The sequence below is a fragment of the Leptolyngbya sp. AN02str genome, assembly GCF_050565595.1.
Classification (GTDB): domain Bacteria; phylum Cyanobacteriota; class Cyanobacteriia; order Elainellales; family Elainellaceae; genus Kaiparowitsia.
Genome location: NZ_JBNXVR010000040.1, coordinates 1 through 57671 on the forward strand (window position 1 = coordinate 1; position 57671 = coordinate 57671).

The following is a 57671-nucleotide window of genomic DNA, read 5'->3' on the forward strand; positions in this document are numbered from 1 at the left end:
ATCAATAACACCCGCAATCAGTCCCAAGTGGTCCAAGTTCTCGATCTGCAAGGGGGCGATCCTAACTCGTCTCCCTCAGCTTATCCCCACTCCCTTTAATTCCCAGAGCAACCTGCGGAATGTCGGTCACAGGCGAGCAGCAATGGTGAGATAGCGGCGGGTAGTGAAATCGTTCAAGTGGTGAAATCGTTCAGGCTAGAACAAACGATTGAATGACTTGAAGTGCCTCTTTTAATTGAAGGTGCAATTCGGCCAATCCAGCAATGTTACTGCTGTGTAGACGGTCATCTAGTTCTGTAGCGATCGCCATCATGGCTTGGGCACCAACATTTGCACTAGCGCCCTTGACTTGATGGATCAACCGTTTTGCAGCAGCGACATCAGCCGTGGCGATCGCGCACTCCAAATGAGCAATTAACTGGGCAGCATCCGCCACAAATAGTTGCAGCAGCTCTTGTTCAAAATCTTTGCACCCATCCGCCAAAAGCTTTAGATGCTGCCAGTCCAAAGCTAAATGAGCCGTCGAGTCAGCCGAGTAGGGAGCGGGCGAACCCAAGTTACGTTGCTGAACTGTTTTGATAGGTTGTCGGCCAATCATCGCGCTCTCTATTCCTAGCACCGTGAATTCTGGGATCGAAATAAAACAAACCTGAGAAGAGCTATCTCCAACCCGTCAGCAACGCTTGCTGCAGATTTTAAGATTTGGCTGGTCAGACGCAACCCATCTTCTTGGAATTTGTTGCTTCTGGGTGTTGGATTCAGAGTTCCCAAGTCTTGAAACAAATCATCAAATTTAAATAATCTTTATGAAAAGTTTAAAGAGCTCTTCACACTGCACAAGCACCCTCAGTCATGCCGATGGCCAGCCTTCAACAAACCGCATTGAAAGGTTAAGCTGATTTACAGTGAACCAAAAGCACCGCGTATGACAGACCAGCAGGCAACCACTCAGTCTTGCGGCATTGTTTTGGTGACAGCCCCCAATCAAGAGGTGGCCCAGGCGATCGCCCAAACCTTAGTCGAGAAAAAACTTGCCGCTTGTGTGAGCATCACCCCGATTCAGTCCATCTATGTCTGGGAGGGATCAGTCCACAACGACGTCGAGTGGCAGCTTGTCATCAAAACCAACCTCGACGATTTTGCCGATCTTGAAGCCCAAATTCGGCGTGTTCATCCTTACCAAGTTCCAGAAATCGTTGCCATTCCTTTTGTCCAAGGCTCCTCGCCATATTTACAGTGGATTCAGGACAACACACGCCCCAAACACAACGCAGACTCCTGATCCCGTCGGAGATGGTTGATTTTGGGTCAGCCCTGAAACACGGATTGGCTGCAAGGAACTTGAATGCGAAACGTCGTTCCTTGGCCAAATTCTGAATGGCACGACAAAACACCACCGTGACGTTCTGTGACAATTTGATAGCTAATCGATAGTCCCAAACCAGTACCTTTACCAATGGGTTTGGTGGTAAAGAAGGGATCGAAGAGTCGTTGCTGTTGTGCCTTGGGAATACCGAAGCCATTGTCGGAAATTTCGATCAAAACCTGATTTGACCCTTGAAGCTGCGTGCGAATCTTAATGTATGGCTTCAAGTTTGGCTGAGCCACGGTCGCATCTTCCAACGCATCGATCGCATTGGTGAGAATGTTCATAAACACTTGGTTGAGCTGCCCAGCATAGCTTTCAATCAGCGGAAGTGTTCCATATTCTTTCAGCACAGCAATGTCGGGGCGATCGCTCTTGGCCTTGAGCCGATGTTGCAAAATCATGAGCGTACTGTCAATTCCTTCGTGTAAATCGACAGCTTTCATTTCTGCTTCATCCATGCGGGAAAAAACACGCAAAGAAGCCACAATTTTTTGAATTCGCTCTGCTCCAACCCGCATGGATTGAAGTAATTTTGGAAAATCCTGAATCAAAAACTGGGTATCGATTTCATCAATCTCGGCCTGCACACCATCGGGCAAGTTCAAATAGTTTCTTTGATAAATTTGAATCAACTTGAGGAGGTTTTGTGTGTAGTCATGAGCATGAGAAAGGTTGCCATAAATAAAGTTCACTGGATTGTTAATTTCATGGGCAACTCCTGCCACTAATTGACCCAGGCTCGACATTTTTTCATTTTGCACAAGGTGCATTTGAGCTTGCTGTAGCGTATGCAGCGCCTGAGTTAATTCGATCGTCCGTTCGGCGACTCTTCTTTCTAGCTCGTCGTTCAGCGCTTGTAGTTGTTCTTTGGTTTGTTTACAGGTGGTAATGTCATTGCGAATGGCGACATATTGATACGGCTTTCCGGTAGAGGTAAGGAATGGAACAATCGTTGTATCAACCCAATAGTAAGACCCATCTTTCGCCCGATTCTTTACTTCGCCTCGCCAAACATGACCCAGCGCAATGGTTTTCCACATTGTTTGAAAAAATTCTGGAGGGTGATAACCGGAGTTAATAATGCGGTGAGATTGTCCTAACAGTTCTGCACGGGAATATTTGGAAATTTCACAAAATCGATCATTTACGTAGGTGATGCGCCCCTTACTGTCTGTAATAGCCACGATCGATGATTGATCTAGCGCAAATTTTACGTCTGCTAAATCTTTGAGCGATCGCTTTAGCGAGTTATCAGTATGTTGCAGTTTTTTAACTTGTTTGCGTAAAGCAAGAACTTCGTGGCGTAAGAAATCGCAGCTTTCAGCAGGTGGGAATACGCGGCTAGACATGGATTGAAGCCAAACCTTTTCCGTTGGATTGTTTTAATATTCCCCTGGGCGATCGCCCCAATTCAGCCTGTTATGTTTAGAGATAGATGTACATAGTTATACACAAAACCTGTTGCATCCAAATTCAAGGTTTGTCATTAAAAATCTTTCAGTGGAGAGCCAATTAGTCAATTGAACTTAGGACTCTTCTTTACACAAAGAATTTTGGTGATGTTCTAGACGTGTGGTGATTGGTTGTGGAAGGGGTGCGATGCACCCCTTCCACAACCAATCACCACACATTTGAAACACGACCAGAATTTTGAATTCAAATTTTCATTTGCTAATGCGTTTATGGCAAGTCAATGAGTCATTGGCTGATTGCGTGATCGTCACCAATCCGGATCTAGCAATAGAATAAAAATCCATCATCACAAAGTCGTCAGGCAGTCGTCAGGCAGCAGATTTTTCTCTCAAAAAGACTGAATGTGGCCAAGGGGACAATCGCATATCCAGCGAGTACCGCGATCGCCAAGTTGTAAAGATATGTTTTTTGAGGAGAGCCATTACTCCCAAAAGAGGCGCGTACAAAGCAGCCACAAAGCGATAGCCGCCACACAAAGCATGAAAAATAGCGCCCAGAGGACGCTAGAAGGAGGTTTGACGATTCGTGTCGTTCGTCGTTTGTCTCTTAAGCACTACATCGGAACCCAACCAGATTCCAGAAATTTGAAAACGAATTAACAAAAACCAAATCCAGGTGTGTAGATTTGTCGGCTTGCAACAACCCAACGGCTTGAACTGCGGGCCTTTCAGATTCAGACCTAGACAAGCGTGGAGCCTAGCGTTTCATCGCCCGCTCAATCTCACGTTTCGCTTGTTTGCGCTTCAGGTCTTCGCGCTTGTCGTGCAGCTTTTTGCCTCGAGCAAGCGCCAGCGAAACCTTGACGTGTCCCCGCTTCATGTAAAGCTTGAGAGGAACGAGAGTCAGGCCCTTTTGCTCAATTTTGCCAATGAGCTTGCGAATTTCCTCTTTGTGCAACAAGAGCCGCCGAGTACGGCGCGGATCGTGGTTAAAAATTTGGCTAGCCGTATCGTGTGGCGATACATGCACATTTAGCAGCCACGCCTCTTCGTTGCGAATGAGGCCATAGCCATCTTGTAAATTAACCTTTCCCTGCCGAATGGATTTGACCTCGGTGCCGCGTAGCTCAATTCCGGCCTCAAAGGTTTCCAAAATTTCGTACAGGAACCGTGCCTGCCGATTGTCGGCAATAATTTTAATGCCTTCGCCACTATCTGCCATAGGGTTTCCTCTGCGATCGCCCTCCACAATTTCTCAAATTTGTCATGAGTCGCACCTCATCTTGAATCTATAGCCTACGCCAAAAGAGCAGCGATCGCTTGGAGCAATCTTGAGTCAGCCCTTCACGTCGTGATCATAGATGTGGTGGCCATTCCAATCGGGGCTAGCCCTATTCCACAACGACTCGCCACTCGTGCAGCTCGTAGCTAACGCAGCCATTTTGAATGAGCGGATCTTGCTTCACAATTAGCTGCGCTTCTTCAAGAGATTCTGCGTGAAACATCATCATGCCGCCGCCACGCTCTGCCCAGTACCCCGTTTTGGCTTGATGGCCTTTGGCTTGCAGCTCCCGTACAAAGGCCAAATGGGCAGGCACAAATTGATCAAATGTTGGTTTATCCACCAAGCCCTTTTCTATTTTGACGAACCAAGGCATATCTCAACAATGTAAAAGCAATTTAGAATCTAGCGGGCTCTAGCAAGCGATGTAGTACTGCTGGGCCTTGCTTAGCCAATTGTGACGTGTGAAACGAGCTGATGCCTACTCCTCCTGCCAAAACGCCACGATTCTTCATTGCACTGCTGCCTCCCAAACCCATTTGGGACTATGCAGAAGCCGTAATTTGCGAGTTAGGCGATCGCTACAATACGCGTACGGCAAAAGCTCCACCCCACGTTACGCTGCAACCTCCGTTTTTGTGGGCTATGGAACGGGTTGCGCCACTGGAGGCGGCGATCGCTCAGGTTGCCCAGGAGTACGCAGCTGTTCCGGTTTTGCTACGAGGCTTTGGCGCTTTTGCTCCCCGAGTACTTTACCTCAATGTGCTGAAAACGCCCGAATTATTAACGTTGCAGGGGGATCTGATGCTTCACCTGCAACGCACCTTAGGCATTGTCGATCCCACGACGCAGCGACGCCCCTTTGCCCCACACATGACCGTTGCCTCCCGCAATATGTCTTCCGCGATTTTTCGGCAAGCTTGGGCCGATCTACAAACTCGCGACGTGGCATTTGACTTTGTGAGCGATCGCCTGACCCTGCTGGTGCACCATGGCCATCGCTGGGAGATCTATGCCCACTATCCGTTGCGATCGCCCATCGCCCCTTCCTGACTCGGCCACAGGCACCGCCGCTCTAGATGTGAGCATGGAATAGAGCTGAGTTCGGCACTCGGCAGACAAGAAACCACGAAGGGAAAGGCCATTCAGAATTTTTGAGTTTTTTGTCGAAAGTGTTGACACTTTTGAGTTAAAACGGTAACAATAGATACAAAAACGAGCAATCGTTTTCGTTCATCCCCCAAAGCTCAACTGCGCAGACCAGAACTATTCAGGTAGCCGCTGTTGACAAAGTGGGACGGAAGTAGGGAAAACTCCCGAAGGAACGCGCCTCAAAACTCGACACATTAGACAAAAGAGGCGGAACCATGAACTTAAACTATCGCGGTGTCACTTACAATTACACCTCTCCCACCGTGGGCGTGCAAAATAGCCATCCCACAACCACCAATCTCAAATATCGCGGCAACATGTATGCAACCAATGTAGACGTTGCACCCGAGGCCGTCGAAGTTGCTCCTGTGGCCGTTGTTGCAGCCTCTGATCCAGTGGTGCTAACCACCAGTGACCGCGCTCGTGCGCTGATGATGAATCACCATCGCCAAGTCAAGCGTCGTCAACAGGTCATGCTAACTCGTCTGGCCACTAGCGTTGGCCTAGATGGCAGCAAGAGCGCCCAGTATTGGAACCATGTGCAGGGCAAGGTTCATCCTGGTTTTTGGAACACCTACGATCGCAGCCACGCCTCGATCAGCTAGGTAACCTGCTAGGTCATCTAAAGTTTGGGGGCAATCCTTCATCCGGTTGCCCCCTTAGGCTAAACCCATGGGTGTGAATCTGCGGGGTTATGGCCCCCCAGCAATTTAGATTGGGGAAGTGAAAGACAAGTAGTTAGCTGGTTGATGGCACTCCTGTTCAGGAGTGCCATTTTTATGCACTTCCTGCTGTTGAAATAACGTCAATTCAGGATAAACCCAATCATCCTTTGCATGCCCAACGCGACCGCAGAAAGGGTCGTTTTCTGGGGGGTACGCGCTGGATGCCCCTCAAAAACGACCTCGCCTGAAACTGATGTTGGCATACGGTGTCTGCGTATTCCCTGAGCAGAACACGAACTCTGTACAGAATCCTCACCGCTTTGTAGGAGTTGTCGTAGGCTTGACCCACAATGACCCATTCAACGGCAGAACTCTGCGGAACTCTGCGGAAATATCGGACTGGCCTATCCACTCAAGTTGCGGGTTTATGCCCTATCTGCTTCGGGTTGCCGATCTAAACGGGCAGCCCGAGTGGGAACACAGCGGTAATGCTGATATCGATAACCGCTCACCTGATCTGGCGCGATCGCCGTATCGGGTTCACAACCTATCGCCTCCAGCTCAACGTTGGCTTTGAAGTTCACTAGCCACAGATCAAGTGATGCGGATGTAGCCTCACCCACCGCCTGAATTGTACTCACTAAGGTTGCGCCAGCAACGCACTCATTGGTACAGGGCATTTGCGCTTGACGAGCCAACAAAAACTGGGGCGACTCGTCACCCCGTTGCCAAAATTCATAGGCCAGCCCCATCATTTCTCCAGTTTGAACGAGGGTTTGCTGCGTGGTGGCAATTAACGGCACCGATTCTGAATTTTGTTGAACGATCGGCACGAGAATATCGGGTCGATAGTATTTGCGATAGCCCAAATTGTTGATCACAGTGATGCCGCTGAGCACCCCAACCACCAGTACCAGCACCACGACTTGGCGATCGCTTAACCATCTGGTCAGACGCCGCCGCTGCCACAGCATCGCCAAACTTGCCCCAATCACAAGCATCACAACCGGGAAGTAAAGGAAATGGTACCGAGCCCCACGGGTTAAGTCGGCTCCAAACCCATAGGTCACAGCAAACATGATGGCGATCGCTCCAAGCGCAGTACCCACCAAACTCTGGGCTACCCCTTGTTGAGGCGAGGGAGCCAACCATTGCCGCAGCCCTTGCCATAACCGTGGCCACGTCAGCACGGCAATGCCAATCATGACAGCACCCGCAATGATGATGATGGGCAACTGCTCGGCTTCGACAGGCAGCAACATTTGCATGGTTATCCACGCGGCCAGTGCCTGAAAGATCGGGCTGACAATGGCTCGAAGAGTCCACCCATCGTCATTTTGAATCCATTGGGTTAACTGATTACTGTGAATGCTGCGTAGGAGCGGTAGCCATACCAATCCTCCAACCAAGCTACCCAGCGCTACCCCGTACATCCTCAGCCAGTGCAGCTTGAGCAAATGTCGCCAACTCTGTCGGGCATCTTGCCAAAGAAACCAAATTAGGGATAGACCGATCGCCCCCAAAGTGAGGGTAAAAAAGTAGTGAGTTGCAACGCCCAATGCATTAATGACAATCCACAGCAGCATGAGCCAGTAGGGCATGGGCAGCTGGTTCTGGAGCGATCGCATTGCCGCCACCAAGCACGCCACCGATGCCATCACCCACAACATGGCCAACGCATAGTGACGAGCTTCTTGGGTTAAAAACACCGCATAGGGCGATACAGCCAGCATGGCTGCGCTGAAATGAGCAATGGGCAAGGAGCGAAATCCCAACCAACCCATGCCAAACATGGCCGGAATGGCCGCCGTTCCCAACAGAGCTGGCAGCGATCGCGCCACCCCAATCGAAGCCATAACGCGATCGCCCTGCCATAAATCCATCCACCATCCAGCCAACACAAAGTACAGCGGCGGATGGGTGCTCTCAGTCAACAAATAATCCAATACTTGGTGGGCGCGCACCGACGGAGCCAGCGTATCCATTTGCACAGGGGCTAGCAGCTCCGACAGGGCGATCGGCTGGTCGAGCGGCACCTCAGTAAAACTATGGCCCAAGCTAAAGACTAAAGTCGCAAACTCGTCAATCCACGGGGGTTTTGCGGCCAAGTTTGTAAACCGCAGCACCGCTCCAATCGCAATCCACAACAGCAGTAGTCCAATCGTTGTCCAAGGGGGTACCCAGCGTTGTTTCACTACATTTCCAAATACACAAATCTTCAGCAAACAGGACTGATGTTCTCCTTTCGCATTCTCACCGAGAATGGCCCCCATGGGAGCATCAAGGTTGAGCAGCCACAGACCCATCATGCAAAGCATCAGAAGGCAACTGAAACCTTCTTGGATTGACTCACTGCACCATTTTGCACAGATCTTGGTGCGTCAACGTTTCAGGAGTCATGCCACAACTAGCTACGCTACCGGCCCAGGCCTAGCGTTTGCGCCCCAAACTTTGGACAGTCAATTTGAGGGGTTTTGCTGGAGATTACTTTATCGCGTGTGGATTTATTGCGCCAGAGTATTGGAATTGCAAGATGACACGAGCGTGGCAGATTCCAAACCCGTGATTTGCACACTGGCAAGTAGCGTTGTCCAGCGATCGCGCACGATAGGGTTTTGGGGCTGTTGGCAAAGCTGCTGAGCAACCTGATCTAGCGCATCTTGCCAAATGCCAAACTCTTGATAAACCGAGAATTTCATCTCTGGAGTGGAGGTGCTTAGCTGCTGCTCAAGCTCGGCACTTGACTCTATTCGCCGTAGCCAGCCTTCAACAAAGATATCGCCCGAGCGATCCACCTCATTACAGATGAGCGAGAGATACCAATGATAGTCTTCGTTGGCGATCAACCGCGAGACCTTGGCACTGCCTTGGTCAACGGTGGGAATGGGAATACTCACCACACCGCCCTGGTCTGGGACGGGCACCACCGTTTGATAGACAGGCTCATCGTTTTGGTCAAAGACCGCCAGTTCGATGCCAGCGGCTGCAACCCGAGGCACATACCAATAGAGCGTCGGCTCAAGGCTCACCGTCACGCCAAAGTTGGTTTCGGGCACAAGCGCAATTAACGGCAGCGATGACAGATCTTCTGATCGGACTGCACAGTCACCACGGGTGCCGCCGCCTTCGCGCCGCCCCGGCAAACCCCGATCGGGGGGAATGTATTGCGCATGAGCGACTGGCTGCCATGCATCGCCCAGGATGCTAGCCAGGGAAACCATCGTCAGGAATGCGATCTGCCAAAAGCGGAAACAACGCATGCGAAATCTCGTAAATACAGCAAGGTGAACTGGCAGATGATCCAAAGCACCATGGCTAAGTGCTATGGCTAAATGCTGCGATCGCCCTCTTGTCTATTTTTACGATTATTTTGCCCAGCCGCAGGAATCATTGCACAAAGTCAACCTACCCAGAGACACGTTTCTCAACCGAAAAGCTTTAGGACTTACGCAAGCCCACTAAATCTGTGGTGTTGGTGTTGTGGTAGGGTGCGAAGCACCCTACCCACAACACCAATGCGTAAGTCCAGAGCTTGTCTCAGGGGCACAACTTGGCACCACGTTGGGAAAAATGGTTCGCTCTAGCAAAACCGCTCACTCAGGCATCCCCACTTCTACTTGGCTGGGTTTTGCCGACGTGACGGAATCTCCAACGATATCGTCAGTAATGCTCTCCAAGCCAACTGAGTTCAGCAAATTTCGCCATGCCACCGCAACAGCACCAGAATTGGACATGTTTGAGAGATTGGCCACTTGGCTGGCGGCATCATACCAAATTCCTGCTTCGGCATAGATTTCAGGAAGGTCTTGGGGTGAGGCTTGCTCAATGGCCGTGGCGATCGCTTCGGTTGGCTCAATGCGCTGAATCCAGCTATCCACAACCAGGGCTCCCGACAAATCATCTTCATCGCACATGAGCGTGAAATACCAGCGATAATCTTTGCCCGCTTCCAGCGCTGGTAAGTTGGCATTGGTTGGCAAATCAATGCGAACCAATCCAGAAATGTTGCTGGTGCGATAGGTGAGTTTGTAGAGCTCATTGTCCTCTTCATCGGTCAGCAAAAACTCGGCGGCTACGGCCCCTTCTGCAAAGAAAGCGGGAATGTACACCAAAAAGCTGGGATATTCCTGCAGCGTGTAGCCGAAGTTCTGTTCGGGAACGATCGCCGTCAGTTTTTGCTGGCTAGCCTGGACGGAGGCGCTGCTCCAACAGCCACGAGTGCCACCGCCCTCGCGCCGACCAGGCAGACCTCGATCGGGTGGAATGTAGGTTTGAGCGAGGGCTCCTAAAGGAACCGTATTGGCCACGACGGCTGAGGCGATCGCCATCAACAAGCTGGCCCACTGAACTCTGGCACGCTGAGGCGAACGACGGCAGAACGTAGACAAAAAGTGACGCTGAGTCTTCATGCTGGAGATCACCTGAATCGGATAGAGGAGAGGAGATAAACGCTGGCTGAATTGGACGTTGTCGGGTTGAAAAATGCCGAAGTTGGACAGGGACGTATGGCTCCCGCCACCCTAAACAGACCACCCAACAACGCTGGGTATAGACGATTCATCTAGATATAGATTCATTCCCCAGCGAAAGGTTTCCGTGATGTGGCTCCGGTTTCCAGGCTAGCCTGTACATGGCCCTGCACAGCGCTCCTGCAACAAAAGCTCATGCAGCGCGATCGCCCAGTTGTAGGTTCTCAACAGGTCACCGTGGAGCGTTAAGAAGCACCAAGGGCCAGATCGAGCCGCTGCTGCGAGGCAGCTAGCGCCGCTTCTGGGCTGGACTTACCCAACAGCACCGCTTCGATCGCCCGACCCAAGTTATCAGAAATGCGATTGTATCCGGGAAAAATGGGACGCGATCGCCCGTATTGTGCCTGGTCTAGAAACACATCGACCGCTGGCTGCTGGTCGGCAAAGGCTCGATATATTTCATCTTGGCGCGATCGCAAATTCACGGGTAGATAGCCCGTACCAATCGCCCACTCCGTTTGAAACCCCTCACTCAGCACATATTCAGCAAAGACAAGCGCAGCCTGCTCCCGCTGAGGGGTAGATTTGAACACAAACAGGTTTTCGCCACCAACCACCGTAGCCTGCTGCATTCCGGCGGGAATGGGCATCACGCCAAAGTCCACTTGGGTTCCGGCCAACTGGCCCAGCGTCCACGGCCCCGTTAGCTGCATCGCCACACGCCCAGCTAAGAACCCATCCAGCTCGTAGCCACGCTCAGGCTGCGACAGCACCACCGACCCATCTGCAATCATGTTTCGCCACAGGTGCAAGGCTGCGATCGCCCCCTGGTTGGCAATCTGAACTTGGGGAGCCGCGTCGGTCTCGTCACCGGGCTGCACCAGTTCCCCGCCACCACTCCACATAAACGGCAGCCAGGTAAACACCGTCCATTCTCCTTTGCCCAGGGGCAACAGCATTCCATGTTGATTCTTGGCGGGGATAGTCAGCGCCTTGGCAACTTGGCGCAATTCATCCCAAGTTTGGGGAGCCTGGGAAATGCCCGCTGCCTCAAAGAGACTGGGTCGATAGAAAATCCCAACATTATTCGTGCCGAAGGGAATCGACCAGGTTTTGCCCTCCCACTGCATCGATTCCAACAGGGCTGGATCGAGTTCCTCCTTGATCGGACTAGCATTGAGCCAATCATCTAACGGTCGCAGTGCTTCTAGCTCTACCAGTTGCCCGGTAATCATGGGTGCATACCACAGCATATCGGGTGCGGAGTTGCCCACGATCGCCGACAAAATCTTGGGCATTTGCTGATCCGACTGGCCCACATACAGCGACTCCACCTGAATGTGGGGATGGGTTTCGTTAAACCGATCAACTAGCGTTTGCAGTACATCTCGGTTAGGAGGAGGGTTGACGCCTTGCCACAGCGTGAGGTGGGTGACACTGCGATCGCCCGAATTGCTCACCCCACAGCCCGTTAGCACAACCAGGCACATCGCCAACACCACGAGGCACCATCGTTTCACCATGCACATCATGCGGTTTCCCTAACTTTCTACCGAACTTTGGATCCTGAAACAGTATTGTTGACCTACCAATTTTAAAGATGCGATCGCCAGGTCGATCAAGGACATGAAGTTTCTTGATAGCCTAGAGATGTTAACCATTATTTACACAGTGGATTCATTGTGAATTTAAACTCACTAAGCTTTTTCAAAAGCTTGCGAACAAACAGTCGGGGAGCCAATCGACAGTTTGCCGTAATTGGGTTGGGAAGATTTGGGCGAGCCGTTTGTAAAACGCTGCATCAGTCTGGCTACGAGGTCCTAGGAGTTGACTCCGACGAAAAACTCGTGACCCAAATCCTTCAAGACGAATTTGTTTCTCACGCCTTGGAACTGGACTCAACAGAACCCGTAGCGCTGCGAGAAGCGGGAATTTTCGAATTTGACACCGTGATTGTTGGCATTGGCAATTACATTCAAGAAAGCATCATCACCACACTCAACCTCAAAGAGGGTGGTGTCCATCATGTGGTTGCCAAGGCCTCGTCCGAAATTCATGGCAAGCTGCTGAAGCGGGTTGGTGCCGACCATGTTGTGTTTCCTGAGCACGAAATGGGCTGCGAACTGGCGCGATCGCTGACTCGACCTGGAATTTTGGAACGGTTTGACCTTGACCCCGACCACAGTATGGTAGAAGTCGTGGTGCCCAAAGAATTTGATGGGCGCACAATTTTGGATTTGGAGCTGCGATCGCGCTATGGGCTGACGGTGCTGGCCGTCTGTCAGGATGGCAGATTTGAAGTGAATCCCAGTCCTGCCACCCGCCTGCACAAGGATTCGGTCATGGTAGTCGTGGGCGAAAACAAGGGGATTAACCTATTGCCCGTCTAGGGATCTGTCAAGCCTGTTGTCGATTGAGCATCTCCTACTCACCTTCATGCTTGTCTTTTCGGGATTGAGGTGTGCTTCACATCCAATTCGGACGGACAACAAGCGTTGGTGGGCTGAAACGGGGCATCAATTTTCTGCCCGTTTAAGTTCTGCAACAATGCACCATCCTCAGGTCGAGTACGACAACAGATGGGTCAATAAGGCGGCGGTTTGGGTAGGGTTTAGATTTGGGTAGGGTTTTAGGTTTGGGTAACAGATATGCGTGTTGTTGGTCTCATGAGCGGCACCTCGGTTGATGGCATTGATGCCGCCCTGGTGGACATTACAGGTGATGCAGCGAAACCCACAGTTACTTTGGTGCAAGGAGCCACCTATCCATACCCGGCCGAGCTACGATCGCGCATTTTGGCGGTCTGTAGCGGAGCTGCTTTGTCGATGGCTGAGTTGGCCGAGCTAGATGATGCGATCGCCCACCAATTTGCCCAAACCGCCATGCAGATTCAACAGGGGGAACCCTCTGCCGAGCTGATTGGTTCCCATGGGCAAACGGTATTTCACCGACCGCGCGATCGCCGAGCAGGCGCTTGTCCCCTAGCCTATAGCCTGCAACTTGGCCGGGGTGCGTTGATTGCCCACCTCACCCACATCCACACCGTCAGCAACTTTCGCACTGGAGATATTGCCGTTGGGGGAGAGGGTGCCCCCCTGGTTCCCTATGTGGATGCCCGTTTGCTGACAGATGAGACGCGCGATCGCGCCGTGCAAAATTTGGGCGGCATTGGCAACGTCACCTTTTTGCCAGCCGCCTGCCACACGCACGATACCATCTTGGGCTGGGATACGGGGCCAGGGAATGTGCTGTTGGATTTAGCAGCCCATTCCCTATCGAAAGGGGATCTCAGCTACGATGCCGATGGTGCCTGGGCCAGCCAGGGCAAGATCTGCGTCCCATTGGTGCAGCAGTGGCTTCAGCATCCTTACTTTGGACAATCCCCCCCCAAAAGTACCGGACGAGAACTGTTTGGTTCGGCTTTTCTCCAGCAATGTTTGGCCGATGCCAACCCGCATCACCTGAGCGCTGCCGACATTTTGGCCACCCTAACAGAACTCACCGCAGCCGCGATCGCCCACAGCTACCGCACCTTTTTGCCCCGAATGCCCGATGAGGTATTGCTATGCGGGGGTGGCTGTCGAAATTCCTATCTGAAAGCGCGTATCCAGGCTAATCTTGAAGCTATCCCCATCATCACGACCGATGATGTGGGCCTCAGCAGCGACTTCAAAGAAGCGATCGCCTTTGCGCTGTTAGCCTTTTGGCGGCTAGGTGGGCATCCAACCAACATGCCCAACATTACCGGAGCCGTACAGAATGTCATGCTGGGAGATCTCTATCCGGCAGTATCCTGAAAGTAGTCGCAAATACGATGCAAAATGCACGCTCTCACCCACAAGAGCGCGCCAAGAATCACCCAACAAAATGACCCAAAAATAGGCGATGAGTAAGGTGGAAATGGGGTTGTGTCTCACACGTTTTTAATGGAAGCAGGCCGATGGACGCTACAAGGAAACTGGCTTGAGCGAGACACGTTGCCCATAGCGGTAAAGGGAAAAATCTTGATTGCCTGGAGTCGTGATAACTGGTTCACGATGGTGACAAAATTGATATTTCCCGGTAGCGATCGCGAAGAAATTTCGCTGCAATATCGAGGGCGGCTCAATTCGGGCGATCGCCAATATACCTTTGTGTTACAACACAGCTTGCTCGGTCGCGTTGAGGGCGAGGGGTGGATCGCCCCCGACTCTGTTGTGCAGCGATACTGGGCACTGGGCGATCGCCAACGCCGCACTGGCTTTGAAACCATGCACCAGCTTGCCGACAGCAAATATTGCATGACCAGCAGCATCCTCTCAGGTCATCAAATTAACAGCATGATGGAGGCGATCGTCATGCGCCAAGCCGATTAACCAACTCCGCTCAAGGCTTTCATATACTGATCCAAAGCATTGGCATCAAGCATCCTGGGGCTCTTGCACCAAGTTCACCTCATTAGAGTAGAGCGACATTAACTGATATGACAGGGAATGATTCCACAATTCCACAAAATCTCGTAAGGCAAAGGGCAACGGCTTTTCAGGATTCGTAATTTTGGCATCATCCATATCATAAAAATGCAGCCGCTCCAATATTTCAGGCTTATTCGGTTCAGATAAATTGGCGCGGTAAATTCCCTTTTCATCAATATCCGAAAAACAATACACCTGAAAATAGTTATTGCTAGATACATCGCGATACTGCACCAATGCATAGATATCCACTGGATTGGTCGGCAGCATAAGGGCAATATCTAGCCGCTTTTGGGGAGAAAGCAACGCGTGATGGGCACTACTGCGAACACCAAAATAGCCGACCTTATCAGCCTGTAGGGGATACTTACGAAACCGAGGCTGCACAAAGGTTCTCAAGAATGTAGGAATATCAATAGTTTCTTCGGTGTACGCTCCAATCATATTGACATGCAAATCATAGGTTGGAACGGAGCCAATATTATAGATTTCGAGCTTGCTCCCCTGTCCAGAAATGGACTGCATATCGCAATATAAATGAGGCTGTGAAGCAGCTCGCAATTGACGTTCAATTAGATTTCGATACAGGCTATTTTCTTGTCGGATTTCTTTCAAAATCCGATACGAAAACCACGCATAAAAGCTAGTAATTGCTAACAGAATTAAGCCGCCAATGACAATAAAAGTTTCCATTTAAGCTGCAGAAGTAGATGATCTGAATGACCGCGTTGACGGACTAATTGTGTACCCAACGCGAACTTGATGACCGAGAGATTTGAATGTCTCTGAATCTATCATGCTTGCTGAGTTCGACATGGTGCACTTGTGCTAGCCCCTCTTCGTTAGACAATCCACCATCAATTGGTTGCTTCCCACTGGCACTCACTATAGACTTGGGGAAATTTTGGATCATATATCGTGTATGACGACTTCTTCTGAGCCTAACTTTCTTTCGATGGAACCATCGATGGAGCAATATGTAGACCAAACCGCAGCCGTCATTGGGTTACCGATCCCCTCCGAATATCGCGCCGAAGTGATTGCCAACTTTGCGCGGACTGCTGCGATCGCCCAACTGGTTCTTGAATTTCCATTGCCTCCCGAAGTCGAGGCTGCACCCACGTTTCAGCCATAAATCGAGATTGAACAATCATGACATTGGATTTGGATAAGGCCGACGCGATCGCCATTGCTGAAGCCGTCAAAACAAAGCAAGTCAGCGCCAAAGAAGTCACAACCGCTGCGCTAGAGCGCATCTCTGCGACCGACCAAGCCTTCAACGCCTTTACCGAAGTGCTGGCAGATCAAGCGATCGCCCATGCTGAAACAGTAGACCAGGCGATCGCCGCCGGAGAAAGCGTTGGCCCTTTGGCGGGTGCCCCCTTTGCCGTCAAAAATTTGTTTGACGTTGCCGGGGTTGTCACGCTTGCAGGCTCCAAAATCAATCGCGACTATGCCCCAGCCCAGCAAGATGCGACACTCGTGAGCGCATTGAAACAGGCCGGAGCCATTTTGGTGGGTGCGCTCAACATGGATGAGTACGCCTACGGCTTTGTGACCGAGAACAGCCACTACGGGCCAACCTGCAATCCCCACGATCTGTCGCGCATTGCCGGGGGCTCGTCAGGCGGTTCGGCAGCGGCGGTAGCCGGAGGCCAAGTGCCCCTCACCCTGGGCTCCGATACGAATGGTTCCATTCGGGTTCCAGCATCACTGTGTGGCATTTTTGGGCTGAAGCCTACGTATGGTCGGCTGTCTCGGGCGGGTGTGGCCCTGTTTGTTTCCAGCCTTGATCATGTAGGGCCATTTGCGCGATCGGTACGCGATATTGCCGCTAGCTTTGATGCGATGCAGGGCCACGATCCAGCCGATCCCGTCTGCACCAGTCGCGAAACGGAGTGGTGTTTGCCCCAGCTCAACGCAGGGCTAGATGGAATACGCATTGCTGTTGCCGGAGACTACTTTGCCAAGGGTGCAGAGCCAGAGGTGCTTGCTGCAGTTGAGCAGGTGGCCAAAGCACTGGGAGCCACCCAGCAGGTCTCAATTCCCGAGGCGCATCGAGCACGGGCGGCGGCCTACGTCATTACTACGTGCGAAGGCAGCAACCTGCATTTGCCCAACCTTAAAACCCGCCCTCAAGATTTTGACCCTGCCACACGCGATCGCTTCCTATCTGGCACGCTGATTCCCGGCTCCTGGTACTTGCAAGCTCAGCGGTTTCGTACCTGGTATCGCGATCGCATCCGGGAGATCTTTCAAGACGTAGACCTGATCCTGGCTCCCACCACCCCCTGCGTTGCACCCAAAATTGGCCAAACCACCCTGGTGATCGACGGCACAGAGGTATTGCTGCGTCCCAACTTGGGGCTGTATACCCAGCCGCTGTCGTTCATTGGTTTGCCCATTCTTTCGGTGCCGATTCAGCAACCTAACGGCCTACCGATTGGGGTACAGCTCATTGCTGCACCCTACAACGAAGCTGTGCTCATTCGGGCGGCAGCCGTACTCGAAGCTGAGGGAATCGTATCGGCTCCGGTTGCCAAACCTGCACCCGTCGCAGGCTAACGCACGTTAGATCGGTTTTGAGGTCAGCACCAAACGCAGCTTGGCGTGGATAAGATTCAACTGCGCCAAGCCCAAATCCACCTCTCCCTCCAACACCACGCCTGTGTTGAGCAGGCGATCGAGCAATTCCAAAATCGAAGGATTGGTCGAGTTTTCGCCAGGGTAATAGCCACCCGCCTTGGGCAACAGCGTGCCAATCTCACCCAGGTCAATATTGAGATCCGCCGGATCAATCTCAAACACGTTGCAAAGCTGTACCACTTGTTCTTCCAGCTTGCGCAGACTTTCTGCAGCGCGATCCAAGTCCTCGTCGCTTAGCTCACCATCCTCCATCCGGCGAATCACCTGGGCTTCCATCAACTGCCGCACCAATTCAATCACCGTCAACAGCAGCGGTGCAAGACCCGCGTCTTTGCCCTTGGCGGGTTGCAGTGCATCCCCAGAGGTGAGTTGAATGGGAGATTCGGAAGACATACCAATCAGAAATGAAGGATAGAGATAAATAGCCATTATCTTCTATCCTTCAGGCTAGACGTTTATTTTAAGAAAGCGCACATCAGTTTGGCCTGCTCAATCTTGAAGTGGCTGTTCATTCCAAAATGGATCGCATCTCTTGGAGTTCGGCTTCCATACGTTCCAGTTTGGCGTGGAGGGCGCGGTTTTCTTCCAGCAGTTTTTGGGTTTCCCCTTCGGGCAGCATGGGCTGGGCAGGGCGAGCGCTGAGGTAAGGATCGTTCTCCCACCAGTTGATACCAATTTCCTTGGCCTTATCGACCGAAGAAACCAATAAGCGAATACGGATGCTCAACAGTTCGGTAGACCCAACGGAAACCGTAATATCCCCCGCAATGACGATACCTTTGTCGAGGACCCGTTCCAAAACATCGGCCAGGGTAGAGCCGGAGGTGGCAGTCGCAATGGCGCGGGGGGCAGTAGAGGCACTCATGACTGTTTCTTCTCCTTTGGCTTGTCTTCGGCTACGGCGATCGCCACATCCGATTGCTCAGCCTCTGCACAGATCATGTGGTTGAACACTTCCCACAGCAAATGGGTTGCTTCCGAAACAGCCAAACCACTGCGCGACAGCAGCACATCATGGCAAATGTCGCGAAACTCAGGATTTTCGGGTGTGACAACGATGTCGTGCTCGTGGCAAATTTTGGCGATCATCAAGCCCGCTCTTAGACCTGTGGCTGTGTCATTACCAATGCGATCGCGATAGGCATGAATTAACCGAATGATGATGGCCGCACTCTCGCGATCGATGCCGATTTTGTTCACGGCAATTTCTTGCTGGGTGAGTTCATCGGGTTCGGGCATATTGATGGTGATCAGGCGATCGAGCAAAGCGTCCTGGGTTGCATGCACACCGCAGTACTCTTCGGGATTGGAGGTGAAAATGGCGCGAAAATCGGGATGAACGCGCACATACTCCGTGCGGGTCGCCGTGGGTGGCAGCACCAGCAGTTTCTCTTCCAATGCCGACAGCAGCACGTTGTTGACTTCGGGGCGCGATCGGTTGAACTCGTCGTACACCAGAGTAAAGCCTTCGCGGCAGGCGAGCGTTAGGCGAGAATCGACCCAATTCTGCTGCAGTTCGTCTTCTACCTTGACCACGCTGTGGATGTAATTATCCACCACTTTTTTGCGCTTATAGCCCGTTTGTCCGCCGATCAGGTCGGAGGTTTTAAAATCATCGTCGCCAAAGAGCAGCATCATGGGACGGCCTACCAAATCGGCCAAATGGAGCGCCAAAGTGGTTTTTCCCGTTCCGGCAGGGCCACGCAAATGAACCGAATAGCCCGATTCCAGGTAGCGTAGGGCGCGCAGGGCAATGCGATCCAGGGTGGGCGTACTAACAAAGCGTCGGGGGCGTGCTTGCAAAACAGTAGTCACAGGCTTAATTCCTCTGGAATCAGGTAGGTGCGATCGCGCTGAATAATCATTCCCTTTTTGATCAAGGAGCGGAGGGCATCCACCGCTTGAAATCGGTTAATGCCCAGGTTGGACTCAATTTCGGTGAGTCGCGCACCTTGCTTGTTGTGCACCAGGGTAAAGATGTCTTCTTCGAGTTTGTGCGTGTCGCGCTGCATCGGTTTGGACAACGGTGCAAACTCTCCTTCCGGAGCAGACTCTCCTTCTGGCTTGGAGGCGACCACCGCTAAGGCTTTGGGAATGGACATTTGTAGCTCACCCGAAAGTTGGGCTGCAAGTTGATCCAACGCAGCGGGCATCTCTTCCTCGACTAATCCCCACACCGACTGTTGTAGGGTTTGGTGAAACTGCCGCAGGGTTTGGCGAAAGTCAGCAAACTCTTGCATGAGTGCGTCTACGTCGGCAAGGCGCTGAGTCCTGCTGTGTTGCAGCAGGGTGGCAACGTGCTGAGCGCGATCGCTCCGCTCTTGCTCCAGTTGCACCAAATAGGTCTGCACATCGGCCTGCAAATCGCGAACGTAGGTTGTCAGGTCGTGCATCAACTGTTGCCGCATGACCGTGCGATCGCAACCATGATCCTGCAACAGGTCTTGCATTTGCACCCGCATCGCCTCGACTTGGTGCTGAAGCTGACCGCGCAACTCCGACACCGATCGGCTCAGGCTTTGGCGAAACTCACCTAGCTCTTGAAATAATTGCTGGCTCATGAGCGATCGCTCAGCTGCAATCACCGATAGTTGATTGGCAGTTTCGGCATGAAGTGCACTCCGAAACTGGTGCAAATCTGTACGCACTTGCTGAGCGATCGCACAACGCTCCTGCCGAAACGACGAAAGCAACGCTTGAACCGCCTGTTGGCGTTCTACTAAATCGGATTGCCGCTGCTGACCAAGCGCATGCCACTGATCTTTTAACGCAGCCACAGAAACCTCCCAAATCCAGGATGGAAAAGTGACGAAAAATACAAACTCAAGCCCTCCAGCCCAGTCACAGTATGTTTTCCAAATACTGTGCCAACTTTGAATCCTGTTTAACTGTTTCAATCATTTCGAGTTATCAGTTTTCATCTCTTGATTGCTGAATATGATGTGATTTTCATTCCAGCAAATTGTTGAGACTAAAAACTTTTTTTGCTGACTCGAAGGGCTGTCATCAAGCTCTTAATTATGATGCAAATCACAAAACAAAATCATCAAAAAAGCGAGTGTTCAATATGAGTGAGCGTCAATTCAACACTCGCTTGATGTGGTTGATGGCTTAGCTAGCAGGAACAGCAGCCTGAGAGGTCAAACCAACGGCTTCAGCATACTTCAGGTAAGTTTCTACCGAAGCAATCACAACCCGAGCTTCAATTGCCAATAACTCAATTCCCACTAAAGAAACGCGCACCCAAGCATCAACAACAATGCCCTTGTCAAGAATGCGGTCTACCACTTCGGCCAAACTAGAAGAAGAGTTTACTTTTTCAACTGCCATGGTTAATCACCTAAGATTTGAATGACGTTCTAGGAATCAGTCAGCTCGCAAATTATCCGTCGAGCATCATCTTCTTCAAAAGAAATGAATCTCTACACATCTCTCTTGAGGAGGACATTCTCATCATGCCCAGGTGAATATCAGCTCTAACAGGATCAGGTAAACATCACAAAACTTTATCTTTAGCCACTAAATAAACCCTGAAAAAATGCCATCAAAAAGGCAGTTAGACCTTCAACCAGTGCATCAAAAATCTTTACAAGAAACAGCCAAGATCTTGATCAGAACTATGTTAAAGCGATCGCCCAAACCGTTTGAGCCTAAGGGAGTTTCCTTTTTTTCCTATCACAAAAGCTCAAACAATACCCGTTAAAATACTGATTTAACTTTGGCAAACATTATCCAAATCAATGCAACATTTAGCTCGGCATTTCAGTTTCACTAAAACCGTGTTTTTACGAAATGCAACGTGCTGAATAGAACTCAGCTTGCCTGGGTATTTTCGTCGTTAAAACACACGCAGGGTTTGCAGCGCATAAAGCACCTCGGGCACCACTGCCGCGTCCCAGGCTCCTTCAGCCCCTCGCCCCGTAAGCAGCAGCACCCGCAGCCCAAACGAGGTCGCGTACCCCTCGGCCTCTAGCCACACAAGGTCGCTCTCTAGTTCGCAGCAAATGCGCTCCTCATCCATTAGTTCCAAGGCCATGGCGCGCATTGTTTCAGCTAGTTGATGGCTTAGGCGGCATACATCGTCTAGCTCGGCTTGGGTGAGCTCCAAGGCCCAGTCGCTGCCTCCAATCAGTCCACAAAAGACAGACGCATCGGGATTCCACCCAACACGCCAGCCTTCTCCTTGTTTCATTTGTCGAGCCATATCACGTATCGGTACTGAAAATATGCGCGATCGCCCGCCTGAATCTTGGCGGGTACTCATTGCGTCTAACAACGGAATTGCAAGGGATAGGGCAAAATGTGGTAGGCGCTTGCAACGGTGAATTACGGCATGTCCCCGATTATGTATAACCTTTTCTTTTCAGCAGCTTTTCAAAGTTAAATCCTCTGATCTACCCCACTTATTCATAGAATGATGTCAATGCACGTGAAATAGCTCAACCATTTTATTGGAGAATAGTCATGCCAGCGGCGGTTGGTGTCATTCAAACCCTTGGGTTTCCTGGTGTGTTGGCAGCGGCCGATGCCATGGTAAAGTCTGGACGAGTCACATTGGTGTACTTTGGTCTGGCGGAGCGAGGCGAGTTTTTGGTTGCAATTCGAGGCAGGACTTCCGAGGTCAAACCAGCGGTTGAGGCTGGTGTTGAAGCAGTGGGCAAAGTATTTGGTGCGGAGTTGGTCGATTACTGGATTGTGCCAAACCCGCCTGAAAATTTAGAAGCGACGATGCCAATTAGCTACACCCCCGAGGTTGAGCGATTTATGTAAATTGGCTATGACGATGGTCGAGTAAGAGTGGCGAGCTTAAAGGATGAAGCGCGATCGCCCTCCCGTGCAGTGTTAAACGTTATGAACCCGAGCGCTCTGGGTGAGTCATTCAGGAGAAAACAATGCCAATTGCGGTTGGAGCACTTGAGACAAAAGGATTTCCTGCTGTGCTAGCGGCAGCAGATGCGATGGTAAAGGCCGGACGAGTCACCTTGGTTGGCTATATTCGAGCGGGGAGTGCCCGGTTTACAGTCATGATTCGGGGCGATGTCTCGGAAGTGAAAACCGCAATGGATGCGGGAATTGAGGCAGCCCAAAATACACCCGGCGGTACGCTAGAAACCTGGGTGATCATTCCTCGGCCTCACGAAAACGTGGAGGTGGTACTGCCGATTGCGATTGGCCAAGATGTTGCCGCGTTCTCACAATAGGGATTCACGCGGCAACTCACGCTAGAGTGACCACTCAAGCAGTTCGTCTTGGTCCCAACCGTCTGCGAACTAACCTATGGCCAGAAAGACTTAGAGAGGGGAAAGGCGATCGCCTTTCCCCTCTCTAAGTGTGGAGTTTTGACTGATATGGCCTATCTTGGCTCGACCTATACGGCTTATGGAGATGCGGTGGTTGCAACGGACTTAAAACCCAGCGTATCCAGCACCCTTTCTGCATTCAGGTGCTTTTCAACCATTTGCTGCACGTACTGAACCTTAATGGTTTCGTGCAGTCGCACTTGCCCAAAGGCACGGTCAATAATTTCAACGGTTGTCAGCGTGTCCAAGTCTACGGAAAGCACTGGAATTTCCATTTCTTCGGCTCTGGCCAGGGTTGCCTGGGTGGGAGGAATTTGCCCTGTGAGGATGAGACAGTGGGTGGAGGTTTCTAATGCGGCTAGCTGAATATCAGTGCGATCGCCCCCCGTCACAACCGCCATATTGCGAGCCTTGCGGAAATACTTCAGCGCAGAGCTAACGTTCATCGCCCCGATTTTGAGTTCTTCGACCATGAGATCGAGGCGATCGCCCCGACAAAGAACTTCGGCATTGAGCTGATGCACCAGTTCCGCAACCGACACACTGCGCAACAGCGCACTTCGGGGAAAAATACCCAGCACCGGAATGCCAACTCCTTCCAAATAGGGCCGGACTTGAGCCTCGACCTGCTGCATTTGATCAGCGGGAACGTCGTTAATCAGCACTCCCACTAGGCGATCGCCGAGGCGCTCCTGGGCAGCCAGCAGCGAATCAATGACCAACTCTGAATGGAATCGGCTAACCAAAACCACCTCAGCATTCAGCGCAACCGCCATTTGGGGCAGCGACAAGCCAAACAGCCGTCCCTCATCGAGGGTGCCAGGTCCTTCAATGAGGACTAAGTCTCCCACTTGTGCTTGAGCCACCCGAACGAACTCTTGCAGGTAGTTCGTGGTGTCGTCGCCACTAATGCGCTGAGCAATTGTGGCTTGATCCAAGTTCAGCAAGGTAGCCAAAATTTGGCTTGACGACAACCCTAGCGTTTCCGCAATAAACCGAACATCCTCATCCAAGTCATCTCCAGCTTCGCTTGGGCATGTGCCAACAGGTTTGCTGTAGGCCAGGTTAAAGCCCATCTGCTGAAACCGATGCAGCATTCCCAAAATAACTGCGGATTTGCCACTATAGGCTTCTGGAGAACCGATTAATAAACACTTTGCGGACACGCTAGATCGCCTCGCTTGAACACCAAACCACTGGGGAGTAAACGCTATATCTTTTACCTTAATGCCAAGACCCAACCTTGGCATTTAAACCTAACAACAATGGGTGCGGCTAGGCGGCAGAAGATTAGGTGACCAAAGTAATGCAATTCTGCCATTAAACACGATTTAGTGTTGTATAGCACCAGGCGCTTACACAAAAACCTACAATGCACAATTTGCCGCAAGCGGCGCTTGCGGCATGTGCAGAACTATGAGCCGAATTCTGACAAAAGCCTATCAGGCCACGATTGTAGAAAGGGCTTACGCAGTTGAATGATTTTTGGGGCGCTTAGTGCCCCAAAAATCATTCAATCCCCTAATTTTTCGGATGAAGTGCGTAAGTCTTAGTAGAAATGAAAGCCCGATAAGCGCTGCCAACAGTCGGTTTTACTGGTGGTTCCAACCAAGGGCGATCGCCCCTTATCACCCCTCAGCAAGGTTGGCTATTCATCCAGCCGCAGCAGCCGACGATAAAACGATTGGGTAAAGTCAGTCGTCCGGGTCGCTTTGAAATTGAAAATCACATCAATTAAAAAGTCAACGAACTCAAAGTTTGACAGCATCATTTCGTAGCTCAGTTCTGCGTTACCGTCAAACTGCATGCGGCAGCGTGTGAGATCGGCAGGAAGGGATGAAATATTCCAGGTGGCGACAAATGGAATACTTTCACCGCCTTCAATTTTGCGAGATCCTTCCAAGCTTCCTCGCTGATAGAGCGTAATTGCTAGTGGCAAGGCATTGCGCTTTCGCCCTTGATAGTAAGGTGCGTAAACGTTGACATCACGAGGATTTGCGGGTTGCAAGGTCTCAATAGCCATGCTCAAATTTATCCTGAAGGCGGGTTTGCGAATGGGAGCGATCGAGGCATGCGTTCACAGGAACCGCAAAGATTCAGCCTGTAGACAGGCCCTCTTTGCTTGTAAGCTGAGGTACCTGGGCTAGGGGCTCACGGGTGAGCCTTTGCTCAATCGCTGACACAATTTAGTATTCCCATTTAAGTCAACTTTACTAGCAATTTCTAGAGGAACTAAGCGAGCCTTTTATCGATGGCAATGGATTTTCAAGGGCTTCGAGTTGTGGTGATCGGCGGCGGTGCGGCTGGTTTTTTTTCAGCGATCGCTTGTGCCGAGGCCAATCCTCACGCCCAGGTTACGTTGCTCGAAGCCAGCCGTACTTCGCTGAGCAAGGTGAGCATTTCGGGTGGGGGGCGGTGCAATGTGACCCATGCCTGCTTCGAGCCTGCTGCCCTGGTTGCCAACTACCCCCGAGGGGGCAAGGCCCTGAGGGGTGCGTTTACTCGATTTCAGCCACGCGACACCATCGCCTGGTTTACCAAACGCGGCGTTCGGCTGAAGACCGAGGCCGATGGGCGCATGTTCCCCACAACAGACGACTCTGAAACCATTGTGCAGTGTTTGCTACAGTCGGCTCGCAATGCGGGGGTGGCGTTGCGGGTGGGCAGTCCGGTTTCGTCCGTTATCCGCAAACCCCATGGGTTTCAAGTGACCCTCAAGTCGGGTGAGGGGCTCGTGTGCGATCGCCTATTGTTGGCCACGGGTAGCAGTGCTGTGGGGTTTCGGCTAGCCGTTGAGTTGGGGCATACCATTGCCGAGCCCGTCCCCTCGCTGTTTACCTTCACCATTCCCGACCCTGCACTGCGAGACCTGGCCGGCGTTGCCGTGGATGCCGCCCAGGTACGCCTGATAGCCCCCAATGCCAAGCCATTAGAGCAAACGGGGCCATTGCTGATCACCCATTGGGGGCTGAGCGGGCCAGCCGTCCTCAAGCTATCGGCATGGGGCGCGCGAAGCCTGCATGATTGCCGATACCAGGCAACCCTTCACATCAATTGGATGCCCTATCAAACGACAGATGCGGTGCGAGCCGCATTGCTCAGCTCCAAAGAAATTTACCCGAAGCGAGCGATCGCCAACTCAGACCCATTTGGGCTTCCGCGTCGACTCTGGCTGTACTTGATTGAGCGAGCCAACATTCCCGCAGACTTGCGCTTGGCAGAGCTATCCAAAACTCATTTGCACCACCTTGTGCAAGAGTTAACTCGAGGCGAATATGCGATCGCGGGCAAAGGCGCATTTAAAGAAGAATTTGTCACCTGTGGTGGCGTCGCCCTCAAAGAAGTCGATTTCAAAACCATGGAAAGCCGACAATGCCCCGGCCTCTACCTTGCTGGAGAAATTTTGGATATCGACGGAGTCACTGGTGGCTTTAACTTTCAAAATGCGTGGACCACCGGCTGGCTCGCGGGCAAAGCTATGGCAGTTCCGCTGGCCACTCCAAACCCGCTTTAGCCACTCTTCAGCCGCTTTAGGATTACCGCCGTTCTAGAAGGCGGTAATCCAGGCTGCAATGCTTTAAGCATGGGTGCACTCTAGGCTGCGCTTTCTTTAGGCTGCCAAATCTTGCAGAGCCGCTGCAAACCGTTGGGTATCAAAACTGCGGGGATCGCGTCGAGAGCCCGATCGGTCTACCGCTCGGTGGGTTGTGATGCGGTCTTGGGGAACACCTGTGCGTGCAATCAACCAGGCCAACGACTGGTACTGAACCGTTGTGTACCCACTATGGCGAGACTGATTGCCGCGCCCATCGGTTGGAGATTCTAGAGAAATGTGGTAGGCAAAATTATTGACCGATGGCGGAAATAAGGGGTTAGTTGTCACCGTTTCAATACCATTGGGCCCATCAAATACAGAGTTGCCTGCACCAAATGCGCGACGCTCTGGCGGCACAATATACACCACGGTGCCGTTGCGCCGAATCAATGCGTGATAGCTGCGCTGATCGGCATCGCGGGGATGAGGAGTCCGAAAATAGTTGAGGGCACTATTCGCAGACGAAACGGTTTCGTGAATCACAACAATCGGGGCTTGGTAGGTTGGCATCCCAAACGCATCGGTGATAAAGCGATCGCCAAAGTTGGTTGGGTCAGCAGGAGCATATTCTTCCGCGGGGGTATAGGAACCACGACCAGGGCTCAAGGTCATAAAGGGCTGATTGGCAGCAGAAGGCTGCGATCGCGGAGGCGAAACCGGACGCCGAAAGACTGGAATTTGCCGACTCACCTGCGAAAGTTGCGCATTGGCAGCAGGCTGGTTCAGCAGTCCCGAACCCACACTCCCGACCACAATCACCGCAACCAACGTCATCGTTGCAATTAGGAGCGATCGCACAAACGCCCACACTTGATACCTCATAAACCTCCTTTTCAACCTTTATCCCCAACGGTATAGCGCATAAATTCTAGGCAATTTCACTAACCATCTATGGGCGAACTTCATACTTCACCGGATGGCCCAAAATCCCGCACACACAGGGTTAACTAGCATAAAGCTAGCATTCCAAACTCTATCCAGATGCTCATCTGTCGATTTTTTGCCCACTATCCGGTTCAATCAGAACCCATAACCGATTAGACTGTTAGGTTGAACGGTTTTTTAAGAACAGCAACCCAGATGGCAGAAACCCTTCTGTATAACGCACTGCGCGAAGCCATTGACGAAGAAATGGCCCATGATTCCAGCGTATTCGTGCTAGGCGAAGACGTTGGGCATTACGGTGGCTCCTACAAAGTCACAAAAGACCTCTACAAGAAATACGGCGACCTGCGGGTACTCGACACTCCGATTGCCGAAAATGCCTTCACTGGCCTTGCAGTTGGCGCTGCGATGACCGGGCTCCGTCCCATCATTGAAGGAATGAACATGGGTTTTTTGCTGTTGGCATTTAACCAAATCGCCAACAACGCTGGGATGCTGCGTTATACCTCGGGCGGCAACTTCAAAATTCCCATGGTGATTCGTGGGCCGGGCGGCGTGGGGCGACAACTGGGTGCCGAGCACTCGCAGCGCTTAGAAGCCTATTTCCAGGGCGTCCCAGGGCTCAAAATGGTAGCGTGTTCCACCCCTTACAACGCCAAGGGTCTGCTCAAGTCTGCCATCCGAGATGAAAACCCTGTGTTGTTCTTCGAGCATGTGCTGCTCTACAATCTCAAGCAAGACCTGCCTGACACAGAATACTGGCTGTCGCTTGACAAAGCCGAACTGGTGCGTGAAGGTAGCGATGTCACCATCTTGACCTACTCTCGGATGCGGCACCACGTGATGCAGGCCGTCAAAACGTTAGAAAAAGAAGGCTACGATCCCGAAGTGATTGACCTGATTTCGCTCAAGCCATTAGATTTCGAAACCATTGGAGCATCCATCAAAAAGACGCACCGCGTCATTGTTGTGGAAGAGTGTATGCGATCGGGCGGGATTGGTGCTGAGCTGACCGCATCAATTAACGATCGCCTATTTGATGAACTTGATGCACCTGTGATTCGTTTGGCGTCTCAAGATATTCCAACCCCGTATAACGGTACGTTAGAGAATTTAACGATCGTGCAACCTCCCCAAATCGTTGAGGCGGTGAAGAAGATCACCAGCAACCAGATCTAGCCGGACTTGTTGTAGCACAGTCTTCATCTCACCTACGGCTTGACTCCCTGCCCAAGCATGGTTTAAAAGCCAGGGCATCCATCAGCCCACCCAATCTCACTTAATTTTTGAAAGCCTTGGAACCATTCAGTTCCAAGGCTTTTTCAGTTTCAAATGTCGCTCAGTCATTAGCGATCATTCAGTCATTAGCGATCATTAGATTGGCTAGGGTCAGTTTGGTGGGGGTGGCGGCAGATTAGGTCAACCGCGTGGCATAAACGGCAGCCCCAATCAACCCCACTCTGGGGTTCAGCACAACGTGCACAGGAATATTTTTCATTAACGGGCTAACCCGACCTTTCTGCAAAAACGATCGCAAAAAGGTGCCTTCTTGCAGCAGTTTCAAGTTTTTGGTGGCGATACCGCCTGCAATGTAGAGCCCCCCATAGGGCAATAGTTTGAGTGCCAAATTGCCCGCTTCAGCTCCGTAGGCATCGACAAACAGCTTCATCGTTTCTTGGCTCAAGAAGTCTGTTTCGTTGTGGGCGGCTTGAGAAATTTCGGCGGCCAAGTCAACGGTTTTATTCTCCTGTCCAATTTCGCTTTGCCACATGCGGTAAATGTCGGCCATGCGGGGGGATTCATCGGCAGCATGGCGATCGCGCAAAAATTGGTAGATTGCCACGATTCCCATGCCTGAGACCACCCGTTCCACCGAGATACGGTCAATATTGTAGCGATCGCGCAGATATTTCAACAGCTGAAATTCCACCTCCGAGCGCGGGGCAAAATCGGCATGGCCCCCTTCACTGGCATAGGTCCGGTAACCCTGTTCATGGGGAATCAAAAATCCCTGCCCTAACCCAGTTCCAGCGCCAATAATGGCCACCGGGGCATCGGCTTGGGGTTCTCCATCCTGTAGGGTATAGATGTCATCTGGCTCTAGCCCCAACACCCCATAGCCCACCGCAGCAAAATCGTTGATCAGGCTGACCTTGGGAATTTGCAGCATTTGGCCCAAGTCGTTCGCATGCAGCGACCACCCCAAATTGGTCAACTCCGACGTATTGTTCACCACCGGGCCAGCAATCCCAAAGCAAGCTTTCTCGGGCTCGTGGGACGTGTCTAGGGTCGCCTTGGCCTCGGTCATAAACCGATGCACCATCGGCACCAAGTTGCTAAATTCTCGGCTGGCATAGGTTTGCTCGTACAGCGGAGTCAAGCGCGGAAATTGATTGCTTTTGGTTTTGAGTTCGGCTTGCACCAAGCGCAAAATCGTCTTGGTACCGCCAATATCTCCAGCAAGTAAGGTTGTCATTAGTGTGGGTTGGGGGTGAATCGCCAGCAGTGGAAAATGTGGTGTATTGAACCAAACACAGGTGCAGAATTAGGCATTTGCTCGCCAACCTGCGTACCACCTTCACTATTATTCATCCTTCCTGTCATTCCAGAAATGCTGCAAGGGCTGATTTTTCTAGGGCATTATCGATGAATCATCAGTCTAGTTCTGATTCCTTCATGATTCCTTTTGGCTGATTTTTAGGCAATTCCGGGCGAAATCTGCCTTAGTGAGCATTCCACACGCTGCCTGGGTGCATTCCTTGAGGATGGTCATGTCCGCAACCAATGATCCCACCCCATGTTCGATAAGGTGCCGTGCATGCGATGCGATCACAACCTTAATGTCGTTGATGGAACCTCGTTTCAGCGGCATACTTTTGGATAGAGTCGTTGGTGTTGGATCAGATTTATAACAGACCAAAGAAACTTCCTCGAGTTAGGTTTGGCGCATCACCTGCTGGTCTCTGCGTTTTTTTTCTGTGCCCATGATGGAACCTTTTACTCGTGACGAGTCGGCCGATATAGCACCGCTACAAGAGCCGGTTCACTCTTATCCGGTGCTGTGCCCATGGGAAATGGGTGAGGCGGTTGCCGATCTACAGGAGCTTCTATGCGCTCACGGGTACGAAGTGCGGGTTGATCAAGATTTTGGCTGGAAGACTGAGGCAGCCGTGCGGGCTTTTCAGGCTGACAGCGGATTACGCATTGATGGTGTGGTTGGCTCCCAAACTTGGTATGTGCTGACCAAAATGGTGAAACCTGGGGCGCGATCGCTGCGGTTGGGGCATCGCGGCATGGATGTATACGAACTCCAGGGTTTGCTTCAGGTGATGGGATTTAACCTGCGGCGCTCGGGGTATTTTGACCCAGCTACCGAGGAAGCTGTAAAGCAGTTTCAGCGATCGCACCATCTGCGCGATGACGGCATTGTCCATCCCATTACCTGGACGCTGCTCCGCGCCGGACAGCCGATTGATCCCCCTTCGGCCCCTCGCCGCAAATGGTTTAAGTCCATACCGCGCCGCTCGCGCTAGCCCGGTTCGCTTTCGGCAGTTCGCTTCGGCAGTTCGTTTCAGCAGCTCGTTGAGACAGATCGTATTGTGAATTATCTCCAGCAGAGCATCCTCAACCGTAGGCAATTACGTTATTTTGTTAGGCGTACGCGACAAATTCCTGTTTAGCCATTCCTTAGGACAGGGGCACGTTGTGTCAAGTTTTGAGGGATTTTTGGGGATGGCTGCTGGACGATCCCTGCGCTCCATCACCACACTGCGTAAGTCCTATCTGTTTTAAGGAGTTGAAGATGCTGTCTCTCATGTGGCGCAAAACTCTACCAGCCTTCGCGCTATCGCTCTTGTTCTTCACGGCTGCGGGCTGCGCCGATTCGGAACCATCTTCCTACGATCAGGTTAAAGAAGAAACAAGCCAGCGGGGTTCGTCGGCCGTTTCGGACGATGCCCAACGCGGTGGCGAGTTCAATCAGTTTTTTCCAACCGATGGCGATGGGTACAACGTTGTTTTCACTCAAGAGAAACAAGGCTTTGCCCAAGCCAAGCTAGAGCGCCAGGGCCAAGAAATTGCCACCCTGTCTATTAATGACACCGTGAGTGTACCGGAATCGACCGATCGCTATACCAACAGCAGTGAGTCGCTGGCTGGGTATCCGGTGGCTGATATTGGCCGCAACCAAACGGGAATGCTAGTGGGCGATCGCTACCAGGTTAAAGTGGTGACGAAAGACTCATCCTTTACGCCTCAAGATCGGCGGGCTTGGCTGCAACGGTTTGATTTGGATGGGTTATCGAAGCTGCAATAGGTGGCAATGCATTCTTGGGACAGTCCTTGCTTGCGATGGAGGGCAACAACGGGCGATCGCCTTAGGCTAGAGACGAGATCTGAGGGAGCAGCAAGCCATGCAGTTACAGCACCTTCATCCGTGGAATCTGGAGCCCCAAGCTGCGATCGCGCTACAAAAGCAGCTATGTCATCACATCATTACAACTGATGATGTTGGCGATGTTCGCTATGTCGCTGGGATCGACGTGGGATTTGAAGACCAGGGTGCAACGACACGAGCGGCTGTAGCGGTGCTTCGCTTTCCTGAGCTCACGCTGCACGAATGGGCGATCGCTCGTCGTCCCACCGAGTTTCCCTACATTCCAGGGTTGCTGTCCTTTCGGGAGGTGCCCACCGTGCTGCAAGCTCTGGAGCAACTTCAGGTCACGCCTGATTTACTGCTGTGCGATGGCCAGGGCACGGCTCATCCCAGGCGATTTGGTATTGCTTGCCATGTAGGCTTACTCACCAATTTGCCCGCCGTGGGGGTTGGCAAGTCGCTCTTGGTGGGCAAACATGCCGCAGTTCCAGAAAGCAAAGGAGAATGGGTTCCCCTCATTCACCATAACGCAACGATTGGAGCCGTTTTGCGCACGCGTCAGGGCACCAAACCACTCTATATTTCACCAGGACACCGCATCAGCCTGGAAACGGCGATCGCCTTTGTCCTGCGCTGCACTACCAAATATCGCCTTCCAGAAACGACCCGCCACGCTCACAAGCTGGCCTCTGGGCCAGCCCCCGATCAGCCATCCGTTCCGTCGGCAGCAACCGAGACTCAGCTCTCACTCATATCCCCCGACCAGATTTAGCATCAGTTCGGGATAAGCTGAAGTGCCCATTTTTGCGTGCCCGATGCGCCTACCAAAATGAGGAAATGGGGATGACCGAAACTCGGGTAATTGAACGATTCACCCCAGCATTGGATCGACAAAATCGTATCTGGAGATACGGTTTTGCCCGATTTCAGCCATTCGTTGTGGAACTGATACCGTGCGATCGCACTCCCGTTGCTCAAATGGGTGCGCGATATGAGATAGTACCTATTTGATTGAAGATGATTGAAGTGGCAAGCAATACATGACCACAGAACGCACTGCCGTACATTAAACGTAAGTAAAACGCGTGCGAAGCTGAAGCTGTCTGTGATGGATTGTCGGTTTCAATCGATAGCAACTAGAGCGTGCCAATTGGGGAGTAGAAGAATATGGCGGCGATCGCGTCCATTCATGCCAGAGAAATTTTAGATTCTCGTGGGAATCCGACTGTTGAAGTGGATGTTGCCTTGGCAGACGGCAGCAAGGGTCGGGCGGCCGTGCCGTCGGGTGCCTCAACCGGGAGCCGTGAAGCCCTAGAGCTGCGAGATGGAGATGCCAGCCGCTACGGTGGCAAGGGTGTATTAAAAGCGGTGGAAAATGTGAAAGGGGCGATCGCCACAGCCCTGGTTGGCATGGATGCCACCGATCAAACCGCCGTTGACAACAAAATGTTGGAGCTAGATGGCACCGAGTACAAAAAGACCCTGGGAGCCAACGCGATTCTAGGCGTCTCCATGGCGGTTGCTCGGGCAGCGGCTGTTTCCAAAGGTGTGTCGCTTTACCGATACTTGGGTGGGGCCGATGCCAATCTGCTGCCAGTTCCCTGCTTCAACATCCTCAATGGCGGCATGCACGCCGACAACAGCGTGGACTTTCAGGAATTTATGATCGCGCCTGTTGGAGCCCCCAGCTTCCGCGACTCGCTGCAAATGGGCGCCGAAGTCTACCACGCGCTCAAGTCCATCCTAAAAGGGAAAGGCTACAGCACGGGTGTAGGCGATGAGGGCGGCTTTGCCCCCGACCTCAAGGCCAACATTGAAGCCATAGAGCTAATTTTGACTGGTATTGAAAAGGCTGGGCTGAAACCCGGTGATGATGTGATGCTGGCACTCGACCCTGCCGTGAGCGAGCTGTATCAAGAAGATGGTAGCTATTTGTTCTTCAAGTCCGACAACAGCCGCAAATCCGCAGCCGACATGATCGACCTGTGGGATAGCTGGGTCAGCCAATTCCCCATTTTCTCGATTGAAGATGGCTTGGGCGAAAAGGATTGGGATGGCTGGAAGCAGCTCACGCAACGGTTGGGCAGTCGCATTCAACTGGTGGGTGACGATGCCTTTGTGACCAATCCCAAAATCATCAAACAAGCGATCGCCGATGGGGTCGGCAACAGCACCCTGGTCAAAGTCAACCAAATTGGCTCCATTACAGAAACCTTGAATGCGATCGCCGACTCACGCAATGCTGGCTACACCTACATGGTGAGCCACCGCTCTGGCGAAACCCCCGACGATTTCATCGCTGACCTATCCGTGGCTACCGCATCGGGGCAAATCAAAACAGGCGCACCCTGCCGTGGCGAACGCCTCTCCAAGTACAACCAGCTCCTCCGTATTGAAGAAGAGCTGGGCAGTGCAGCCCGCTACGCTGGCAAAACCATCGTTAAGTAGTCTATTCGTCTCAAGCTAACGGCTCCCTACCCAACCCAGCAGGATGTCTGACTTGGCCCTCCTTGGCTCCATTCAGGCATCCTGTTGCCGCTTTACCCTCCAAGACTTGAGCACTTAGCCCCTCCTGCATGAAGCATTGCGCAGTGGAGCCGCACAACGATTCATGCTTTAAAAAGCCATCCATACAGGAAGTCGATTGAACACAATCGTGTGGGTTCTGTGAGAGGTGCTGACAGCAGACCGTGAAACAGGCCCAACCACATCGACCCTAGGCCACGTTTTCAAAAGATTATGTAGCACGACGAAAGAGACACGATATAACCAGATTACGAACCAAAAGGCAGAACCCAATCAAATCGTATTCAGAGTTTTTCAGATCAGGATTTAATACAGGGATGTGAGTTCTGGTGCTGTTTTAAATGGGGAATGGGTGTTGTAGGGCAAGAGCCAACGCTCTACTCCACCACCACGACCCACAATGTGAAACATGGCTGTGAATTCCACGGGTGAAATCATTGGGAGGCGCGATCGTTGAGACCGGCTAGTATGGGCTTCGCACAGTGGATAGGGCTAGTCGCGCTAGTGCTATCTCTGCTGATTTTGTGGGAAATTCGGCAGCTGCTTTTGTTGCTGTTTGTCGCTGTCATTTTTGCTACCGCCGTCAATCGCTTGGCCAAGCGACTCCAGCGCAGTGGTGTGAAACGGGGCTTTGCAATTTTGCTCTCAATTGGCGGCACCTTCGCCTTTGTTATTCTTTCAACAGCAATTATTGTTCCGCCCTTTTTATCTCAGTTGCAACAGCTCACTCAACTCGTTCCCGAAGGGTTTCGCCAGTTGGAGCTATGGCTCAATGGAGTCACCCGCAACTTGCCAGGCGGGGCCTCTCAGTATATTCCAACGGTGGACAGCCTTATTGAGCAGCTACAGCCGCTAGCTTCTACCCTAGTCAATAACTTTTTCCGCCTGTTTTCAGGCTTTTTCAACATTACGCTGAGTACGCTGTTTATTGTCGTACTCACCATTATGTTTGCGCTCGATCCCACGACCTATCGACAGGGCATGGTTCGGCTCATGCCTTCGTTTTATCGTCGGCGGGTGGATGAAATCTTGACCCTGTGCGAAGCCGATTTAGTCGGTTGGATCATTGGCACACTCATCAACATGGCCGTTATTGGGATTACCAGCGGCATTATTTTGGCGGTTTTGGGAGTGCGGCTTGCGTTTGCAAATGCGCTGCTGTCTGGCCTATTAGAAGCAGTTCCCAATGTAGGCCCCATTCTCAGCACTATTGCCCCTACGGCGATCGCCCTACTCGATGCGCCATGGAAAGCAGGTGCCGTGATCATTGCCTACTTCCTCATGCAGCAGTTAGAGCAATACTTACTGGTTCCGATCGTGATGGGACATCAGGTCTCTCTCCCTCCTGCATTCACCCTTCTGGCTCAGTTGGCCTTTGCATCCTTTTTTGGTTTTTTGGGTCTCTTATTAGCCATTCCTCTCCTCATCATTGTTCGCATTATTTTGCGAGAAGTGTTGATTAAGGACGTGATGGATCGCTGGAACTTGGCGACCTATCCTGCTTCGCAAGCAGAGGTCGCCGAAGCCCCCGTTGAGTCCACTACCACCGATCCAACAACGGATGCGGTTGTGTATACAGCCGCTGCAGACCATCCTGAAGAACCCAAAAAGCCCGCTAGTAGCGGAGAAACCAAGCCCCGATAAAGCTGCTACACCCCGGTAAAGCAGCTATACATCGTGATTTTCGTAAGCGGCTACAATCCGCTGCACTAGCGGATGGCGGACCACATCCGCTTTCGTTAACTGGCAGATGGCAATACCTTCCACCTTCTGCAAGATTTTCAGCGCAATCCCCAAGCCTGATTCCTGGTGAGAGGGTAAGTCAGTTTGGGTGACATCTCCGGTCACAACCATGCGCGAACGAAACCCCAGACGCGTGAGCGCCATCTTCATTTGAGCAGGGGTCGTGTTTTGAGCTTCATCTAAAATGACGAAGGCATGGCTGAGGGTTCGTCCGCGCATATAAGCCAGAGGAGCAACTTCGATAATGCCGCGCTCCATTAAGCTAGAAATTTTTTCTGGCTCTACCAGTTCGTAGAGTGCATCATAAAGCGGCCGCAGGTAGGGATCAATTTTCTGCTGCAAGTCCCCTGGCAAAAATCCTAAACGCTCTCCTGCTTCTACAGCTGGACGCGTCAAAATCAGGCGTTCGTACTCTCCAGCAAGTAAAGCCTGCACGGCTAACACCGCAGCAAGATAGGTTTTCCCGGTACCGGCGGGGCCAATACAGAAGGTGAGATCGTGATCTCGAATTGCTTGAATATATTGTCTTTGTCGAAATGTTTTGGCACGAACATCTTCGCCTCGACGAGTTCGGGCTAAAACATCTCGCTGCAGCCCTTGAAGCTCATCTTCACGACGCGTATCTAGCGCATGGCGAGCTGTGAGAACGTCAACGCTGGTGATTGTTTTGCCTTGGCTCCAGTATGGCTCAAGCGATCGCACTAATTTGGAGACTTGCTGAACCTGTGATTCCGTCCCAGAAACCATCAGGTCTTGCCCCCGAAGCACCAATCCTGCTCCAGTTAAGCGAGCAATTTGCTTTAAATTTTCTTCTTGAGTGCCAGCAAGAGCGATCGCACTCTCGGCGCTGGGCAACGAAATCGTAAACGCCTGTCCCATACGGGGTCACACTGAGTGAGTTTAGCGGCGAGATGGATTGGGACGAGGAGGCGATCGCCGAGGCTCGGATCGCCGCTCTGAGCGATGGCCACCACCCTGATCGGCATCGCGTCCACCAGACGGTGCCCCATACACATCCAAATGCACAGAACATTGATGGAGTTGAGCGATCGCCTGCAATACCGTTCTCACGGCCTGAATATTGCGGCCACCACGACCAAACACTCGGCCCTTATCTTCGCCTTCAAAGGCAATCCGCAAAATAACGCGAGATGAGCGTGGCAAAACTTCGCAATCAATCTTCAACGAATCTGGTGACTCCAAAAATGGAGTCACCAAATATCTAACCAGCTTTTCAAAATCTGGCAGGTTGTTGGTCAAAGGCTGTATTTCAGTGGCTGCTGAGTCGGACACTGCTCACCTAGGCTTTTAGCTGCTCGTATACATTCGCTTTTTCAAAAATGCGACGCACCGTATCGGTTGGCTGTGCGCCTTGCTTCAGACGACGCACAATGGCATCGGTGTCAAGGCGAACCTCATCCGTCCGGGGATTGTAATAACCTAGCTCTTCGAGGGGGCGAGCATCGCGACGAGTCGTGCTGTGAATCGCGATGATGCGGTAGCTTGCCTCAAATTTCTTTCCGTAACGCTTCAAACGCAGCTTAACCATGCCTGAATTAATTGCTCCTTAAATCAATAACTAGCGCCCTGCTGTTCGCCTGTGCACTGTTGCGCCCGAAGGTGAATCATAACACAAAACTGTAAGCTCATGCTTGAGCAACCTGCGATCGCATACCCCTATTCTTGCCTTGGGGAGTAAGCCTACTCAAGAAGATTGCACTGAAAGCAATTGAGAGTCTTGCAAACGCTTCACCCACGCCTCCAAATGCTCGCGATTGGCTTGCCGCTCAGCGGGCGAGTTGGTATCTGGCGCATAGGGCATCAGCCCCAAAACAGCGGCAGTTGTCACACAAAACATCGATTTTTGAAAACTCAAGCAAATTTTGACGCGTAGGTCGTCTTCGCCCCGTAGGCCCCGAGCATACAGCGCATGCAAATAGTCAGGAATGTAATGGGTCATATCTTGCATCAGCAGGGTGGGAGGAATTCCTGCCCCACCAATTGGCAATGGATCTGCAAAAAGGGCTCCATAGTTAAACTTAGCCTGATCGGACGAAATTTGCTGAGCTTGGGCGTTGTAAGAAACTGTGCCAAAGAAGGGAAACGAGCGCAAAAACACCGCTTCGACATAGGGTACAGCCGTATCCATCAAAAACGTTAGCCCCGCCGATTGGGGGATAATGTCAAACGTTTTGCCGTGAATTTCAACCGCATAGGTAATCGGCATGGCGGCAGCATTCACCAAGCCAGTCTTTACGTGATCAACGACATCGGCGATCGCTCGAATTTCACCGCGATCATATCGGTCGGACAAGTCAAGAAACATCTTGCTCATCACTCGCCAAAACTGGCCCAAGCCGCTGTAATAAGCTAACTGGCGAATTTGTTCGAGTAAGAAGCCAGGGAAAAGAGCATTTACTCCCTGCATTAGCAGGTTGCCCTTCAGCTTTGCTCGAATAGCAGCCGTGGCCAACTCAGAAAACTGCGGAGTATCCAGGTAAGTGTCTAGACCACCACCACCATGCCAAAACATGGCTTTCATACAGTACTCAGCAAACTCATAGTTAATGCGATCATGCCACCAATGTTTGAACAAGCGCTGAAGCGTAACTTCTCCATTCAAATACTTAAAGAACGGAAACAGAACCAGAAACTGGTTTTCTGAAATATAGATGAGGTTTTGCCAGTAGGCATCAAGAACCACCCCATAGCTTTTGAGGACGCCAACCACTTCAATCAGGTTGTCAGCAGATTCAGGAAGCAGCGCACCACCTGCTTCTAGGCGATCAACCAGGCTGGCGATCGCAGCCGCTTTGGGTTGTGAGGAAATAAGAGTTGCCATGTTACCGCTTGGATAGAGTGCTAGAAGGGGCAAAAGTCAGCGACGTCGCAACCGTATCAAATTCTGGATTAGAGGAGGTTGTAGGCATCGCCAAAGCTGGAGCCTGAGATCGCAGTGTCTGCACAACCGTCACGTCAGCAGCCACAGCAGGAGCCAACGCCAAGGTTGTTTGCTCCGTCCAACGAGTCAACCAGTTGGGCTGAATTCCCAAAAAGATCACCAGCAACACGACGATAATTGCCGGAATTCGGTCTTTCCAATAAATTGCAGGCAAATTCGCCAAGGCTTCCGGCAAGCGACCAAAGAAGGCACGATTGATCAAGTTCACGAAATAGACGGCCGTTAATGCTGTTCCAATCATGCATAGCAGGGTTTCTACCGGAAAGACAGGCAGGCTGCTGCGATAGACGATGAACTCGGCAATAAAGCCAACCATTCCCGGAATCCCGGCGCTGGCCATCGCTCCAACCACCATCAGGCTGCCGATAAGAGGCAACCCTCTCTCTGGATTCAGGAGTCCTCGCAAAACCTCAACATCTCGAGTGCCCGTCTTGGAATAAACAACCCCCACCAGAAGGAACAGCAATGCCGAAATCAAGCCATGGCTGACCATTTGAGCTACAGTGCCCACCAAACTGAGTGGGGTTGCCACGGCAGCAGCCAAAATGATGTAACCCATATGCCCGATCGAGCTATAGGCCACGATCTTTTTCATATCGGTTTGGGCGATCGCCACAAATGAGCCATAAAGCACATTCACCACAGCGAGTACAGCCAAAGCTGGCGCTAGCACATGCCATGCCTCGGGGAACAAACCCAGTCCAAATCGGAGTAACCCATACGTTCCCAGCTTTAGCAACACGCCTGCCAGCAGGACTGATGTTGGTGTCGGAGCCTCAACGTGAGCATCGGGCAACCAGGTGTGTAATGGAAAGATAGGAACCTTAATGCCAAAACCAATCAGCAACGTGACCAACAGCGTTAGCTGAGCCCCCATCGGCAACGCCTGCCCTTGCAACAGCTCATAGTCAAAGCTAAAGATGCCACTCAGCAGCGCTAAACCAAAAAACGCCGCCAGAATTAAAGCCCCTGAAATGGCAGTATAAATCAAGAACTTTGTGGCTGCGTATCCACGTCTAGCGCCACCCCAAATCGCAATCATCAGGTATAGCGGAATGAGCTCCACTTCGTAGAACAAAAAGAAGAGGAGTAAATTCTGCGCTAAGAAAGCCCCTGCAACCCCCGATGCCAGCACCATCATCAGTGCGTAGTAAAGGCGAGGACGAGTTACATTGACATCGCTACAGTAAACCGCTATCCAAATCAGCAGGCTATTCATCGCAACGAGCGGCAACGATAGCCCGTCAACACCGACCTGATAAGACATCCCCAATGAGTCGATCCACGCTAGCGATTCTCGAAATTGCAACCCGGGTAAGGCTGGATCAAACTGAGCCATGATATAGCCCGTCCAGCCCAAAACCACAGCTGCAATAACCAACGCAACCTGGCGACTGCGAACAGGGGTCATGACAGAACCAGGCAGGCAGCTAATCAGCAGTGCACCAAGCAATGGCAACCAAATCAGAACACTCAGCATCTTGCATCCAGTAACTTACAGCAGGCAGGTTCGGCAGAAAAAGGCAACTAGCAGCCGACGCTAGAACAACCAACCCAAAGAAGCGATTCCTAAAACAACACCAACCAAAAGGGTGAGCAAATAGTGGCGAGACTGTCCAGAAATCGTATATTTCAAACTCTCTCCGCTAAAGATGGACACAACACCCATCAGGTTCACCATGCCATCGACGATGTATCGATCGAACCATGCAGCCAAGCGAGAGCCTTGATGAACCGCAAACACAACCGTAATCCGGTAGAGCTGATCCGTTCTAAAGTCTTGTGCCAAGATGTCTTGCAAAGGTTTCCAGCCAATACCGACTGGATGGGTGAGATTGGGATTAAGGTAGACGAAACTTCCCAATCCAAGACCCAAAAGCGTCGAGGCGATGACGAGCAGTGAGGGCAAGCTGGTGATGGAAGCAAACGCTGGCAGCAGTCCCCATTGCCACAGCATGACTGGAACCAGCAGATTCGTAATCGTCAGCGAGACCATGGGTAAAGCTAATGGCCATGGTGACTCAGGAGCACGACGAGTCTTGGCTTTTGGATTTCCGGCAAACACAAGCCCGAAGACGCGAGTCAGGTTAAATGCCGTTAGCCCATTGACCAGAAGAAGGATGATCAACAAACCAGCCGAGCCAACAGACACCTGATCAGCCCACTGCTGCATAGCCCAAAAGCTACCGAATGGAACAAGGCCGATTGTGGAAATTCCCCCAACAACAAACGCAGTGGTTGTGGCAGGCATGCGAGACGAAAGGCCGCCCAACTCAGTTAAATCTTGAGTACTCGTGGTCAGAATGACGGAGCCAATGCTCATAAACAGCAAGGCTTTGCCGATCGCATGCACAAAGAGAAACAGCAAGGCAACCTCGTCTTGCTGCATCCCAACGGCTAGAAATACAAGGCCAAGATAAGCGCTTGTGGAATGGGAAAGGGCTCGCTTCAAGTCAACTTGAGCGATCGCCACTAGAGATGCTCCAATGGCCGTGATGGCTCCAATTGCCATGAGCGTTGTCAACGTAATCGGCGACAGCGACAGAATCGGCTGCATGCGAATCAAAAAATAAGCGCCACAAGCCACCACAACCGAGTTGCGCAAAATTGAAGCTGGGTTCGGCCCTTCCATGGCCTCATCAAGCCACAAATTTAGTGGGAACTGGGCGCACTTACCAATTGGGCCAGCAATTAACGCTAAGCCCAGCAGTGCTGCCGTGAGCGGAGCGATGTCTGCGGTTTTTGACCAAGCGGTTAATTCCGCAAAGTCGAGGGTACCTGCGATCGCCGATACGCCAACCACCCCCATCAGCAAAAAAAGATCGCCCACCCGCTTCGTCAAGAACGCATCGCGGGCTGCAGTAACGACCAGAGGCTGCGCATACCAAAACCCCACCAGCAAATAAGTTGATAGGGTCAGCATTTCGAGCAGCGCATAGCTAAAGAACATCGAGTCGCTCAAAGCCAAACCGCTCATTGCACCCTCAAAAAAGCCCATCAAGGCGTAGAAGCGCGCCAAAGCCCAATCTTTCTCTAGATAGCCCAAAGCAAAAACTTGCGCCAGCAAACTAAGACCCGTAACCAGTACGGCTGCACCCAAGCTCACCCGCGAGAGCTCCATCGACAGGTACAGGTTGAGATCCATCACGTTCAACCACGGGACATCAATGTGCTGGGATGGGAGCTGCCACAAATCCACAAGCAGCACCACGCTATGCAGCAAAGCGACAACCGTCATAAAAATATTGAAGTAAGCCGCTGGACGAGGCCCTGTTCGGCGAACCAACCCAACCGACCACGGCAATGTAAGTATGGCCCCTAACAGCCCGTACGCGGGGACCCACCAGCTCGTTTCAACAAGAAACTGAGTCATCAGCGCTTCGTCCTTCCCAATCGAACGACATAAAAAACCAAAGAACGCTTGCAGAACGCTCCTACCTCGGCACCGAAAGCTGCGTGATCGAAACCAGAGTCTGCAAGAAAACTCGCTTCACCCAACTACGATGAACTCCGAGACAGTTGCCCAAATGCGATCGCCAACCTACACGGCCTGCGACCGAAAACCAGAATGTTTACAAACCCCTTTCTGACTAGAATATAGCACCTTGAAGCTCACATTTTTTAACCAAAGGACATACTTATTGGCACCTGTAATACAAAATGAAAGAACATATATGCTAGGCCAAGACAGATTTTATTTCTTCGGCAAAAGCTAAGTTTTATGGCTCAGGAAAAAGCTTTCTTCATAGCCTGAAAACAATCTTTATATTTTTTGACAAAAGCACTGATTGAAGTGACAAATACCAGGTTTGGATCTAAGGCGAAATTTCAAATCATCTTTGCATACCGAGTAGTGTTGAAATGCTTGCATCTTTTGCAGAAACAATTTCAATTCCTCTGTTGCACATAGATGGAAGTAGTAGACAAACGGGATAGCAATTAGCAGAGCCTAACCGTTTTAATGCCCCAGCGAATCGTTTTTGTAGAGAGCCGAAACCCGAAACATTGTATTTCCCCAAACGTCCATCTAGCCGAAAGACAAATTTACAAACGTTTTTTTACAGAGGCAAAGAATTGGCAAAGCTTCGAAGCGATTGAGCTGCACAGATGAATACTCAGCAAACCGCTGTTGGTTCACACTCGCTAGCGATCGCCAACAACCGATCGCTAGTACACCACGCAACCTTGAATCATCAAACAGCCCCGTAATACTGAAATTTATTTTAAGTGGGTCTCTTACTGTGCCATTCTCAGGTAGGGCGATCGCTGCTAAACCCTAAACAGCGCCCAGACAAAAACACCACAGCATAACACGGGCTTATATAGATCATAAAAACAATCACTTTGGTTTATATTGTCAAAGATTACGCAAGCCTAGTATTCTTATAACTGGGAATTCTAAGGTGATTCGCTATAAAGCTACAGTTCAAAATGATGAACACGTGCTTTTTAGCGCTGTTGTGCATAGTGAAGTTATCTCCACTCAATGAATTGGTGTCACGAGAAAACATGGTCAAAGTGTGCTAGCTACACGCTTTTTCTGTTGTGATAGAAGTTTTACCTGCTTCATTCGTCTCTTGAGTTATCTTCGACTCAATTTAATTCTTAAATTAAGAGACTCGACTGCCATTTATTGATCGAAGCGGACGCTTTGGCATGATGCAAAGGCTGGTTGGCCTTTTGATCGTTTCGGTGATAATTTCTCGGCACAACTTTTACAGTAATTCATCCTATTAAGGGATTGAATAGCGAAGATGCTCGTGCTCGGCACGTGCATGGCGTCCGTTGTGACATGACGATCAGATTCTGACATTTTGGAAGGGAAACGAACATGGCAATTGCAGTTGGAATGGTAGAAACCCTGGGCTTTCCGGCCGTTGTTGAAGCAGCGGACGCGATGGTAAAGGCAGCTCGGGTGACTTTGGTGGGCTACGAAAAGATTGGTTCGGGCCGTGTCACCGTCATCGTTCGGGGCGATGTTTCCGAAGTTCAAGCTTCGGTCGCCGCTGGTATTGAGAACGTGAAGCGGGTGAACGGTGGGCAGGTGCTATCGACTCACATCATTGCTCGTCCTCACGAGAACTTGGAATATGTGCTGCCCATCCGCTACACCGAAGCGGTTGAAGCGTTTCGTGAGAGCGTAAGCGGTATCCGTCCTGTTAACCGCCCGTAGGCTTTAACTACTTACTAATCTGATGCAAATTGCTAAAGTTTGCGGGACTGTTGTTAGCACTCACAAAGAACCCAGCCTCACCGGGACTAAGTTCTTATTGCTCCAATTTGTAGATGAGCAAGGAAACTTACGCCAGGAGTTTGAGGTCGCTGCTGACAGTGTTGGCGCAGGTCTTGATGAGTGGGTTCTGGTGAGCCGTGGCAGCGCTGCCCGCCAATCGCCAGGTACCGATCAACGTCCACTCGATGCGCTGGTGGTTGGTATTATCGACACCGTCAGCGTTGACAATCGTCTTCTTTACAGTAAGCGCGATCAGGATCGCTAGAGCTGATGTAGGGAAGAGCAAGTTGCAAAGGCGATCGCACCGGATCGCCAAAATCTGAATGATGTGGGGAAGCGAAAGTAGGAAGCCGTATGATCCTGGCGGCGTTCCAATCTTTGTTTCCCCTTTGTTTATGGTTGAAATAACGACATAGCTGAACTCCACGCGATCGCGCTTAGCAGGGGCTTGCAATCTCCGTTCTGCAACGAAGGTTCAAGAACAATGCTCGCGATGGCAGCAGGTTGTCAGCTTGATTAGGAGACGTGCGTTCATGGTAGCTCTAGGCACTGCTGCTCCGCCTGCAGTTTGGTCTAAGGATTTGGCACAGCCCCAAATTCACGAATCTGCTTATGTTCACTCATTTTCGAGTGTGGCTGGAGAGGTTTATATTGGCGCGAATGCGCTGATTGCTCCAGGCACATCAATTCGAGCGGACGAAGGTACGCCGTTTTATCTTGGAGACGGAAGCAACGTTCAGGATGGGGCTGTCATCCATGGGTTGCCTCAGGGACGTGTGCTTGGTGATGATCAGCAGCCTTACTCGGTTTGGATTGGCAAGAATACAGCGATCGCCCACATGGCGCTGGTGCATGGGCCAGCCTATATTGGCGATGACTGCTTTATTGGGTTTCGATCCACGGTGTTCAACGCCCGTATTGGCCAGGGCTGCATTGTCATGATGCATGTCCTGATTCAGGATGTTGAGATCCCCGCTGGCAAGTTTGTTCCGTCCGGTTCAGTCATTACGACTCAGCAACAGGCCGATCGGTTGCCCGATGTGCAATCGGTTGATGTGCATTTTGCGACCCATGTGGTGGGTGTGGGTACAATGCTCCGTGCTGGGGTTCAAGGTGCAGAAATGCGATCGCCTTCCAGTTCTGCTGAGTCTAGTTCTACGCCGTCTGTCGGCAATCTAAAACCCTCTAGTCCTTCTACTCACAATCCAGAGATGGTAAATATGCGTTTGAACCCGGAAGTTGTCGATCATGTGCGCCGCCTTTTGGCTCAGGGATATCGCATTGGTACCGAGCATGTCAGTGCTCGTCGTTTTCAGACGAATTCTTGGCATAGCTGTTCGCCAATGCAATCGAATCGCGAACAAGATGTGCTGTCAGCTCTGGAAGCGTGTGTTGCTGAGCATGCCGGAGAGTATGTGCGTGTGTTTGGCATTGATCCCAAGCAAAAGGTGCGCGTAGGAGAATTGATTGTGCAGCGCCCGGGCGATCGCGCATCCAGCGGATCATCTTCTCAATCCAGCTACAGCAGCAGCTCTTCTAACTACAGCAGCAGCTCTTCTAACTATGGCGGCAGCTCTTCTAGCTATGGCGGCAGCTCTTCTAGCTATGACACTCCGGCTAGAACCTCCAATCGTGGCAGCTTGTCGGGAGAGATCACCGACCACGTTCGCCGCCTGATCGCTCAGGGCTACCACATTGGCACCGAGCACGCCGATGCGCGCCGATTCCAAACCAGCTCCTGGTATAGCTGCTCGCCAATTCAAGCTAGCCGCGATACCGAAGTGCTGTCTGCATTAGAATCTTGCTTGGCTGAACATGCTGGCGAGTACGTTCGCATGTTTGGGATTGATCCAAAGCAAAAGCGTCGGGTTACCGAGGTCATCATTCAGCGGCCCAATGGATCTCACAATGGGTCCGCTGCATCGAGCCATTCGGCCCCTTCCAGCAACTATTCATCAAGCAGCTCTAGCTATTCGGCTCCCGCTCCTAGCAGCTCAGCCCGAGGCAGCTTAAGCGCTGATGTTGTTCAGCAGGTGCGCCAATTGCTGTCGCAGGGCTACAAAGTGGCAGCCGAACATGCCGATGCGCGTCGTTTTCAAACCAGTAGTTGGAAGAGCTGTGGCACGATCGACGGTTCACGCGATTCGGATGTGCTGGCCGCTTTAGAACGGTGCCTGCACGAGAATGCTGGGGAATATGTGAAGCTATATGGCATTGATACCCGATCAAAACGTCGGGTCACGGAAGTGATCATTCAGCGCCCTTAATTGCAGTAGCTGCAACAGAGCTGTCAGCAATAGACCTGTCAAGGGATAGAGCGCTCGTAAAACTCAAGAGGTGAATAGGCAACACCTGTTCACCTCTCTAAGAATTTTACAATTTTCGTCTTTTGGACTTAAGTTTTGAGGGAATGCGTGGGCATTCGTTATGATGCGACGTGGAGGGATAGCCACTAGCGCTTAGGGAGAGACTGTTGACGCACGAGCTGGGGCAAGCGGCGATTGAGTTAGCCAATTCGCGACTCTTACCGATCAGCCCAATGAATCACTATCAAATTGGGGGAGATGTACACATTCACCCTAGTGCAGCGATCGCTCCCGATGTGTTTCTCCTGGCAGATGCAGGATGCCAAGTCACAGTAGCAGCGGGTGTGAGTATTGGCCATGGCTGCGTCATCCATGCCTGTGGAGGCGACATTGTCGTTGAAGTTGCCGCGACATTGGGGACAGCGGTGCTTTTGGTGGGAAGTGGTAAGATTGGGGCACATGCATGCATTGGATCTATGTCCACTTTGTACAATCCCCATGCTGAAGCTCAACAGGTCATTCCGCCTCATGCCCTGTTAATGGGTAGCGAAATCGAAAGTGCGATCGCGCAATCTTCTGTCGCAGGAGACAGAGGCTTATCCCCCCAGGTGCCCGACGACACAGATAACCCGTGGTTAGAAGAAAGCTCTCATCCAGAACTTCCCTCATCATTCAACAGCGGCACTGCGAATCAGCTGGTTAAGTCGCCAACCGACAGCAAATCCAGCGCATCTATCGAGACCAAAGTTGTGTACGGAAAAGCCGAATTCTATCGCCTGATGGAAATGCTTTTTCCCCATCGCGAAGCGTTGATGCAGCAGCTCACAACCACCGAACTCGCTGCAACCGATACAGCCACTCCCTTCACCCCGTCCGCCAAACAGCCACCCCATGGACTTCCCCATGACACCTCACCCGGACCGCAGGAGCAACCATGATGGAAGCGGACGGAACCATGGACCCCATGCCCTCACCAACAAAGTCCGATCGCTATTTTGGCGAAGCAGCAGTGGGTATGATTTCAACTCGCAGCTTTCCGGCAATCGTTGGCACAGCAGACATGATGCTGAAATCTGCCGGGGTTACCCTAGTTGGCTATGAAAAAATTGGTGATGGCTATTGCACAGCCGTTGTTCGGGGCAACATTGCCGATGTGCGCATCGCGGTTGAAGTGGGCATTGAAACCGCTCAACAGTTTGGTGAATATGTGTCGCAATCCATCATTCCTCGGCCCTCGCCTAACTTAGAAATTGTGCTGCCGATTGGGAGTCGATTGGCTCAATACGTTTCAGATCAAGGCTTTAGCCGATTGAGCAATCAGGCAATTGGCCTACTGGAAACTCGGGGATATCCGGCCATGGTCGGTGCTGCCGATGCCATGCTCAAAGCGGCTGATGTGCAGTTAGCTGCTTGCGAAACCATTGGTGCTGGGCTGTGTACTGCCATCATTCGCGGGAGGGTGTCGGATGTTGCGATGGCAATTGAAGCTGGAATGCATGAGGCTGAGCGTATTGGCGAATTACACGCTGTCATGGTCATTCCTCGTCCGCTGAGTGATTTGGAAGAGACCCTGCCAGTGGCAAGTTGCTGGATCGAGAAGCCAACCCCATTGACCCTCCCTCTCGACTTGAAGACCCCCGTCAAAGAATTGGTCACGCCAGAAGCCCCCGAGCAGGAACCAGCCGAAGAGGCCCAGCGCATTGCTTTGCCAAATTTACAAGAACTCACGTTGCCCGAAGCCATTCCTCAATCAGACGAGCAGTAAAGCGACCTAAGGGCTATCTGGTTACTCGTTTTGCTTAGTCGCATCGGCCCGTTACGTGACTTGGGAATGTTCACATTGTGTGCTTGATGCTGTTGGCCCAACTTTAGGGCCAACTTTGCAGTTTTCACCACAACCAAAATCGTTGAAAGCACTGTATTTTATGGGATGTGAATTAACCTAAAGGCAGAATTTACGTTTTGGAGAACCAAACATTCTGGGCTACAGTCTTAAATGGCATCGGCAACAGCGTGGCATTGCTCGATCTTCCTGGTGGGGCAATTCGAGACTGAAGAAACCAATGATTGACGAAATCATTCCATGGCGGTGTCGGGTGAGGATGACATGACGAACTCTCCGAATCCGAATCAGGATCAGCAAAATCAGCAAAAGTTACATCGGGCGCGATCGCGACGGCTGTGGCGGCGAGTCGGGTTGAGTATTGGAATTCTCAGCCTGGCAGGAGTGTGTACAGGGGCCTGGTGGGCCTGGCGATTTGTGAGCTTTGAGCTTGTTCCCTTGGTGGAGCGCAACCTCACCGACTTGCTAAATCGTCCGGTTGACTTGGGCGAATTAGAAGACATTAGTTTCACCGAAATCATCATTGGGCCATCCCGGATTCCTATAACTACGACAGATCCCGATCGGGTGGATATTGAGCGAGTTCGGGTCAACTTTAATCCGGTCTCAGTTTTGACGGAGCGTCGGCTTGGGCTCGATGTGGTGCTAGAGAATGCCGATATCTACCTCCAGCAAAATGCGGAGGGTCAGTGGGTCAGCACTCAGCTTGCAGAGAACGACGGTAATGGTGGCCCCATCCAGGTTCAGCTGGATCGCATTCGGCTGCTGAATTCGCAGATTTCCCTGGCACCCTCGTTAGAGATTATGGCGGAGGCGGGCAAGCCCGGAACCTCTAGCTATGCTGATGTGCAGACCTCAGCAGGAGTTCAGCCACTCATTCAGTTTGGAGATGTGCAGGGCAGCCTGCGTCTGCAAGACGATAACCAAATTATTCGCTACGACGTTGATGCCAAGCCCGTCAGCGGCGGACGATTGCGCATTGGTGGCGAAACCCGACGCGAGGTGGTAGAGCCTCGCGAAGGGGAAGAGGTTCCCGTAGGAATTCAGCGAACGCGCATCTCTATCCAAAGCGACCAAGTTTCTGCAGCAGATGTGAGCGCTTTGGTGGCTGTACCGGTCACATTGAATGCGGGCCAACTGTTTGGCAATTTAACGTTGGAGATTGAGGGAGATGCCCTGCGATCGCTCGACGGCACCCTCCGATTTCAAGACTTGGCTGGACAAGTACAAAACCTACCTCAGCCCATTCGCAACGGAGCAGGTCGGCTGCGATTTCAAGAGCGCACGATTACCTTAGAGAATGTAGAGGCAACCTACGGCCAAATTCCGGCCCTCGCCAACGGTACGATCCACCTCGACAATGGGTATGACTTGGCTGGACGTTTGCGCGGAGTCAACATTGCCGCAATTCAAACAACTGCAGGTTTTACTTTACCGTTTGAAACGGCGGGTGCATTCGATGCCAATGTGACAATTACTGGGGAGCTCAATAATCCCCGTATTCGTGGCACGATCGATAATACGACCCCGCTCCGCATTGATCGGGTTGATGTGGCCAGCCTGCGCACCCAGTTTGATCTGTTGGGCGATCGCCTCTTTTTGGATGAGGTGGTCGTCAGGCCCGCCGGAGGGGGGGTGGTGCAAGCGCAAGGCGAAATCGGCCTGGGCGAAAACGGTGAAATTGGCCTGACTGGAACCATTCGCGACGTTTCGGCAGATCGCATCGCCCAAGGCTATGGCGTCAATTTAAACAATGTTCGGCTAGGAACGCTAACTGCCGATCTAAATCTTGCTGGGCCACGCGACCAAATTCAAACGTTGGCTCAATGGCAATTGCCCGAAGCAACCTACCCCGGCCAGGGGGAAATTGCCTTTATTGGCGACGAAATTTTATTCCGCGACACAGCATTTCAAGTTGGGGATGGACGGGTTACCGCCGAGGGGGCCATTCAGGATGGTCAATGGCGGGCGATCGCCCAAGCCAGCAATATTGATCTAGAACCCTTTGCCCCGCAGCTTGGCGGCCAGGTACAAACCGCCAGCGCCAACCTCACCGGGCAACTGCGCGACTTTAGCATCAGCACCATTCAAGGCATTGCCAATGCCACGCTCAGTCTGGCCGGGGGAACGGTTACGGCCAACGGCACGGCCCAACGGGGGCTGTGGCAAGCTTCAGTGTTAGCCGATAATGTGCTGCTTCAGCAGTTCTCGCCCGAGCTACAAGGCTTTGTGAGTGGAGATGTGCGCCTTAATGGCAGCCTTGCAAACCTAAGTCCTCGCGCCATTCGGGCCGAGGGCGATGTTGCTTTTTCGCGGGGTATTTCTTTCTTTGACCGTCCGCTCACGGCAAGCCTCCGCTGGTTGGGCGATCGCCTGCAAATTGACCAAGCCCAAGCCCCTGGCTTTGCTGCGAGTGGCTACGTTTTGGCCCAACTGGATGGTTCCAACGGCCCCCGCATTCCTGGCTTCGATCTGGATGTCGATGTGCAGGACTTTGACCTTCGCACCCTCGACAACTTGCCCATCAACCTGCCCGACAACGTACAAGTGGCAGGAATTGCAGGATTCGATGGCAACATTAGCGGCACACCCAGTACGCCCAATGTGTCGGGCAGACTGCGGCTAGACAACTTTGTGGCGAATGGCCTGCGGTTTGAGCCAGTGCTCACAGGGAATGTCCAGTTTGTGGGCAATCAGGGGCTGGATGTGGAGTTGACCGGACGCAACGATCGGATTGCGGCTCGGCTCGATGGAGCCTATCGGCCCGAATACTTTTTGGTACGACAAGGAAATGCGTTTGCTCAGGGCACAACCGTGGGCGATCGCCTCGATGCCCAAGTAGCCAACTTCCCCCTGGGGTTCTTCAATGTTGCACCAGCCGCAAATTTAGGATTAGGCGCCGTCACAGGCAACGCTACAGGCAACCTCAACATCAATCTTTCCACCTATGCCGCCGCTGGCGACCTCACCATTGTTCAGCCTGGGCTGGGCTACATTACAGCTCAGCAGTTCCAAGGACAGTTTCGTTATGCCGACGGCTCTGCAACCTTAACCAACGCGGTCCTAAGTTTCGACAATAGCCGCTATTTGATCTCAGCCAGCGTCAACAACTTAGGGCAAAATCCTGCCTTTCAGGGACAACTCATCGCCGAGCGGGGCGATGTGCGCGATCTGCTAACGGCTTTTCAATGGTTTGAACTGTCAGATGTGAACCGAGGCATTCGAACTCCAGTCTACGAATCTAGTTCCACCGTTCAAACCGTTCCAGTCGGCGACAGCAATGCCGCTCTCATCAACCAGCTACGCCGCTATTCCGAAATTATTGCCCTGCTCGAAATTCAGGCAGAGCAAGAATCTCAACGGATTGCACTCCCCGCGTTGTACGAACTCCAGGGTGGGTTTACTGGCAACATCACCTTTTCGGGAACGCAGCAAGATGGGGTATCGGCAGAGTTTAGCCTGCGGGGCAATGACTGGACATGGGGCGACTATGAAATTGCTCAGGTATTGGTCGATGGGTCATTGAATGATGGGGAACTGAGTTTGCTGCCGTTGCAGCTGCGGTCGGATGAGTCGTACCTCACGTTTTCGGGACGCGTGGGTGGCGAGGCCCAGTCTGGTCAGCTTGAGGTTTCCAAAGTACCCGTCGAGGCTATTCGAGATTTTTTGCGGTTGCCGTTGGATGTGACGGGTGAGTTGAGTGCGAACGCAGTGCTAGAGGGCAGTCTTGCCAATCCTCAAGCCCGAGGTGAGCTGGCGATCGCCAATGCAACTATCAATCAAGAACCCGTTCAAGGGGGAACAACCCGATTTAGCTATGAAGATGCCCGCTTGCGCTTTTTGAGCCAGTTTCAACTCTCTGATGAAGATCCGCTACGGTTGGCAGGCAGCATTCCCTACAGCCTGCCGTTTATGGATGTGGAACCCGCCAGCGACGAAATCACCCTGAATGCCCGCGTTCGCGATGAGGGGCTCGCGTTTATCAACTTGTTTACCGACCAAGTGGCCTGGGAAGGTGGCGAAGGCACCGTTGATGTGGCCGTGAGCGGCACACTGCGACAACCGCAGATTGAAGGTAGTGCAACCTTTAACGGGGCAAGTTTTTCGGCATCCGCTCTGCCCGAACCACTCACCAATGTCAATGGTCGGGTTCTGTTCAACCGCAGCTTTGTGGATGTGGAGCAGCTGACGGGACAGTTTCGGCAGGGGCAGGTGCAAGCCCAGGGGCTCCTGCCAGTGTTTGATGAAAATGACTTTCCCCAGGGGTACCGCGTTGGCACAGGCGACTCGCCGCTGACGGTCAATCTCGACCAGTTGGTTCTGAATTTTAAGGGCCTGTACCAGGGTGCCGTTGATGGAGATTTGATCGTATCGGGCACAGCCCTAGCGCCTCGCATCACCGGCGAGATTGCCCTCAGCCGGGGCCGAGTAGAGCTGCCCTCAAGCGGTGGGCAAGCTGCCCCCAGCCCCCAGCCCGAGATCGATCCCAACAGCATTACCAGCCCACCCCGGTTCGACAATTTGCTGATTACGTTGGGCGATCGCGTTCGGGTGACGCTTGACCCAATTTTGAATTTTGTGGCTCGGGGCGAGTTGCTGATTGATGGTACCTTGGGCGATTTGCGGCCATCGGGAGATATTCGTCTGCTGGCCGGTCAAGTCAATCTGTTTACTACTCAATTCAATTTGGTGCGCAGCTCTAACAACGTTGCCGAGTTTAGCCCCAACCGTGGCCTCGACCCATTCCTCAATGTAGAACTGCAAGCGTCGGTTACCGAGGTGAATCGGGCATCGGCAACGCCTAGCTCTCCCTTTGCTGTCGCTGAAATTTCTGATACGCCGATCACCGACTTTGGTCGGGTGGGCACAGTACGGGTGCAAGCCTCGGTCGTAGGCTATGCCAGCCAACTGTTCGATAATTTGGAACTCACGAGCAGCCCCTCTCGAACAGAAAATGAAATTATTTTGCTGATTGGCGGTGGTTTTGTAGATACGCTGGGTCAAGGTAATGGCACTCTGGCGATCGCCAACTTGGCAGGTTCTGCTCTGCTCACGCGGGTACAAAATGTAGTGAGCAACGCCATTGGGCTAACCGACTTCCGCCTCTTCCCAACAATCACCTCCAACGGAGCTTCTAACTCAAGCCTGGATCTCGCATCGGAGGTCGGAATCGACATTACGGGGAACTTGTCTGCTTCTGCCTTGGTGATTTTGACAGATGATGCGCCCGCCCAGTTCAACCTGCGCTATCGTCTCAACGATGAGTTCCTGCTCAGGGGATATCTCGACACCAGTGGTGGTACAGGTGGCATCCTTGAGTTTGAGCGACGTTTCTAATCAACCGCCCGCATGGATCGTTTTACGGCAGAACCATGCAATGATCCATGCTTCCCAAAAGCCACTGGGCTTACACATTGGTGTTGTGGGTAGGGTGCGTCGCACCCTACCCACAACACCAACACACCAGATTTAGTGGGCTTGCGTAAGTCCTGAGCCATTCGTGCACGAGTTTTCATGATGCACGCTGGCTTGGATAGCACGGGTTTACAGCCCGATGACTATCCATACCGCACACCTATTTTGCTCGCATGCTTTGTTTCTTTTCCTGTTTGGGATCGCGGGCGGCAGCAGCAGCAATATCGGCATCCAGTAGCGTAACCCCTGTCGCCGCCAAATACACATCATCCAGGCTAGGACGTGATTGAGACACGCCAAAAATGGGCAAGCCCGCTTCTTTCAGAGATTGCTGAATCGTCAGCAGTGCATCGCTATGGGCATCGACCACCAAGTTCAGCGAATTTCCCTGAGCTTCGTTGATAATTACTTCTTGCACAAACGGAAACCCTTGCAGCATGGTTTTGGCAGCTTCCGCTTCGGCACGCACCGTAAACTCTCGTAAACGGAGCGTAATGCGATCGCCCCCAACGTTATCCTTCAGTTGCGACGGAGTTCCAGAGGCAATCACCACCCCTTTGTCAATAATGGCAACCCGATCCGCTAGGGCATCCACCTCCTCCAAGTAATGACTCGTCAGCAAAACGGTTGTGCCTTCGGCCTTCAGTTGTCGCAAAAACGACCAAATGGCCGACCGACTCTCAATATCCAGGCCCACCGTTGGCTCATCCAGCACCAGCACATCGGGTTGATGCAGCAGCCCTGCCGCCAAATCCAACCGCTTGCGAATGCCCCCAGAGTAGGTTCCTGTGCGGCGATCGGCCCAATCGCCCAAACCCAAAGCCGCAACCACTGCCTCAATCCGCAGCTTTGCCAATTCACGCGGCAAATGATACAGCGCGGCCTGAAGCTCCAACAGTTCGCGGCCCGTCAGCACCTTATCTAAGGCCACCTCTTGCGCGACATAGCCCAGCTTTTGGCGAACCTCACGCGGATTGTCTAACACCGAAACTCCAGCAACCTCAAGCGTTCCAGCGTCGGGAGTCGCCAGCGTACACAAGCAGCGCAGAGTCGTTGTTTTTCCGGCTCCATTCGGCCCCAACAATCCAAAAATTTCACCCGAGTCAATCTGCAAGGAAACATCCTTGACGGCTTCCACCTTGCCATACCGCTTTTGCAACTTCTCGATTACTACTGCGGGTGCCATGCCCGTGACCTCGCGCTTGCTTAACTCACCACCTTCACCATTTTAAGGGGTCAGGCCTGACGCACCTCGTGCAGAAGCTTGAAGTTTTGTGGAATGGTGCCTGAATCTAGCGACTATCTCTCAACTGCACCAGGCGTCAGGCAATGGAGCCTACTGGTCAATACATTCGCGTGTATCAGCCGAATCCTCACGTCGGCACTAACTGTTCTCACCCTAACTATTGCCACGACCTTTCCCCTGACCCCGACCATTGCCCTAGCCGTTGCCTCAACCGTTGCCTTGGCCGTTGCTACGACCGTTCCCCTGACTCCGACCATTGCCCGGGCGACGCTCCTGTCCATTGCCTCGGTTTTGTTGAGGACGGGCCTGAGGCCGAGGTGATGAGCAGGCTGGAGCCACCGCAGGGCGCGCAGCTGGCTTGGGTACAGGAGCGCTGGCAGGCTGGACAGGTGCAGCAGTCCGTGGTGGAGCCGGAGGTACAGCCGCAGGTGGTGGGGCTGGAGCGGCACTCGGTGGGGGCATCGGCGGTGGCGCAATTGGCGACGGGGCCAAAGATGGGGATGGAGCTACTCTTGGTGGGGGGCTAGGCGAAGCATCATCCGCAGGTGTAGGAGTCCCCACAGCAGAGGCCGGAGTTGTGGGGAGCATCCCTGGTGTAGGCAATACAGACGGTGTAGCTAATGGCTCGGGGCTAGAAGTAGCATCCGGGGCGGCTGGAGACAGGCGGCTTGTGCCATGCCACAGGGCATATCCCGCCAGCAATGGCACCACCGCCAATAGGGCCCACATGCTGGGATGCCTGCGGCGCTGAGACCGAGCGGGAAACGATGCGGGCACTTGCGCTCCATTCCAAGGCAAGGTAGCAGTTTGGATGAGGGTAGTGCCCGAGGCACCACAACCAACGTTACAGCTTGGCTCAGGATATTGACGGGGTCGGCTGATGCCGAAACTGGTTCCAATTGAGGCAGTAGCTTTAACCAAGCCTCTACGGTACTGGGGCGATCGCCTGGTTCCATCGCCATCCCCTGCAATACCGCGTGTTCCACCGCAGCACTGAGGTGGGGTTGCAAATGTCGCGGCGATACAAGAGGAATGCGATCGCGCAATGCTGCTGCCGTTGGCGCTTCCGCCGTGAGCAACGTGTAGAGCGTGGCCACCAGCGCATAAATATCCGTTGCGGGGGTGCGCTTTGCATGGGGCATATACTTGCTCAATCGGAGCATAGCCCAACGACACCATGCCTGTGTGAGTTTGTGTGACATCGAGGCGAACGATATTAGGATGGGAGAATCGGGCGAGCCGCTTGATCTCATCCAGAAACTTACGCTCGGAATCCACAAAGTTGGGGTTATCGCGTACCGCTTCGTTCAGGGTTTTGATGACGACTATCTGATCAAGCACTTGGTGGGTCGCAATGTAGGTCACACCAAACCCACCCCGCCCCAATTCACGCTCAAGGCGGTATTTCCCATGCTGAAGCTAACAACCAGAGACGAACGACATGCCAAATCCTACAGGTCACTGAACAGCGAAACCCTCACCAACTGATGCTTGGCGGTTGGGCGCTACTCTTTTCTTCACCCATTGACAGAGCATGCCGGGTTAATCGCTGGCAAGAATGAATTAAAAAAATGAATGGATGGATGCGTGGGAAATGCCCTAGCTCGAACTTGCCACTTGACCAGCCTGGATTCAGTTTTGTTTCCATTTGGCGTTAATCCAACGATGGACGATCGCCAGTCGAACAACTTTTCACTCTACCTTCGCAACAATCAACCGCGATCGCAGCAAAACTACTTGAAAAAATCAAGCCGAAAAGTACAATTGTACTGATTCACTAGAGGGCGATCGTATGTCTGTTGAGCAAACTAGTCAGCTCATTCAGCTCATTCTTAATTCGATGCTGATGGTGATCGCATGCAGTCTGTTGCTCGTGGGGCTGCTCAGTCGGTACACCGCGATCGCCCTTAAGTTGCAAACCCTCAATCGCGAATACGTGAATGTTATGGTCGGTGCAGATCATCTCACCCAGCCGCAGCTAACCCAGCTCAAGCATCAGCAAACCCATCTGCGACAGCGCTATCGATCATCCCAAAACGGCATTTTGCTGGTTTATGCCGCCTTAGTCTCGTCGTTGCTCAACACCCTGCTTCTAGCCATGAGAACCCTGTGGAGCCAACTTTGGCTAATCCAAGGTTCGTTCTTCTTTTTTGCAGCCGGAGTTGCGTTGCTGCTCGCAGGCATAGGCATGACGCTGGCAGACTTTCATCAATCGCGGCGATCGCTCTTGCAAGAGTTCCGCAGTTGGGTCGCTCCACCCCAGCCAAATAACCCCGAACTTCGCACCCACCGACTTCTACCCCAAAAGACACTGCCACCCACCCCTGAGCGATCGCGCCGTCGCATTCGTGTGTCTTAACTCGCCATCAGTTTTGGTTTGGGACTTCTCAGACTTTACCTAAGCGTACGCGCCAAAAATTTGAATCACTCATCGCTCTGGGGCCAAAGCAGCAAACTATCCAGCCTTCTACATGCGGTATTGACGAAAGACCTCTGTTGCCGCCCGATGCAAAATAGAATGCCGATAGACTAACGCTTGGGCATCGTCGGCATAGCCGCCACCAATCACACAGGCTACCGGAACTCCACGCGCTGCACAGGTGTTGAGCACTTGCATTTCTCGCCGCCACAGCCCGTGATCGGTCAACGCTAACTTACCCAAGCGATCGCCCTCATGGGTATCCACACCCGCATCGTAAAACACCAGATCGGGCTTCACTTGGGTCAGCAAATCATCCAAATACAAAGCCAGCGTTTGCAGATAGTGTTCATCCTCCATGCCTTCCGGCAGGG

53 protein-coding genes, 1 pseudogene and 1 riboswitch (1 of these 55 running past the window's edge) are annotated in these 57671 nt (G+C 52.2%); of the genes and pseudogenes, 25 read left to right on the forward strand and 29 right to left on the reverse strand.

The window, feature by feature from the left end; translation table 11 throughout:
- Positions 1-190 precede the first annotated feature (190 nt).
- Entirely contained in the window at positions 191-598 is a 408-nt protein-coding gene (locus tag ACQ4M4_RS22545; protein WP_430686721.1) for an Hpt domain-containing protein, read from the reverse strand.
- A 327-nt stretch (positions 599-925) separates the two neighbouring features.
- On the opposite strand from ACQ4M4_RS22545, the gene cutA reads away from it, so the two are divergent.
- Positions 926-1282: a divalent-cation tolerance protein CutA gene (cutA, locus tag ACQ4M4_RS22550; RefSeq protein WP_430686722.1), complete on the forward strand. Its 357-nt coding sequence runs from the start codon at positions 926-928 to the stop codon at positions 1280-1282.
- Between the two features lie 26 nt (positions 1283-1308).
- Here the strand turns inward: cutA and ACQ4M4_RS22555 are convergent, their stop codons facing one another.
- The 3 genes from ACQ4M4_RS22555 to ACQ4M4_RS22565 form a co-directional block, all read right to left on the reverse strand.
- Positions 1309-2718, reverse strand: a complete 1410-nt coding sequence (locus tag ACQ4M4_RS22555) for a PAS domain-containing sensor histidine kinase (RefSeq protein ID WP_430686723.1) — start codon at positions 2716-2718, stop codon at positions 1309-1311.
- 820 nt (positions 2719-3538) lie between these two features.
- The gene (gene smpB / locus ACQ4M4_RS22560) at positions 3539-4003 is read right to left on the reverse strand and encodes an SsrA-binding protein SmpB (RefSeq protein ID WP_430686724.1); all 465 of its coding nucleotides are present in this window, start codon (positions 4001-4003) and stop codon (positions 3539-3541) included.
- Positions 4004-4172: 169 nt separating this feature from the next.
- A complete protein-coding gene (locus tag ACQ4M4_RS22565) occupies positions 4173-4439 on the reverse strand; it encodes a YciI family protein (protein ID WP_430686725.1) in 267 nt (88 codons plus the stop codon).
- 101 nt (positions 4440-4540) lie between these two features.
- On the opposite strand from ACQ4M4_RS22565, the gene ACQ4M4_RS22570 reads away from it, so the two are divergent.
- Positions 4541-5116, forward strand: a complete 576-nt coding sequence (locus ACQ4M4_RS22570) for a 2'-5' RNA ligase family protein (RefSeq protein ID WP_430686726.1) — start codon at positions 4541-4543, stop codon at positions 5114-5116.
- Between the two features lie 175 nt (positions 5117-5291).
- A riboswitch (Glutamine riboswitch) is annotated at positions 5292-5394 on the forward strand.
- Between the two features lie 36 nt (positions 5395-5430).
- Positions 5431-5820 (forward strand): DUF4278 domain-containing protein, encoded by a 390-nt coding sequence (locus ACQ4M4_RS22575; protein ID WP_430686727.1) that lies wholly within the window; start codon positions 5431-5433, stop codon positions 5818-5820.
- 485 nt (positions 5821-6305) lie between these two features.
- Here the strand turns inward: ACQ4M4_RS22575 and ACQ4M4_RS22580 are convergent, their stop codons facing one another.
- The 4 genes from ACQ4M4_RS22580 to ACQ4M4_RS22595 form a co-directional block, all read right to left on the reverse strand.
- Positions 6306-8189: a glycosyltransferase family 39 protein gene (locus ACQ4M4_RS22580; protein ID WP_430686728.1), complete on the reverse strand. Its 1884-nt coding sequence runs from the start codon at positions 8187-8189 to the stop codon at positions 6306-6308.
- 195 nt (positions 8190-8384) lie between these two features.
- Positions 8385-9140, reverse strand: coding sequence for a DUF928 domain-containing protein (locus ACQ4M4_RS22585; protein WP_430686729.1), 756 nt, complete (start codon positions 9138-9140; stop codon positions 8385-8387).
- Positions 9141-9473: 333 nt separating this feature from the next.
- Positions 9474-10289 carry a DUF928 domain-containing protein gene (locus ACQ4M4_RS22590; protein WP_430686730.1) on the reverse strand — a complete coding sequence of 272 codons (816 nt, stop codon included), beginning with the start codon at positions 10287-10289 and terminating at the stop codon, positions 9474-9476.
- A 305-nt stretch (positions 10290-10594) separates the two neighbouring features.
- A complete protein-coding gene (locus ACQ4M4_RS22595) occupies positions 10595-11881 on the reverse strand; it encodes an ABC transporter substrate-binding protein (RefSeq protein ID WP_430686731.1) in 1287 nt (428 codons plus the stop codon).
- 150 nt (positions 11882-12031) lie between these two features.
- Between ACQ4M4_RS22595 and ACQ4M4_RS22600 the strand changes: the two genes are divergently transcribed.
- The 3 genes from ACQ4M4_RS22600 to ACQ4M4_RS22610 all read left to right on the forward strand — a co-directional run bounded on the left by ACQ4M4_RS22600 (position 12032) and on the right by ACQ4M4_RS22610 (position 14704).
- Entirely contained in the window at positions 12032-12739 is a 708-nt protein-coding gene (locus tag ACQ4M4_RS22600) for a potassium channel family protein (protein WP_430686732.1), read from the forward strand.
- A 258-nt stretch (positions 12740-12997) separates the two neighbouring features.
- Positions 12998-14146: an anhydro-N-acetylmuramic acid kinase gene (locus ACQ4M4_RS22605; RefSeq protein ID WP_430686733.1), complete on the forward strand. Its 1149-nt coding sequence runs from the start codon at positions 12998-13000 to the stop codon at positions 14144-14146.
- A 111-nt stretch (positions 14147-14257) separates the two neighbouring features.
- A complete protein-coding gene (locus tag ACQ4M4_RS22610) occupies positions 14258-14704 on the forward strand; it encodes a hypothetical protein (protein WP_430686734.1) in 447 nt (148 codons plus the stop codon).
- Between the two features lie 45 nt (positions 14705-14749).
- On the opposite strand, the gene ACQ4M4_RS22615 is transcribed toward ACQ4M4_RS22610, so the two are convergent.
- Positions 14750-15496, reverse strand: a complete 747-nt coding sequence (locus ACQ4M4_RS22615; protein ID WP_430686735.1) for a hypothetical protein — start codon at positions 15494-15496, stop codon at positions 14750-14752.
- A gap of 229 nt (positions 15497-15725) precedes the next feature.
- On the opposite strand from ACQ4M4_RS22615, the gene ACQ4M4_RS22620 reads away from it, so the two are divergent.
- Both ACQ4M4_RS22620 and ACQ4M4_RS22625 read left to right on the forward strand, forming a co-directional pair.
- On the forward strand, positions 15726-15938 hold the full coding sequence (locus ACQ4M4_RS22620) for a DUF4089 domain-containing protein (RefSeq protein WP_430686736.1): 213 nt from the start codon (positions 15726-15728) through the stop codon (positions 15936-15938).
- Positions 15939-15955: 17 nt separating this feature from the next.
- Complete coding sequence (locus tag ACQ4M4_RS22625; protein ID WP_430686737.1) at positions 15956-17368, forward strand: AtzE family amidohydrolase; 1413 nt, start codon at positions 15956-15958, stop codon at positions 17366-17368.
- Between the two features lie 6 nt (positions 17369-17374).
- Here ACQ4M4_RS22625 and ACQ4M4_RS22630 read toward each other — a convergent pair whose 3' ends face one another.
- The 6 genes from ACQ4M4_RS22630 to ACQ4M4_RS22655 all read right to left on the reverse strand — a co-directional run bounded on the left by ACQ4M4_RS22630 (position 17375) and on the right by ACQ4M4_RS22655 (position 21713).
- On the reverse strand, positions 17375-17878 hold the full coding sequence (locus ACQ4M4_RS22630; protein WP_430686738.1) for a gas vesicle protein K: 504 nt from the start codon (positions 17876-17878) through the stop codon (positions 17375-17377).
- Between the two features lie 79 nt (positions 17879-17957).
- On the reverse strand, positions 17958-18314 hold the full coding sequence (locus tag ACQ4M4_RS22635) for a gas vesicle protein (protein WP_430686739.1): 357 nt from the start codon (positions 18312-18314) through the stop codon (positions 17958-17960).
- The gene (gene gvpN / locus ACQ4M4_RS22640) at positions 18311-19264 is read right to left on the reverse strand and encodes a gas vesicle protein GvpN (RefSeq protein WP_430686740.1); all 954 of its coding nucleotides are present in this window, start codon (positions 19262-19264) and stop codon (positions 18311-18313) included. The genes ACQ4M4_RS22635 and gvpN overlap by 4 nt, the downstream gene beginning before the upstream one ends.
- Complete coding sequence (locus tag ACQ4M4_RS22645) at positions 19261-20226, reverse strand: hypothetical protein (protein ID WP_430686741.1); 966 nt, start codon at positions 20224-20226, stop codon at positions 19261-19263. Before ACQ4M4_RS22645 ends, gvpN begins: the two co-directional genes overlap by 4 nt.
- A gap of 334 nt (positions 20227-20560) precedes the next feature.
- Positions 20561-20779 carry a gas vesicle structural protein GvpA gene (gene gvpA, locus ACQ4M4_RS22650; RefSeq protein WP_430686742.1) on the reverse strand — a complete coding sequence of 73 codons (219 nt, stop codon included), beginning with the start codon at positions 20777-20779 and terminating at the stop codon, positions 20561-20563.
- Between the two features lie 508 nt (positions 20780-21287).
- A complete protein-coding gene (locus ACQ4M4_RS22655; RefSeq protein ID WP_430686743.1) occupies positions 21288-21713 on the reverse strand; it encodes a DUF1818 family protein in 426 nt (141 codons plus the stop codon).
- A 200-nt stretch (positions 21714-21913) separates the two neighbouring features.
- Between ACQ4M4_RS22655 and ACQ4M4_RS22660 the strand changes: the two genes are divergently transcribed.
- Complete coding sequence (locus tag ACQ4M4_RS22660; RefSeq protein ID WP_430686744.1) at positions 21914-22219, forward strand: carbon dioxide-concentrating mechanism protein CcmK; 306 nt, start codon at positions 21914-21916, stop codon at positions 22217-22219.
- A 122-nt stretch (positions 22220-22341) separates the two neighbouring features.
- Positions 22342-22650 carry a carbon dioxide-concentrating mechanism protein CcmK gene (locus tag ACQ4M4_RS22665; protein WP_430686745.1) on the forward strand — a complete coding sequence of 103 codons (309 nt, stop codon included), beginning with the start codon at positions 22342-22344 and terminating at the stop codon, positions 22648-22650.
- A 176-nt stretch (positions 22651-22826) separates the two neighbouring features.
- Here the strand turns inward: ACQ4M4_RS22665 and ACQ4M4_RS22670 are convergent, their stop codons facing one another.
- Positions 22827-23915, reverse strand: coding sequence for a phosphotransacetylase family protein (locus tag ACQ4M4_RS22670; protein WP_430686746.1), 1089 nt, complete (start codon positions 23913-23915; stop codon positions 22827-22829).
- 482 nt (positions 23916-24397) lie between these two features.
- Positions 24398-24772 carry a type IV pilus biogenesis protein EbsA gene (gene ebsA / locus ACQ4M4_RS22675; protein WP_430686747.1) on the reverse strand — a complete coding sequence of 125 codons (375 nt, stop codon included), beginning with the start codon at positions 24770-24772 and terminating at the stop codon, positions 24398-24400.
- 228 nt (positions 24773-25000) lie between these two features.
- Between ebsA and ACQ4M4_RS22680 the strand changes: the two genes are divergently transcribed.
- Positions 25001-26263 (forward strand): NAD(P)/FAD-dependent oxidoreductase, encoded by a 1263-nt coding sequence (locus ACQ4M4_RS22680; RefSeq protein WP_430686748.1) that lies wholly within the window; start codon positions 25001-25003, stop codon positions 26261-26263.
- A 96-nt stretch (positions 26264-26359) separates the two neighbouring features.
- Here ACQ4M4_RS22680 and ACQ4M4_RS22685 read toward each other — a convergent pair whose 3' ends face one another.
- On the reverse strand, positions 26360-27166 hold the full coding sequence (locus ACQ4M4_RS22685; RefSeq protein WP_430686749.1) for a peptidoglycan recognition protein family protein: 807 nt from the start codon (positions 27164-27166) through the stop codon (positions 26360-26362).
- Positions 27167-27424: 258 nt separating this feature from the next.
- On the opposite strand from ACQ4M4_RS22685, the gene ACQ4M4_RS22690 reads away from it, so the two are divergent.
- Entirely contained in the window at positions 27425-28408 is a 984-nt protein-coding gene (locus tag ACQ4M4_RS22690) for an alpha-ketoacid dehydrogenase subunit beta (RefSeq protein ID WP_430686750.1), read from the forward strand.
- 235 nt (positions 28409-28643) lie between these two features.
- Here ACQ4M4_RS22690 and ACQ4M4_RS22695 read toward each other — a convergent pair whose 3' ends face one another.
- Entirely contained in the window at positions 28644-29705 is a 1062-nt protein-coding gene (locus ACQ4M4_RS22695) for a glucokinase (RefSeq protein ID WP_430686751.1), read from the reverse strand.
- Positions 29706-30213: 508 nt separating this feature from the next.
- Here ACQ4M4_RS22695 and ACQ4M4_RS22700 point away from each other — a divergent pair.
- The 5 genes from ACQ4M4_RS22700 to ACQ4M4_RS22720 all read left to right on the forward strand — a co-directional run bounded on the left by ACQ4M4_RS22700 (position 30214) and on the right by ACQ4M4_RS22720 (position 35774).
- On the forward strand, positions 30214-30762 hold the full coding sequence (locus ACQ4M4_RS22700) for a peptidoglycan-binding domain-containing protein (protein WP_430686752.1): 549 nt from the start codon (positions 30214-30216) through the stop codon (positions 30760-30762).
- A gap of 269 nt (positions 30763-31031) precedes the next feature.
- Entirely contained in the window at positions 31032-31544 is a 513-nt protein-coding gene (locus ACQ4M4_RS22705) for a hypothetical protein (RefSeq protein WP_430686753.1), read from the forward strand.
- A gap of 97 nt (positions 31545-31641) precedes the next feature.
- Complete coding sequence (gene nfi / locus ACQ4M4_RS22710; protein ID WP_430686754.1) at positions 31642-32376, forward strand: deoxyribonuclease V; 735 nt, start codon at positions 31642-31644, stop codon at positions 32374-32376.
- A gap of 395 nt (positions 32377-32771) precedes the next feature.
- Positions 32772-34052 carry a phosphopyruvate hydratase gene (gene eno, locus ACQ4M4_RS22715; protein ID WP_430686755.1) on the forward strand — a complete coding sequence of 427 codons (1281 nt, stop codon included), beginning with the start codon at positions 32772-32774 and terminating at the stop codon, positions 34050-34052.
- A gap of 546 nt (positions 34053-34598) precedes the next feature.
- Positions 34599-35774, forward strand: coding sequence for an AI-2E family transporter (locus ACQ4M4_RS22720; protein ID WP_430686756.1), 1176 nt, complete (start codon positions 34599-34601; stop codon positions 35772-35774).
- Between the two features lie 24 nt (positions 35775-35798).
- Here ACQ4M4_RS22720 and ACQ4M4_RS22725 read toward each other — a convergent pair whose 3' ends face one another.
- The 6 genes from ACQ4M4_RS22725 to ACQ4M4_RS22750 all read right to left on the reverse strand — a co-directional run bounded on the left by ACQ4M4_RS22725 (position 35799) and on the right by ACQ4M4_RS22750 (position 42208).
- Positions 35799-36752 carry a PhoH family protein gene (locus ACQ4M4_RS22725; protein WP_430686757.1) on the reverse strand — a complete coding sequence of 318 codons (954 nt, stop codon included), beginning with the start codon at positions 36750-36752 and terminating at the stop codon, positions 35799-35801.
- Positions 36753-36773: 21 nt separating this feature from the next.
- Positions 36774-37166, reverse strand: a complete 393-nt coding sequence (locus ACQ4M4_RS22730; RefSeq protein ID WP_430686758.1) for a KH domain-containing protein — start codon at positions 37164-37166, stop codon at positions 36774-36776.
- Positions 37167-37173: 7 nt separating this feature from the next.
- The gene (rpsP, locus tag ACQ4M4_RS22735) at positions 37174-37422 is read right to left on the reverse strand and encodes a 30S ribosomal protein S16 (RefSeq protein WP_430686759.1); all 249 of its coding nucleotides are present in this window, start codon (positions 37420-37422) and stop codon (positions 37174-37176) included.
- A gap of 156 nt (positions 37423-37578) precedes the next feature.
- Positions 37579-38715, reverse strand: coding sequence for a CO2 hydration protein (locus tag ACQ4M4_RS22740; protein ID WP_430686760.1), 1137 nt, complete (start codon positions 38713-38715; stop codon positions 37579-37581).
- Position 38716: 1 nt separating this feature from the next.
- Entirely contained in the window at positions 38717-40315 is a 1599-nt protein-coding gene (locus ACQ4M4_RS22745; RefSeq protein WP_430686761.1) for an NADH-quinone oxidoreductase subunit M, read from the reverse strand.
- Positions 40316-40375: 60 nt separating this feature from the next.
- The gene (locus tag ACQ4M4_RS22750; RefSeq protein ID WP_430686762.1) at positions 40376-42208 is read right to left on the reverse strand and encodes an NAD(P)H-quinone oxidoreductase subunit F; all 1833 of its coding nucleotides are present in this window, start codon (positions 42206-42208) and stop codon (positions 40376-40378) included.
- A gap of 1458 nt (positions 42209-43666) precedes the next feature.
- On the opposite strand from ACQ4M4_RS22750, the gene ACQ4M4_RS22755 reads away from it, so the two are divergent.
- From ACQ4M4_RS22755 to ACQ4M4_RS22780, 6 genes are all read left to right on the forward strand, one after another.
- On the forward strand, positions 43667-44008 hold the full coding sequence (locus ACQ4M4_RS22755; protein ID WP_068507759.1) for a carbon dioxide-concentrating mechanism protein CcmK: 342 nt from the start codon (positions 43667-43669) through the stop codon (positions 44006-44008).
- A gap of 22 nt (positions 44009-44030) precedes the next feature.
- Positions 44031-44333, forward strand: a complete 303-nt coding sequence (locus ACQ4M4_RS22760) for a EutN/CcmL family microcompartment protein (protein ID WP_430686763.1) — start codon at positions 44031-44033, stop codon at positions 44331-44333.
- 268 nt (positions 44334-44601) lie between these two features.
- Positions 44602-46335 (forward strand): ribulose bisphosphate carboxylase small subunit, encoded by a 1734-nt coding sequence (locus ACQ4M4_RS22765; RefSeq protein ID WP_430686764.1) that lies wholly within the window; start codon positions 44602-44604, stop codon positions 46333-46335.
- A 272-nt stretch (positions 46336-46607) separates the two neighbouring features.
- A complete protein-coding gene (locus ACQ4M4_RS22770; RefSeq protein WP_430686765.1) occupies positions 46608-47312 on the forward strand; it encodes a hypothetical protein in 705 nt (234 codons plus the stop codon).
- On the forward strand, positions 47309-48139 hold the full coding sequence (locus ACQ4M4_RS22775) for a BMC domain-containing protein (RefSeq protein ID WP_430686766.1): 831 nt from the start codon (positions 47309-47311) through the stop codon (positions 48137-48139). Before ACQ4M4_RS22770 ends, ACQ4M4_RS22775 begins: the two co-directional genes overlap by 4 nt.
- A gap of 342 nt (positions 48140-48481) precedes the next feature.
- A complete protein-coding gene (locus tag ACQ4M4_RS22780; protein ID WP_430686767.1) occupies positions 48482-53554 on the forward strand; it encodes a translocation/assembly module TamB domain-containing protein in 5073 nt (1690 codons plus the stop codon).
- A gap of 238 nt (positions 53555-53792) precedes the next feature.
- Here the strand turns inward: ACQ4M4_RS22780 and ACQ4M4_RS22785 are convergent, their stop codons facing one another.
- Positions 53793-54818, reverse strand: a complete 1026-nt coding sequence (locus ACQ4M4_RS22785; RefSeq protein ID WP_430686768.1) for an ATP-binding cassette domain-containing protein — start codon at positions 54816-54818, stop codon at positions 53793-53795.
- Between the two features lie 143 nt (positions 54819-54961).
- Between ACQ4M4_RS22785 and ACQ4M4_RS22790 the strand changes: the two genes are divergently transcribed.
- Entirely contained in the window at positions 54962-55405 is a 444-nt protein-coding gene (locus ACQ4M4_RS22790) for a hypothetical protein (protein ID WP_430686769.1), read from the forward strand.
- 90 nt (positions 55406-55495) lie between these two features.
- On the opposite strand, the gene ACQ4M4_RS22795 is transcribed toward ACQ4M4_RS22790, so the two are convergent.
- Together ACQ4M4_RS22795 and ACQ4M4_RS22800 are read right to left on the reverse strand one after the other, a co-directional pair.
- Positions 55496-56020 carry a hypothetical protein gene (locus ACQ4M4_RS22795; protein ID WP_430686770.1) on the reverse strand — a complete coding sequence of 175 codons (525 nt, stop codon included), beginning with the start codon at positions 56018-56020 and terminating at the stop codon, positions 55496-55498.
- A gap of 70 nt (positions 56021-56090) precedes the next feature.
- Positions 56091-56270 (reverse strand): annotated as a pseudogene (locus tag ACQ4M4_RS22800) (serine/threonine protein kinase); the annotation flags it as partial.
- Between the two features lie 400 nt (positions 56271-56670).
- Between ACQ4M4_RS22800 and ACQ4M4_RS22805 the strand changes: the two are divergent.
- Complete coding sequence (locus tag ACQ4M4_RS22805; RefSeq protein WP_430686771.1) at positions 56671-57237, forward strand: DUF2721 domain-containing protein; 567 nt, start codon at positions 56671-56673, stop codon at positions 57235-57237.
- 108 nt (positions 57238-57345) lie between these two features.
- Here the strand turns inward: ACQ4M4_RS22805 and ACQ4M4_RS22810 are convergent, their stop codons facing one another.
- Positions 57346-57671, reverse strand: partial view of a histone deacetylase family protein gene (locus tag ACQ4M4_RS22810; protein ID WP_430686772.1) — the end only. It continues 592 nt past the right edge of the window; the window shows 326 of its 918 coding nt (coding positions 593-918); its start codon lies off the right edge, out of view; it ends in the stop codon at positions 57346-57348.

Bases quoted from the DNA above. Each gene is read 5' to 3' on its own strand.
- ACQ4M4_RS22545 (WP_430686721.1), bottom strand. From the start codon at position 598: ATGATTGGCCGACAACCTATCAAAACAGTTCAGCAACGTAACTTGGGT.
- cutA (WP_430686722.1), top strand. From the start codon at position 926: ATGACAGACCAGCAGGCAACCACTCAGTCTTGCGGCATTGTTTTGGTG.
- ACQ4M4_RS22555 (WP_430686723.1), bottom strand. From the start codon at position 2,718: ATGTCTAGCCGCGTATTCCCACCTGCTGAAAGCTGCGATTTCTTACGC.
- smpB (WP_430686724.1), bottom strand. From the start codon at position 4,003: ATGGCAGATAGTGGCGAAGGCATTAAAATTATTGCCGACAATCGGCAG.
- ACQ4M4_RS22565 (WP_430686725.1), bottom strand. From the start codon at position 4,439: ATGCCTTGGTTCGTCAAAATAGAAAAGGGCTTGGTGGATAAACCAACA.
- ACQ4M4_RS22570 (WP_430686726.1), top strand. From the start codon at position 4,541: ATGCCTACTCCTCCTGCCAAAACGCCACGATTCTTCATTGCACTGCTG.
- ACQ4M4_RS22575 (WP_430686727.1), top strand. From the start codon at position 5,431: ATGAACTTAAACTATCGCGGTGTCACTTACAATTACACCTCTCCCACC.
- ACQ4M4_RS22580 (WP_430686728.1), bottom strand. From the start codon at position 8,189: ATGATGGGTCTGTGGCTGCTCAACCTTGATGCTCCCATGGGGGCCATT.
- ACQ4M4_RS22585 (WP_430686729.1), bottom strand. From the start codon at position 9,140: ATGCGTTGTTTCCGCTTTTGGCAGATCGCATTCCTGACGATGGTTTCC.
- ACQ4M4_RS22590 (WP_430686730.1), bottom strand. From the start codon at position 10,289: ATGAAGACTCAGCGTCACTTTTTGTCTACGTTCTGCCGTCGTTCGCCT.
- ACQ4M4_RS22595 (WP_430686731.1), bottom strand. From the start codon at position 11,881: ATGATGTGCATGGTGAAACGATGGTGCCTCGTGGTGTTGGCGATGTGC.
- ACQ4M4_RS22605 (WP_430686733.1), top strand. From the start codon at position 12,998: ATGCGTGTTGTTGGTCTCATGAGCGGCACCTCGGTTGATGGCATTGAT.
- ACQ4M4_RS22615 (WP_430686735.1), bottom strand. From the start codon at position 15,496: ATGGAAACTTTTATTGTCATTGGCGGCTTAATTCTGTTAGCAATTACT.
- ACQ4M4_RS22620 (WP_430686736.1), top strand. From the start codon at position 15,726: ATGACGACTTCTTCTGAGCCTAACTTTCTTTCGATGGAACCATCGATG.
- ACQ4M4_RS22625 (WP_430686737.1), top strand. From the start codon at position 15,956: ATGACATTGGATTTGGATAAGGCCGACGCGATCGCCATTGCTGAAGCC.
- ACQ4M4_RS22630 (WP_430686738.1), bottom strand. From the start codon at position 17,878: ATGGCTATTTATCTCTATCCTTCATTTCTGATTGGTATGTCTTCCGAA.
- ACQ4M4_RS22635 (WP_430686739.1), bottom strand. From the start codon at position 18,314: ATGAGTGCCTCTACTGCCCCCCGCGCCATTGCGACTGCCACCTCCGGC.
- gvpA (WP_430686742.1), bottom strand. From the start codon at position 20,779: ATGGCAGTTGAAAAAGTAAACTCTTCTTCTAGTTTGGCCGAAGTGGTA.
- ACQ4M4_RS22655 (WP_430686743.1), bottom strand. From the start codon at position 21,713: ATGAGTACCCGCCAAGATTCAGGCGGGCGATCGCGCATATTTTCAGTA.
- ACQ4M4_RS22660 (WP_430686744.1), top strand. From the start codon at position 21,914: ATGCCAGCGGCGGTTGGTGTCATTCAAACCCTTGGGTTTCCTGGTGTG.
- ACQ4M4_RS22665 (WP_430686745.1), top strand. From the start codon at position 22,342: ATGCCAATTGCGGTTGGAGCACTTGAGACAAAAGGATTTCCTGCTGTG.
- ebsA (WP_430686747.1), bottom strand. From the start codon at position 24,772: ATGGCTATTGAGACCTTGCAACCCGCAAATCCTCGTGATGTCAACGTT.
- ACQ4M4_RS22680 (WP_430686748.1), top strand. From the start codon at position 25,001: ATGGCAATGGATTTTCAAGGGCTTCGAGTTGTGGTGATCGGCGGCGGT.
- ACQ4M4_RS22685 (WP_430686749.1), bottom strand. From the start codon at position 27,166: ATGAGGTATCAAGTGTGGGCGTTTGTGCGATCGCTCCTAATTGCAACG.
- ACQ4M4_RS22690 (WP_430686750.1), top strand. From the start codon at position 27,425: ATGGCAGAAACCCTTCTGTATAACGCACTGCGCGAAGCCATTGACGAA.
- ACQ4M4_RS22695 (WP_430686751.1), bottom strand. From the start codon at position 29,705: ATGACAACCTTACTTGCTGGAGATATTGGCGGTACCAAGACGATTTTG.
- ACQ4M4_RS22700 (WP_430686752.1), top strand. From the start codon at position 30,214: ATGATGGAACCTTTTACTCGTGACGAGTCGGCCGATATAGCACCGCTA.
- ACQ4M4_RS22705 (WP_430686753.1), top strand. From the start codon at position 31,032: ATGCTGTCTCTCATGTGGCGCAAAACTCTACCAGCCTTCGCGCTATCG.
- nfi (WP_430686754.1), top strand. From the start codon at position 31,642: ATGCAGTTACAGCACCTTCATCCGTGGAATCTGGAGCCCCAAGCTGCG.
- eno (WP_430686755.1), top strand. From the start codon at position 32,772: ATGGCGGCGATCGCGTCCATTCATGCCAGAGAAATTTTAGATTCTCGT.
- ACQ4M4_RS22720 (WP_430686756.1), top strand. From the start codon at position 34,599: ATGGGCTTCGCACAGTGGATAGGGCTAGTCGCGCTAGTGCTATCTCTG.
- ACQ4M4_RS22725 (WP_430686757.1), bottom strand. From the start codon at position 36,752: ATGGGACAGGCGTTTACGATTTCGTTGCCCAGCGCCGAGAGTGCGATC.
- rpsP (WP_430686759.1), bottom strand. From the start codon at position 37,422: ATGGTTAAGCTGCGTTTGAAGCGTTACGGAAAGAAATTTGAGGCAAGC.
- ACQ4M4_RS22740 (WP_430686760.1), bottom strand. From the start codon at position 38,715: ATGGCAACTCTTATTTCCTCACAACCCAAAGCGGCTGCGATCGCCAGC.
- ACQ4M4_RS22745 (WP_430686761.1), bottom strand. From the start codon at position 40,315: ATGCTGAGTGTTCTGATTTGGTTGCCATTGCTTGGTGCACTGCTGATT.
- ACQ4M4_RS22750 (WP_430686762.1), bottom strand. From the start codon at position 42,208: ATGACTCAGTTTCTTGTTGAAACGAGCTGGTGGGTCCCCGCGTACGGG.
- ACQ4M4_RS22755 (WP_068507759.1), top strand. From the start codon at position 43,667: ATGGCAATTGCAGTTGGAATGGTAGAAACCCTGGGCTTTCCGGCCGTT.
- ACQ4M4_RS22760 (WP_430686763.1), top strand. From the start codon at position 44,031: ATGCAAATTGCTAAAGTTTGCGGGACTGTTGTTAGCACTCACAAAGAA.
- ACQ4M4_RS22765 (WP_430686764.1), top strand. From the start codon at position 44,602: ATGGTAGCTCTAGGCACTGCTGCTCCGCCTGCAGTTTGGTCTAAGGAT.
- ACQ4M4_RS22770 (WP_430686765.1), top strand. From the start codon at position 46,608: ATGAATCACTATCAAATTGGGGGAGATGTACACATTCACCCTAGTGCA.
- ACQ4M4_RS22775 (WP_430686766.1), top strand. From the start codon at position 47,309: ATGATGGAAGCGGACGGAACCATGGACCCCATGCCCTCACCAACAAAG.
- ACQ4M4_RS22780 (WP_430686767.1), top strand. From the start codon at position 48,482: ATGACGAACTCTCCGAATCCGAATCAGGATCAGCAAAATCAGCAAAAG.
- ACQ4M4_RS22785 (WP_430686768.1), bottom strand. From the start codon at position 54,818: ATGGCACCCGCAGTAGTAATCGAGAAGTTGCAAAAGCGGTATGGCAAG.
- ACQ4M4_RS22790 (WP_430686769.1), top strand. From the start codon at position 54,962: ATGGAGCCTACTGGTCAATACATTCGCGTGTATCAGCCGAATCCTCAC.
- ACQ4M4_RS22795 (WP_430686770.1), bottom strand. From the start codon at position 56,020: ATGCCCCATGCAAAGCGCACCCCCGCAACGGATATTTATGCGCTGGTG.
- ACQ4M4_RS22805 (WP_430686771.1), top strand. From the start codon at position 56,671: ATGTCTGTTGAGCAAACTAGTCAGCTCATTCAGCTCATTCTTAATTCG.